This is a genomic window from Nostoc sp. CALU 1950 (assembly GCF_051172895.1).
In the GTDB taxonomy this organism is placed as follows: domain Bacteria; phylum Cyanobacteriota; class Cyanobacteriia; order Cyanobacteriales; family Nostocaceae; genus Nostoc; species Nostoc edaphicum_A.
Window position 1 is genome coordinate 1 of the sequence record NZ_JBDNJQ010000025.1, and the last position, 57671, is coordinate 57671.

At 41.4% G+C, this 57671-nt stretch carries 52 protein-coding genes and 2 pseudogenes; 27 read left to right on the forward strand and 27 right to left on the reverse strand.

Features of this window, described 5'->3' with window-relative positions; translation table 11 throughout:
- The 4 genes from ABF638_RS09700 to ABF638_RS09715 form a co-directional block, all read right to left on the reverse strand.
- Window positions 1-1143: HEAT repeat domain-containing protein (locus ABF638_RS09700; RefSeq protein WP_435022345.1), on the reverse strand; the 1143-nt coding region annotated here is incomplete at its 3' end.
- Window positions 1144-1224: 81 nt separating this feature from the next.
- A complete protein-coding gene (locus ABF638_RS09705; RefSeq protein WP_435022347.1) occupies window positions 1225-1503 on the reverse strand; it encodes a hypothetical protein in 279 nt (92 codons plus the stop codon).
- 178 nt (window positions 1504-1681) lie between these two features.
- Window positions 1682-2068: an endonuclease domain-containing protein gene (locus ABF638_RS09710; RefSeq protein ID WP_435022349.1), complete on the reverse strand. Its 387-nt coding sequence runs from the start codon at window positions 2066-2068 to the stop codon at window positions 1682-1684.
- 179 nt (window positions 2069-2247) lie between these two features.
- Window positions 2248-2724, reverse strand: a complete 477-nt coding sequence (locus ABF638_RS09715; protein ID WP_435022351.1) for a hypothetical protein — start codon at window positions 2722-2724, stop codon at window positions 2248-2250.
- A 366-nt stretch (window positions 2725-3090) separates the two neighbouring features.
- Between ABF638_RS09715 and chlP the strand changes: the two genes are divergently transcribed.
- Window positions 3091-4311, forward strand: a complete 1221-nt coding sequence (chlP, locus tag ABF638_RS09720) for a geranylgeranyl reductase (RefSeq protein ID WP_435022353.1) — start codon at window positions 3091-3093, stop codon at window positions 4309-4311.
- Window positions 4312-4570: 259 nt separating this feature from the next.
- Here chlP and ABF638_RS09725 read toward each other — a convergent pair whose 3' ends face one another.
- On the reverse strand, window positions 4571-4732 hold the full coding sequence (locus ABF638_RS09725) for a hypothetical protein (protein ID WP_435022355.1): 162 nt from the start codon (window positions 4730-4732) through the stop codon (window positions 4571-4573).
- 30 nt (window positions 4733-4762) lie between these two features.
- Here ABF638_RS09725 and ABF638_RS09730 point away from each other — a divergent pair, with 30 nt between their 5' ends.
- On the forward strand, window positions 4763-6106 hold the full coding sequence (locus ABF638_RS09730) for a pentapeptide repeat-containing protein (RefSeq protein WP_435022357.1): 1344 nt from the start codon (window positions 4763-4765) through the stop codon (window positions 6104-6106).
- Window positions 6107-6420: 314 nt separating this feature from the next.
- Here ABF638_RS09730 and ABF638_RS09735 read toward each other — a convergent pair whose 3' ends face one another.
- The 3 genes from ABF638_RS09735 to ABF638_RS09745 are packed head-to-tail and all read right to left on the reverse strand — an operon-like array spanning window position 6421 to window position 8908.
- Window positions 6421-7035, reverse strand: coding sequence for a Uma2 family endonuclease (locus ABF638_RS09735; RefSeq protein WP_435022359.1), 615 nt, complete (start codon window positions 7033-7035; stop codon window positions 6421-6423).
- Between the two features lie 56 nt (window positions 7036-7091).
- Window positions 7092-7892, reverse strand: coding sequence for a type I methionyl aminopeptidase (map, locus tag ABF638_RS09740; RefSeq protein ID WP_435022361.1), 801 nt, complete (start codon window positions 7890-7892; stop codon window positions 7092-7094).
- Entirely contained in the window at window positions 7892-8908 is a 1017-nt protein-coding gene (locus tag ABF638_RS09745; RefSeq protein WP_435022363.1) for a Gfo/Idh/MocA family protein, read from the reverse strand. The genes map and ABF638_RS09745 overlap by 1 nt, the downstream gene beginning before the upstream one ends.
- Before the next feature lie 710 nt (window positions 8909-9618).
- Between ABF638_RS09745 and ABF638_RS09750 the strand changes: the two genes are divergently transcribed.
- Entirely contained in the window at window positions 9619-9918 is a 300-nt protein-coding gene (locus tag ABF638_RS09750; RefSeq protein ID WP_069073385.1) for a ferredoxin, read from the forward strand.
- Window positions 9919-10302: 384 nt separating this feature from the next.
- On the opposite strand, the gene ABF638_RS09755 is transcribed toward ABF638_RS09750, so the two are convergent.
- Window positions 10303-12051, reverse strand: a complete 1749-nt coding sequence (locus ABF638_RS09755) for a SpoIID/LytB domain-containing protein (protein WP_435022366.1) — start codon at window positions 12049-12051, stop codon at window positions 10303-10305.
- Between the two features lie 115 nt (window positions 12052-12166).
- Between ABF638_RS09755 and ABF638_RS09760 the strand changes: the two genes are divergently transcribed.
- The 4 genes from ABF638_RS09760 (at window position 12167) to ABF638_RS09775 (ending at window position 14795) form a co-directional block, all read left to right on the forward strand.
- On the forward strand, window positions 12167-12430 hold the full coding sequence (locus tag ABF638_RS09760; RefSeq protein WP_012410090.1) for a ParB N-terminal domain-containing protein: 264 nt from the start codon (window positions 12167-12169) through the stop codon (window positions 12428-12430).
- 139 nt (window positions 12431-12569) lie between these two features.
- Window positions 12570-13061, forward strand: coding sequence for a Dps family protein (locus tag ABF638_RS09765; protein WP_435022369.1), 492 nt, complete (start codon window positions 12570-12572; stop codon window positions 13059-13061).
- Between the two features lie 74 nt (window positions 13062-13135).
- Window positions 13136-13831 (forward strand): nucleotide exchange factor GrpE, encoded by a 696-nt coding sequence (grpE, locus tag ABF638_RS09770; RefSeq protein WP_435022371.1) that lies wholly within the window; start codon window positions 13136-13138, stop codon window positions 13829-13831.
- 283 nt (window positions 13832-14114) lie between these two features.
- The gene (locus tag ABF638_RS09775; protein WP_435022373.1) at window positions 14115-14795 is read left to right on the forward strand and encodes a LuxR C-terminal-related transcriptional regulator; all 681 of its coding nucleotides are present in this window, start codon (window positions 14115-14117) and stop codon (window positions 14793-14795) included.
- Here the strand turns inward: ABF638_RS09775 and ABF638_RS09780 are convergent.
- Both ABF638_RS09780 and ABF638_RS09785 read right to left on the reverse strand, forming a co-directional pair.
- Window positions 14781-16796, reverse strand: coding sequence for a CHASE2 domain-containing protein (locus ABF638_RS09780; protein ID WP_435022375.1), 2016 nt, complete (start codon window positions 16794-16796; stop codon window positions 14781-14783). The genes ABF638_RS09775 and ABF638_RS09780 overlap by 15 nt on opposite strands.
- Entirely contained in the window at window positions 16796-17185 is a 390-nt protein-coding gene (locus ABF638_RS09785; RefSeq protein WP_435022377.1) for a hypothetical protein, read from the reverse strand. The genes ABF638_RS09780 and ABF638_RS09785 overlap by 1 nt, the downstream gene beginning before the upstream one ends.
- A 258-nt stretch (window positions 17186-17443) precedes the next feature.
- On the opposite strand from ABF638_RS09785, the gene ABF638_RS09790 reads away from it, so the two are divergent.
- From ABF638_RS09790 to ABF638_RS09805, 4 genes and pseudogenes are all read left to right on the forward strand, one after another.
- Complete coding sequence (locus ABF638_RS09790) at window positions 17444-18025, forward strand: DUF4360 domain-containing protein (protein WP_435022379.1); 582 nt, start codon at window positions 17444-17446, stop codon at window positions 18023-18025.
- A gap of 377 nt (window positions 18026-18402) precedes the next feature.
- Complete coding sequence (locus ABF638_RS09795; RefSeq protein WP_435022381.1) at window positions 18403-18927, forward strand: hypothetical protein; 525 nt, start codon at window positions 18403-18405, stop codon at window positions 18925-18927.
- Between the two features lie 436 nt (window positions 18928-19363).
- Window positions 19364-19525, forward strand: a pseudogene (locus ABF638_RS09800) (XRE family transcriptional regulator); the annotation flags it as partial.
- A gap of 976 nt (window positions 19526-20501) precedes the next feature.
- On the forward strand, window positions 20502-20828 hold the full coding sequence (locus tag ABF638_RS09805; protein ID WP_069073387.1) for an STAS domain-containing protein: 327 nt from the start codon (window positions 20502-20504) through the stop codon (window positions 20826-20828).
- Here ABF638_RS09805 and ABF638_RS09810 read toward each other — a convergent pair whose 3' ends face one another.
- The 12 genes from ABF638_RS09810 to ABF638_RS09865 all read right to left on the reverse strand — a co-directional run bounded on the left by ABF638_RS09810 (window position 20829) and on the right by ABF638_RS09865 (window position 32423).
- The gene (locus ABF638_RS09810; protein ID WP_069073388.1) at window positions 20829-21965 is read right to left on the reverse strand and encodes a PP2C family protein-serine/threonine phosphatase; all 1137 of its coding nucleotides are present in this window, start codon (window positions 21963-21965) and stop codon (window positions 20829-20831) included. It abuts the gene before it with no gap.
- A gap of 150 nt (window positions 21966-22115) precedes the next feature.
- Entirely contained in the window at window positions 22116-22883 is a 768-nt protein-coding gene (locus ABF638_RS09815; protein ID WP_435022384.1) for a DUF1350 family protein, read from the reverse strand.
- Window positions 22884-23244: 361 nt separating this feature from the next.
- Complete coding sequence (locus ABF638_RS09820) at window positions 23245-23964, reverse strand: hypothetical protein (RefSeq protein WP_435022386.1); 720 nt, start codon at window positions 23962-23964, stop codon at window positions 23245-23247.
- Window positions 23965-24271: 307 nt separating this feature from the next.
- On the reverse strand, window positions 24272-26203 hold the full coding sequence (locus ABF638_RS09825) for a M48 family metallopeptidase (protein WP_435022388.1): 1932 nt from the start codon (window positions 26201-26203) through the stop codon (window positions 24272-24274).
- A gap of 6 nt (window positions 26204-26209) precedes the next feature.
- Complete coding sequence (locus ABF638_RS09830) at window positions 26210-26797, reverse strand: LemA family protein (RefSeq protein WP_181927988.1); 588 nt, start codon at window positions 26795-26797, stop codon at window positions 26210-26212.
- 285 nt (window positions 26798-27082) lie between these two features.
- Complete coding sequence (locus ABF638_RS09835) at window positions 27083-27334, reverse strand: hypothetical protein (RefSeq protein WP_435022390.1); 252 nt, start codon at window positions 27332-27334, stop codon at window positions 27083-27085.
- 64 nt (window positions 27335-27398) lie between these two features.
- Window positions 27399-27659: a type II toxin-antitoxin system RelE family toxin gene (locus ABF638_RS09840; RefSeq protein ID WP_435022392.1), complete on the reverse strand. Its 261-nt coding sequence runs from the start codon at window positions 27657-27659 to the stop codon at window positions 27399-27401.
- Entirely contained in the window at window positions 27656-27874 is a 219-nt protein-coding gene (locus ABF638_RS09845; RefSeq protein ID WP_435022394.1) for a hypothetical protein, read from the reverse strand. Before ABF638_RS09845 ends, ABF638_RS09840 begins: the two co-directional genes overlap by 4 nt.
- Window positions 27875-28043: 169 nt before the next feature.
- Window positions 28044-28457: a type II toxin-antitoxin system VapC family toxin gene (locus ABF638_RS09850; protein WP_435022396.1), complete on the reverse strand. Its 414-nt coding sequence runs from the start codon at window positions 28455-28457 to the stop codon at window positions 28044-28046.
- Entirely contained in the window at window positions 28444-28704 is a 261-nt protein-coding gene (locus tag ABF638_RS09855; protein ID WP_069073395.1) for a DUF2281 domain-containing protein, read from the reverse strand. The genes ABF638_RS09850 and ABF638_RS09855 overlap by 14 nt, the downstream gene beginning before the upstream one ends.
- A gap of 140 nt (window positions 28705-28844) precedes the next feature.
- Window positions 28845-29735 (reverse strand): hypothetical protein, encoded by an 891-nt coding sequence (locus ABF638_RS09860; RefSeq protein ID WP_435022398.1) that lies wholly within the window; start codon window positions 29733-29735, stop codon window positions 28845-28847.
- Window positions 29736-30209: 474 nt separating this feature from the next.
- Complete coding sequence (locus tag ABF638_RS09865; RefSeq protein WP_435022400.1) at window positions 30210-32423, reverse strand: phosphoketolase; 2214 nt, start codon at window positions 32421-32423, stop codon at window positions 30210-30212.
- Between the two features lie 343 nt (window positions 32424-32766).
- On the opposite strand from ABF638_RS09865, the gene ABF638_RS09870 reads away from it, so the two are divergent.
- The 8 genes and pseudogenes from ABF638_RS09870 (at window position 32767) to ABF638_RS09905 (ending at window position 44108) form a co-directional block, all read left to right on the forward strand.
- Entirely contained in the window at window positions 32767-34149 is a 1383-nt protein-coding gene (locus tag ABF638_RS09870) for a cytochrome P450 (RefSeq protein WP_435022402.1), read from the forward strand.
- 489 nt (window positions 34150-34638) lie between these two features.
- On the forward strand, window positions 34639-36015 hold the full coding sequence (locus tag ABF638_RS09875; RefSeq protein ID WP_435022404.1) for a cytochrome P450: 1377 nt from the start codon (window positions 34639-34641) through the stop codon (window positions 36013-36015).
- Window positions 36016-36117: 102 nt separating this feature from the next.
- On the forward strand, window positions 36118-36876 hold the full coding sequence (locus ABF638_RS09880) for an LmeA family phospholipid-binding protein (protein ID WP_435022406.1): 759 nt from the start codon (window positions 36118-36120) through the stop codon (window positions 36874-36876).
- 86 nt (window positions 36877-36962) lie between these two features.
- Window positions 36963-38675 (forward strand): annotated as a pseudogene (gene crtO / locus ABF638_RS09885) (beta-carotene ketolase CrtO); the annotation flags it as partial.
- 689 nt (window positions 38676-39364) lie between these two features.
- Window positions 39365-40108, forward strand: a complete 744-nt coding sequence (locus tag ABF638_RS09890; protein WP_435022408.1) for a tetratricopeptide repeat protein — start codon at window positions 39365-39367, stop codon at window positions 40106-40108.
- 78 nt (window positions 40109-40186) lie between these two features.
- A complete protein-coding gene (locus ABF638_RS09895) occupies window positions 40187-41059 on the forward strand; it encodes an SDR family oxidoreductase (RefSeq protein ID WP_435022410.1) in 873 nt (290 codons plus the stop codon).
- Between the two features lie 681 nt (window positions 41060-41740).
- Window positions 41741-42292 carry a PEP-CTERM sorting domain-containing protein gene (locus ABF638_RS09900; protein ID WP_435022412.1) on the forward strand — a complete coding sequence of 184 codons (552 nt, stop codon included), beginning with the start codon at window positions 41741-41743 and terminating at the stop codon, window positions 42290-42292.
- Between the two features lie 226 nt (window positions 42293-42518).
- Window positions 42519-44108: an alkaline phosphatase D family protein gene (locus tag ABF638_RS09905; protein ID WP_435022414.1), complete on the forward strand. Its 1590-nt coding sequence runs from the start codon at window positions 42519-42521 to the stop codon at window positions 44106-44108.
- Window positions 44109-44267: 159 nt separating this feature from the next.
- On the opposite strand, the gene gcvP is transcribed toward ABF638_RS09905, so the two are convergent.
- From gcvP to gcvT, 3 genes are all read right to left on the reverse strand, one after another.
- Window positions 44268-47228 (reverse strand): aminomethyl-transferring glycine dehydrogenase, encoded by a 2961-nt coding sequence (gcvP, locus tag ABF638_RS09910; protein WP_435022416.1) that lies wholly within the window; start codon window positions 47226-47228, stop codon window positions 44268-44270.
- Window positions 47229-47400: 172 nt separating this feature from the next.
- Window positions 47401-47790 carry a glycine cleavage system protein GcvH gene (gene gcvH / locus ABF638_RS09915; protein ID WP_069072677.1) on the reverse strand — a complete coding sequence of 130 codons (390 nt, stop codon included), beginning with the start codon at window positions 47788-47790 and terminating at the stop codon, window positions 47401-47403.
- A 125-nt stretch (window positions 47791-47915) separates the two neighbouring features.
- A complete protein-coding gene (gene gcvT / locus ABF638_RS09920) occupies window positions 47916-49052 on the reverse strand; it encodes a glycine cleavage system aminomethyltransferase GcvT (RefSeq protein WP_435022437.1) in 1137 nt (378 codons plus the stop codon).
- Window positions 49053-49325: 273 nt separating this feature from the next.
- Between gcvT and ABF638_RS09925 the strand changes: the two genes are divergently transcribed.
- The 5 genes from ABF638_RS09925 (at window position 49326) to ABF638_RS09945 (ending at window position 54019) form a co-directional block, all read left to right on the forward strand.
- Complete coding sequence (locus ABF638_RS09925; RefSeq protein ID WP_435022418.1) at window positions 49326-49823, forward strand: pentapeptide repeat-containing protein; 498 nt, start codon at window positions 49326-49328, stop codon at window positions 49821-49823.
- A 599-nt stretch (window positions 49824-50422) separates the two neighbouring features.
- Window positions 50423-51424 (forward strand): choice-of-anchor A family protein, encoded by a 1002-nt coding sequence (locus tag ABF638_RS09930; protein WP_435022420.1) that lies wholly within the window; start codon window positions 50423-50425, stop codon window positions 51422-51424.
- Between the two features lie 135 nt (window positions 51425-51559).
- Complete coding sequence (locus ABF638_RS09935; RefSeq protein ID WP_435022422.1) at window positions 51560-52579, forward strand: ATP-binding cassette domain-containing protein; 1020 nt, start codon at window positions 51560-51562, stop codon at window positions 52577-52579.
- 117 nt (window positions 52580-52696) lie between these two features.
- Complete coding sequence (locus tag ABF638_RS09940; RefSeq protein WP_435022439.1) at window positions 52697-53584, forward strand: ABC transporter permease; 888 nt, start codon at window positions 52697-52699, stop codon at window positions 53582-53584.
- Window positions 53585-53620: 36 nt separating this feature from the next.
- Window positions 53621-54019: a hypothetical protein gene (locus ABF638_RS09945; protein ID WP_435022424.1), complete on the forward strand. Its 399-nt coding sequence runs from the start codon at window positions 53621-53623 to the stop codon at window positions 54017-54019.
- A gap of 192 nt (window positions 54020-54211) precedes the next feature.
- Here the strand turns inward: ABF638_RS09945 and ABF638_RS09950 are convergent, their stop codons facing one another.
- On the reverse strand, window positions 54212-54649 hold the full coding sequence (locus ABF638_RS09950; protein ID WP_069072671.1) for a peroxiredoxin: 438 nt from the start codon (window positions 54647-54649) through the stop codon (window positions 54212-54214).
- A gap of 192 nt (window positions 54650-54841) precedes the next feature.
- Between ABF638_RS09950 and ABF638_RS09955 the strand changes: the two genes are divergently transcribed.
- The 3 genes from ABF638_RS09955 (at window position 54842) to ABF638_RS09965 (ending at window position 57501) form a co-directional block, all read left to right on the forward strand.
- Window positions 54842-55246, forward strand: a complete 405-nt coding sequence (locus tag ABF638_RS09955) for an Npun_F0494 family protein (RefSeq protein ID WP_069072670.1) — start codon at window positions 54842-54844, stop codon at window positions 55244-55246.
- Window positions 55247-55657: 411 nt separating this feature from the next.
- The gene (gene cobQ, locus ABF638_RS09960; RefSeq protein WP_435022427.1) at window positions 55658-57142 is read left to right on the forward strand and encodes a cobyric acid synthase CobQ; all 1485 of its coding nucleotides are present in this window, start codon (window positions 55658-55660) and stop codon (window positions 57140-57142) included.
- Window positions 57143-57264: 122 nt separating this feature from the next.
- Complete coding sequence (locus ABF638_RS09965) at window positions 57265-57501, forward strand: 2Fe-2S iron-sulfur cluster-binding protein (RefSeq protein WP_435022429.1); 237 nt, start codon at window positions 57265-57267, stop codon at window positions 57499-57501.
- Window positions 57502-57671 lie beyond the last annotated feature (170 nt).

A 57671-nucleotide genomic window follows, 5' to 3' on the forward strand; every position in this document is an offset into this window, starting at 1 on the left:
GTCAACGGTTTTATCTTTGAGGATGTCAGCGATATCTTTGACGTAGGGTGTGGCAACCTTCCCCAGATTTCCCAATGCCTCTGCTGCACTAGAACGAATATAAAGGTAAACGGATTTATCTTTTAGGATGTCAGCGATGTCTTTGACGTAGGGTTTGGCAGCCTCCCCCAGATTTCCCAATGCCTCTGCTGCACCGGAACGAACAGGAGAATCAAGGGATTTATCTTTTAGGATGTCAGCGATGTCTTTGACGTAGGGTGTGGAAGCCTCCCCCAGATTTCCCAATGCCAGCGCTGCACTGTAACGAACATTTGAGTCAACGGTTTTATCCTTAAAGATATTGAGGATGTCTTTAACATAGGGTATGGCAGCCTCCCCTAAATTTCCCAATGCCCGTGCTGCACCAAAACGAACATTAAAATCAACGGATTTATCCTTGAGGATGTCAGCGATATCTTTGACGTAAGGTGTGGCAGCCTCCCCCATATTTCCCAATGCCTCTACTGCACTAGAACGAACATTTGAGTCAACGGTTTTATCGTTGAGGAAGTTGAGAATGTCTTTGACGTAGGGTGTGGCAGCCTCACCCAGATTTCCCAATGCCTCTGCTGCACCGTAACGAACAGTTGAGTCAATGGTTTCATCTTTGAGGAAGTCGAGGATATCTTTGACGTAGGGTGTGGCAGCCTCCCCCAGATTTCCCAATGCTTTTACTGCACCTGCACGAGCAGAGGAGTCAACGTTTTTATCGTTGAGGAAGTTGAGAATGTCTTTGACATAGGGTTTGGCTGCCTCTCCCAGATTTCCCAATGCTTCTGCTGCGCTGGAACGAACATCGGAGTCAACGGATTTATCCTTGAGAATTTTGACAGCTTTTTGGGCAATATCTTCTGGTTTCTTTACCAGGGATTTTAAATCTTTCAGATCATATTCAACTAATTGCTTGAGAGCATATTCCTTAACTTTGTCGTGTCCATCATCAAGGGCGGCTGATATACCGTTAATCTGCCAATCTTGGGGTTTGGGTTTGGGGGTTTCTTTAGCGTTTACCCAAGGTAGAGAGAGGAGGAGAGTTAAGAGTAGGGTAAAACAGAAAAGGAAAAAGATGGAGAGCTTGTTAGTGTGGCGGGGAGTTATGAGCATAAATCAGGGCAAGGCGGCAGATTACACGCGGCTATCGGTATAATACCAAGCTTGCAATTCCTAATTCCTGATTGAGAGCCTTTAATACTTGTGAGTGAGCATTAAAGACTCATTAACAAAGCTCTGAGGTTCATCGCTGATGCTCTGAGGTTCATTGGCGATGCTCTGAGGTTTATCGCCGATGCTTTGAGGTTCAATGATGATGCTTTGAGGTTTATCGACGATGCTTTGAGGTTCAATGATGATGCTCTGAGGTTTAACGATGATGCTTTGAGGTTCAGCGATGATGCTTTGAGGTTCATCGGCGATGCTTTGAGGTTCAATGATGATGCTTTGAGGTTCATTGACCAAAAGATACATCTCGTTTTGTAAATTAGGAGACTCTCAATATGATTCGGTTAAGGTGCATAGTCATTGAAGATCCCCCTAAATCCCCCTTAAGAAGGGGGACTTTAAGAAGTTTTAGTTTTCCCCGTTTTTTAAGATCCCCCTAAATACCCCTTAAGAAGGGAGACTTTAATTCCGGTTCCCCCCTTTTTTAAGGGGGGTTAGGGGGGATCATCTGCTGTATCTGCTCACACACACTATCAAAGTGATTTAAAACTTGACTATTTGTAAACCTAATAATCTTTAAACCATAGCCTTCCAAAATGTTTGTTCTCTCAAGATCGTAATCTTGACCTTCATTTGTAAAATGGCTATCCCCATCAACTTCAATCACTGTTTTTAAAGTAGGACAGTAGAAATCAACTATGAAATGATTAATCGGTCGTTGTCTGAAAACCCGATATTGAAAATTTCTCAAATATTCATCCCACAGCTTTTTTTCTGCTGGGGTCATATTTTTACGAAGTTCTTTTGCTCTTTCTACAAGCTTTGGATTGTAAGGTAGATAGAGATTGCTGCTATTGAGTTGGTTTGTCATATTTTCTAGTAGTTATGCCCCAATACTGCGTAGGTTTTGGTGCATAGTCATTGGAGATCCCCCCTAACCCCCCTTAAGAAAGGGGGGAACCGGAGTCGCAGTCAAAGTCCCCCTTTTTAAGGGGGATTTAGGGGGATCTCAAAGTATTGGCTACATCACTAAAAGCTTTTAAAAAGCCTTTAAGAATCGACAGCAGCTTTCGCGGGTTTACTTTTAATAGCTTTAAACCGTTCGCCTAATTGTTCAGCAATGGTTTTTAACCCTGGAGTTTTCTTCGCAGCTGTCTTGACGTAATCATAAACAGTCAAACTGCTACCCATTGCTTCGCTACCGACAGCCATTAGGGTATCATCTACCTGTTCTGTCAGTTGTCGCAGTCCAATCAAAACTTCGGTGAGGTTAGCGGCTAGTTGATAATCTCGCACAAATTCATCTAAATCAAAACTGGCTGGTAAAATATCTCGGTTAGATTGGGCAGCAATCAGGCTATTGTTGACAAAAGCTAGTCTTTTATCGCCCATCTTAAATAAGTTGCGTCGTTCTTCTGCACTCAAGGTAACGAGAAAGGGCATCTTTGCTTGGATAGTCGCAAAGGCTGCTTTAATTTCTTGGATATCTGCTGGGGAAAGGGAAGCGGTAATGTTTTGGTATGCCATTGGTTATTTACTGTGATAAATCTGTTTGTTATGATTCCCACTGATAAATGCGATCGCACAGTATTTAAAGAAGGGGAAGTAGGGAAATTAACCTCTCTGGTGTACACATAAGTCAGATCCAGTTTTAGAAAGCCCTCATGTAGAGACGCGATTTATCGCGTCTAAAAGACTGACACGTTAGAGAGACGCGATAAATCGCCGTCTCTACAAAGAATTTACTCATGCCATCCATCCGCCATCTCGTTTTTCGTATCGAAACATTAAGGAATATTGCATTTGTGCAGAAACCTGGGGGAAAAGCGCCAAATCACTAGAAAGACCGTGGTAGTATGCTCTCGGTAAATGTGAAGATTGGGAGAAAGACCTTTGACACTACGGGTTGCTGTTATTGGGTCAGGCCCTGCTGGTTCATCTGCCGCTGAAACACTGGCAGCCTCTGGGATTGAAACCTACCTGTTTGAGCGGAAGCTAGACAACGCAAAGCCTTGTGGGGGTGCAATTCCCCTGTGTATGGTGAGTGAATTTGACTTACCACCAGAGATTATTGATCGCCGAGTCCGGAAGATGAAAATGATTTCGCCTTCCAATCGCGAGGTTGATATTAATCTGATAAATGAAGATGAATATATAGGAATGTGCCGCCGGGAAGTCCTGGATGGCTTTTTGCGCGATCGCGCGGCAAAAGTAGGCGCAAATTTAATTAATGCCACTGTTCATAAACTTGATATACCAGGAAACAATACTGATCCCTATACCATCCATTACATTGACCATACAGACGGTATATCACAGGGGATTGCTAAAACCCTGAAGGTGGATCTAATTATTGGGGCCGATGGGGCTAATTCTCGCGTTGCCAAAGAAATGGACGCTGGGGATTACAATTATGCGATCGCTTTCCAAGAGCGAATTCGCTTACCCGAAGACAAAATGGCCTACTATAACGATCTAGCCGAAATGTATGTCGGTGATGACGTTTCGACCGATTTCTACGCTTGGGTTTTCCCCAAATATGACCACGTAGCTGTCGGTACTGGCACGATGCACATCAATAAAGCCAGCATCAAACAGTTACAAGCTGGTATCCGCACCCGTGCTTCCGAGAAGCTAGCAGGCGGTAAAATCATCAAAGTCGAAGCGCACCCCATTCCTGAACATCCCCGTCCCCGTCGTGTCGTTGGTCGCATCGCTTTGGTGGGAGATGCTGCTGGTTACGTTACCAAGTCCTCTGGTGAAGGTATTTATTTTGCCGCTAAATCTGGGCGGATGTGTGCCGAAACCATTGTCGAAACATCTAACAGTGGTAGCCGTATTCCTACAGAAGGCGACCTCAAGCTTTACCTGAAGCGTTGGGATAAAAGATACGGACTCACCTACAAGGTGTTGGACATTCTGCAAAGTGTGTTCTATCGTTCCGATGCTACCCGCGAAGCGTTTGTGGAAATGTGTGATGACCTCGATGTACAACGGCTAACATTCGATAGCTATCTGTATAAAACGGTTGTCCCTGCTAATCCCATCACCCAACTGAAAATTACTGCCAAAACCATTGGTAGCCTAATTCGGGGTAATGCCCTTGCACCTTAATTGAGGGCAAAGGACTGGGAATTCCAACAAATAAATTACTCAATTTTGTGGGGTGGATATCTTGCACGCTTAATTAATCAGGGCGAGCAAGATGCCCACCCCACAATATATATGTTTCCTCATAGCAGATTTAGCCAATCCCCCAGCCAATCATATTTATCAAGCGATTGGGTATTGCCCCATTTGTGATTGGCACGAATACTCATTCACCTCAAAGGAGTAAGCAGAATAAAGCGATCGCTCCAATTAAATTATCTTTCTATGGCAGAATATGCAAATTGCGATCGCTCCAGGCTGTTAAATTCAGGTGAGCAACTGGTCTAGCAATGACTGTTAGGGCAATAGTGGTAGTTTTCAGAAGGACAAGCAGGATAATCTTCGGCCTGTTTTTTAACAATTTACTGCGGTAGGAACGCTGCATAACCTGGATTGAGAGGGCAAAATAGAAAACATGACGATTGAATCCAATTCCTCTAATCTACCAACCCCAGAACCAGCCCCCGAAAACGATTTGCAGCCAGATGACTTTGACGGTGGTGCAACGGAGAAAAACCTAAACTCAGAAGCACTAGCGACGCAACAAGCATTAGCGGCGATCGCGTCTTTAAAATCTCCGCATTTACAACAACAAGCCCGTTCTGACTTCAAGCAACCCACTACCAAGCAATTTACAGTTAAGCCGAGGGCATTGCTGATTACTCTAATCGCGATCGCCATCACCTTTATTGGAATTATCCTCAATAACTGGATCATCGGCATTATTGGAACGCTGATAGCTTTGCTGTTATCCCTGGCAATATTATTGCCTTGGTTGCAAGAAGTTTTAAACGAATGGTTTTCACCCCAAGAACGCACGCTGTTTGTGGCCTTTTTGGGACTAATAGTAGCCATCATTGGCTTGATCAGATTCACAGGTGCAGGCGATCGCTTACTGCTTTTAGGACGCCACATTAACTGGGATATTGCTGGTAGCCTAGCAGAATGGTTTGGCGCTTTGGGGCAAATTCTTATCGCTATCATCGCCGTTTACGTAGCATGGCGACAATATGTCATTTCTAAAGACTTGACAATTCAGCAAAATATGCTTACGGTTCAGCAAAATATTATTACCCAGCAGCAGACAATTGATTCTTATTTCCAAGGTGTTTCCGACTTGGTATTAGATGAAGAAGGATTATTAGAAGATTGGCCCCAAGAAAGAGCGATCGCTGAAGGACGCACTGCGGCGATTTTAAGTAGTGTCGATGCTAGTGGTAAAGCGAAAATTCTGCGTTTTCTCTCACGTTCCAAGTTGCTCTCACCTTTAAAACGCGATGGCCGATTAGGTCGAGCCATTTTCAACGGAAGTGGCGGATATGCAGAAGACCGCCTAGAAGGTGTGCGCGTCATAGATTTAGGCGTAATGTTAGCCGCAGCAGACCTTTCTGGTACTGATTTGCGTTGGACTGATCTAAGCGAAGCTAATCTTGTCCGCGCTAATCTGATCGGTTGTGACTTAGTAAAAGCCAACCTTTCTCGCACAATTTTATATAGTGCTAATCTTAGCGATGCTGACCTGAACGGGATTCGCCTATTCTATGGTGTAGTGGATAAAGCATCACCCCGCAGTCGCACTGAACCACCAGATTATGAAACTGGGGAACAAACTGGCGCTGTGGTGGAAAATGCCGATTTCAGCAATGTGCAAAGGATGTCTGAGTCTACACGTCACTACTGTTGCACTTGGGGTGGCGAAAAAACCAGAGGTACTATTCCTGGTGGTTGTGAAGGTATTCCCAATAAGTTGGGAAGATAGTTACAAGAGAATTCAGAATTCAAAATTCAGAATTCAGGAGTAAAACACAGTTAAATATAGCCGTAGTCACACAGATTAGGACAGTCTTGATTGCTCAAAGTCTTGAAACAACTGGGTTTTTACTCAGCACTCAGCACTTAGCTATACTTCTCTCCAGAGAGTGCTACGTGTTCCCCAATCTCTAATACCAATTCTCCAAAATGAGGCAACAGATGTCAATCAGGAAAGTCTTGCTGCATCTAAGTTTCTTAATTGCGTTAGCGGAGCGGGGCGTTAGCAAGAGTGCGAATTGCGAATTGCGAATTGGTATAACTCTACCGACCCGCAATAAATATCTGTTCTGCGGTCAAATTCAGGTCTGGAAATGTTTGGGAGATGAGGCGTTCTGTTCCCCTAAACTGTTGTCCTTGATAAGTTCCATCGACTAACTGATAAATTGTGATTACAGGTTGCTTGGATAAGCCGATGTAGCGTTTGCCTCCTAGCCCTAGATAATCTGCGATCCAATACTCCCCAATACCTAAAGCTTCGTAGTCTTCCACTTTTCGGGCATAGTCATTCTGCCAATTGGTACTGACAACCTCCACGACCAATTTTACAGACTTGCCTAGTGTAATCACTGGCTCAGTTTTCCATAATGGCTCATTCGCCAAACCCGTCTGATCAAGAATCACAACATCGGGTCTAAAGGCTGAATTTTGACCTAATGGTTTAATCAGACATTTCATGGGAATAAACCAAGGCAAATTGAGCCGATCAATTGCTACGTTGAGCTTACGATTAATTAACCCAGCTACCTGTTCATGAAGTCCAGTGGGTTCCAAGTCGATTAGTTCTCCGTCGATTAACTCGTAGCGTATATCATCCAGATAGCCAGCAATGAATATCTCAGAGCTAAGAGTACCTGTATTAAGAGTGGCTGAAACCATCGAGAATTATCCTTCCAGGTTCAGAACTAGAGCAGGTATTGCTGCTCTTAATTATTCTAACTAGCTGTTTTATCTAGGTTCCAGTAATTCTCGCCTTCAGGTAAAGTGAGAATTTCAACGCCATCTTCAGTTACAGCTAAGGTATGCTCACATTGAGCAGAAAGCTTGCGATCGCGCGTTACCGCAGTCCACTTATCGCTGAGAACTTCGACTTCGTAAGTACCTTCGTTAATCATTGGCTCAATAGTAAAAACCATCCCTGGTCTGAGACGCTTGCCCTTACCGCGTGTCCCATAGTGGGGAACATCCGGCGCAGTATGGAAAATATTACTGATGCCATGTCCAACGAAATCTCGCACTACAGAAAAGCCTTCTGCTTCAGCATACTCTTGAATGGCTGCACCAATGTCGCCAATGCGTCCCCCAGGTTTAACTTCAGCAATACCCAAGCGGAGACATTGCTCTGTCACCTCTACCAGCTTTCTCGTTTTTGGGGAAGGAGTACCGACAAAGAAGGTCTTGGATGTATCGCCGTGATAACCCTCAACAATCGGCGTCACATCAATATTAATGATGTCACCTTCCTTAAGAATTTGCTTGGCATTGGGAATACCATGACAGATCACCTCATTTACACTGGTGCAAATCGATTTAGGATAGCCCTTATAACCAAGAGGTGCGCTTTTTGCTCCATGCGCTTGCGTCCAACGTTCGGCTTCATCATTTAGTTCAAGAGTGCTAACCCCTGGCTTCACAAACGGTTCAAGATGCTGGAGGAGTTTGGCTGCTAAACGCCCAGCTTGACGCATTTTATCTATTTCTCGCTGGGATAAAATAACAATTAGTTCGGTTTTCATTAACTTTTATCTAAAGTATCTTTCATAAACATAGTTAACCCTGTCTTTGCAGCTCTTTGTGCAGCATCAGCAACCTTTAGAGTATATAAGCTCTCCTCTGGGGTAACGTACAAAGGAGTGCCATTAAAAAGATGATCTAACACCATATTCGTGTCTTTAGCGAACAAACCCCGACGAGGACCAACTTCTATAGCTGTTGTTTCCCCTGGCTGGATGAAAATTCCAGTGTCACCATCAAAAATTAAACCACCTTTTTCACCGTGAACTTCAAACTTACGTTCTGATTGCCAAATACTTTCACCTTTGCCGTAGACTACTTGGGCTAAAAGTCCACTGTTAAACGATACTTCACTAGTACAGAAACAGGTTTGGTAATATTCCGGTTCTATTTCCCAATATCGCTGGTGACAGTTAACTGTAAATACTTTACCAAATAAATCCGTGAGACGATGTAGGCGAGACAACGCCCCCATTAAGGGAAAACCGAACATCTCGTGGTTATAAGTCCATTTGCGGGGTGCAGGATTCTGGGGATTGATGGTGCTGTAGCGAACATAAAACACCTCACCAATTTTGGCTAAGTTTTGCTTCAAGGCTTGATGCAAACCACCCAAAAGTTCTAGATGTTCAACGTGCAGGAGTTTTTGTTGTGCTTTGGCTAAGACAATCAGTTCCTCGGCTTCGATTACATCCAACGAAAGAGGATACTCTACAATCACATCTTTACCGTTGGTAAGTGCTGCACGAGCGATCGCACCATGATCTCGATTAATAGTGGAGATCGCTACTAGGTCTATATCTTCCCGCTCTACTAGCTCTTGCCAAGAACTCAACGCTTCAATTTGGTACTCTCTGGCAAAGGCTGCTGTTTTTTCTGGGATATGACCAACAACTGCGACTAAATGCGATCGCTCATCATTAAGCAACGCTTCAGCTCGAAACTTTGCCGCATAACCAGTACCTACCAAACCTACACGCACTATTGCTTTTTCCAAAGCTGCTCCTGAATTATACATGATCCTCACTAGTTCTGTTTTTGAGTCTCCCACGTTTATAGTGGTGAGATTCTCTCTTCATGGGGAATCCAATGATTTCACCAGTCTAGACTCTACAACATTCGTCATAACCTCTCAAGGTATTTGAAGCTAGTCAGAAATACGTATGCTAAAAAGAGAAAATTTGAAAAGAAAAGCCCCCTTTTTTATTTAGGGTAGGTTTATTGAAAATCATAAATTAAGTTCTTTGTCAAGATAATGAACAAAAATTTGAGAATAAGAAAAATCTAGAGTATTGCCGCCAAGAAGCGCTGCGATCGCTATGATAATTGTCTAATCAGATTTTTTAATGATTTTTTGCTCATAACGCTTGTAAATCAGCGCCTTTCAGGAAATGAAACAGCCCTGTTTTTTAAGGGAGTTGGAGGATCTCTTTTGCGTAAATCCTAAAAAACATAGGTAATATTAATCTTATTCATGTTTTATTCTCAACAACATAATTTTTACTAATCACAACCTCACTAGGGCATGAAATAATATAAATAAAACTTATCGGGATTAAGCAACTAAATTTCATTACTAATCGGGTTCAATTTCCAGTTACATCGTTTAATTTTTCTCGTAGTATCAGAATTGAAGCAAATTTGAACTAGCGGCTAATTCCACAGAACAGCCGTGACCTTTGCCTTAAAATAACTTATACTGCCGTTTGCAAAAGAGAGGATTACTCAATGCCAACTTATAAAGTGACACTAATCAACGAGGCCGAAGGACTAAATAAGACACTTGACGTTGATGACGATACCTATATTCTGGACGCTGCTGAAGAAGCTGGTCTTGACTTGCCTTACTCTTGCCGCGCTGGTGCTTGTTCGACCTGTGCAGGTAAAATCGTATCAGGTAGTGTCGATCAGGGCGACCAATCATTCTTAGATGATGAACAAATCGAAAAGGGATATGTACTGACTTGTGTCGCCTACCCAACCTCTGACGTAACAATCGAAACTCACAAAGAAGAAGATCTTTACTAAGAGTCAGCGACTCAACCATAAACCTCTTGCAAGAGTTACTAATGTTGAAAAAATAGAAGCAGGGCATCTAGGGTAAATACCCTCCCAGTGCCGTTTGTGCCTCTTGAAACGACTTTGACAAAAAGCCTAATTTTCATGTTGAGCAGGAACACAGTAAATGTTGTGTTCCTGCTTAATTTTTGACAGCAATTTTTAGGTATTTAGACCACGACTGAGACGGTCATTGGTCATTAGTCATTGGTGCATATCCTCTTTCTTGTGGACGGAAAAACTTTTTATGCATCTGACTGATTTAAACCACGTTAAATACTAGGTATTGGTATCTCTTGGACTAATGAATGACTTTCGCGTTGCGGTTTGATACTCCAAGTCAGTGTAGGTAGTTCACAGCTTAATCTCTTTAGTGAGAATTTGAATCTCAGTACCAGGATAGTAAAATTGGAGAATTTTTGGACTTGACCAACCTAGTTTCGCTAAATTTTGAGCGCCTGTTTGACTCAAGCCAACTCCATGTCCTAATCCACCACCAATAAAAGCGTATCCCCAGAGTTCTGGTTTGCCTTTGTTCAGGGGTTCTATGTAAAAAAGCGTACTTGTAGGAGCTGCGAAGGCGCTGCGAACTTCGTCTTTGTGCAGAATAAAGGTGCTGTGATCAGTTTTAACGGCAAGTTCAAGGATACGTCCACTCTGGCTTCGCTTCACTACTGCCATAGCTTGAATTGTCTTAAAGTTGGCATGGGGACTGTTTTTCACCTGCAAAAATTTCTGCAAGTCTTTGGTAATATCCTCTACACGGGTTTCCTTGCGCCAACGAAACACATTCCACTTGCTTTCATTAAATCCTTGTTGCGTATTAATAAATTTTTGGAAGTTCTTTTCATCGGCCAAACTCTGCTTAGACAAATCCCAAAAATTAGTTGCAGCATCCAGTACAGGGCGGAGATAGGGACGATCATCGCCATTCCAGACATCACTAAAGGAAGCAGTGACACCACCAGTGGTGGAAGAATACAGGGCGTCTACTAGTTCATTCTTATAGGTTAATACTTTACCCCTGGTTGAAGCGATCGCTTGGTCTGTTTTGCTAGCTGCTCCCTTCAGCCCATAATAAACTTGGCAGTGAGTATCAGCACATAACTGATAGTTGTCTGCGGCAAACCTGCGTAAATTTCTCAAGGCATAAGTCCGGGCGAGAATTGCCTGGGCTTCCAGCGCCGCTGTTGGTGCATCCGTGCCTATTTCGTAAGGCACAACCCCACGCAAATAAGTTTCTAAAGGTACTTGATTAACTAGAGTGTATGTGCCGTATGCATTTGGCTGCAAATTCAGTCGCCCGGCATAAAGACGAGCATTTTCTGGTTTTTCGCTTTTATTCACCCGAATCAAGTTTTTCTCAGTGCTAATTTCCAAATCATTCGGGCTATAGCGATTGCCATCCACCACCCAACTGACTCGCGGCACTTGTTTTAAAATTTTAGTATCAAGATATACTTTTTCTTTGGTAGAAGCTTGGATGTTTTGTAATAACAAGCGTCGCAGTAAAGGAGTGCTGTAAACATCTCGTTTTGCCCAAACTTGCCAGCGTTCTGGCTGGGCTATTTCCACTTCCATTCCTTGAGAACGCCATTTATTCGCACTGTCTTCTGCGGTTTCAAAAGTGCGGTATGTGCCCAAAATTACCACTTCTTCGACTGCTGGCTGGGGTAAAGCTTGCATGACTGTTTCCAGCTTTACAGGGTTCTTGGTAACTAGGGTTTGCTGCTTATTGCCCGCTTTAAATTTTAGCTTTAAGCGATCGCCTTTTATGGGTTCCAGTTGCAGTTTGGCTGTGGGTAGTGAGCCAAATCGCTGCACAATCCCAATTTTAAGTTCCATATCCGGGATGTTGCTCTCAGGCCCAGATGCAGCAGTCAGACCCAATAGACAAAATGTTGTCAGCACGGTGTGGGAAAAACGCCAAAACAAAAATTTCATGGCTACCTGATAGCGTACCCCTACGGGGAAGCGAGCTACGCGAAGCGTCTCCAAGAGTTGCGATAGCAAGTAATCTCTCTTAGAGAGCATCTTTTGCCCCTTAATGCTTCGTTGGAGCTGATTTTCCAATTGCTTTGTAGCGCGGTTTTTTTGTCGCATGAGTGCTCCAATGATACCATTACCAATTTTGCCCCAAATACTAGTTGCAAAACGAAGTCATAATGACTATGATTTATTTATAGGCAAAAAACAGAACTAGTTGGATAAACTTTTTATGGTTAGAGTCCAAGAAATTCCATTAAATCAGATAAAACGGCCATTGCCCCGTGCAAACGATCCAAATAAAGTGCAAGCCTTAATGGAATCGATTGCGGAGATTGGGCAGCAAGAACCTATTGATGTCCTAGAAGTAGATGGACAATATTATGGCTTTTCTGGTTGCCATCGGTATGAAGCTTGCCAGCGTTTAGGCAAAGAAACCGTTTTAGCCAGAGTCCGTAAAGCACCCCGCAGCGTTTTGAAGATGCACTTGGCATAGATAATGGGGATTGGGGACTAGGGATTGGGGACTGGGGACTGGGGACTAGGAATCAAGGGCTTAATTTTCTTGCCAATCCCCAATGCCCCATTCCCAATTTCCAATCCCCAATTACATATAACCTAATTAGGAGAAAATTATGTCATCGAAAGTAACAGTCAAAAATGTAAATATCGGCATTGACGAGGCGAGTAGGGCTAAAATTGCCGAGGGTTTATCCCGCCTGTTGGCTGATACTTATACACTGTATCTGAAAACTCATAACTTCCATTGGAATGTAACGGGGCCGATGTTTCAAACATTGCATTTGATGTTTGAAACCCAGTATACAGAATTAGCCTTAGCAGTTGATTTAATAGCCGAGAGAATTAGAGCGCTTGGCTATCCCGCACCAGGAACCTACAGCGAATATGCCAAACTAAGTTCGATTGCAGAAACCCCTGGAGTTCCTAAAGCTGTGGAGATGATTCGCTTACTAGTTGAAGGACAAGAAGCGGTAGTCAGAACTGCACGGTCTATTTTTCCTGTGATAGAGGAAGTTAACGACGAACCTACCGCCGATTTATTGACTCAGCGGATGCAAGTACATGAAAAGACAGCTTGGATGTTGAGAAGTTTACTGGAAGAATAGGAAGGGGGAATGGGGAATAGGGAATAGGGAATAGAGAAGAAACTTAATCACTAAATACCCATGCCCCATGCCCAATGCCCCATGCCCAATGCCCCATGCCCAATGCCCCATGCCCAATGCCCCATGCCCAAAAGTTGCAAGATTTAATGCAACAAGTGGGTATTTCTAGTTTTAAAGCGCTGAGTCGTGCTGCTGGTGTCTCAGAGCGTCAGATTTTGCGGTTACGCCAAGGAAAACTTGAGCAGATGCGGGTAGAAGTGCTGCTCAAGCTATCGTCAGTGCTACAGATGTCATTGAATGAATTAATCACAACTTTTTCAACCGTAGAGTTGTTGCAAGAGCAAAAAGTCTCTACTCAGGAATTGTTACAAGAGATTGCAGATTTAAGAAGAGAGTACGATCGCTCTCAACTTCAATTAGAACAGCAACGAGAGATATTACTACAAGAACTCCAGCAGTCGAGTTTGCAACTGCTGGAGTCTTTATTATTGCAATGGCCAACAGCAGCAAAGACAGCCCAGGAGAATCCCCAGCTAGCAGCAGTCAAAATAGTCCCGTTGGTGCAGAAACCCTTGGAAAAGCTTTTACAGGCGTGGGGAGTGGAAGCGATCGCACCCGTAGGAGCAGAATTACCTTATGATCCCCAACTGCACCAATTGATAAAGGGAACAGCACAACCTGGAGAAATAGTCAAGGTGCGCTACACTGGCTACCTTCAAGGTGAGAAGCTGCTTTATAGAGCCAAAGTGAGTCCTCTTAGAGAGAGTTAGGACGCAAATTTTCGCCTTCCTCTCAGCTATATCCCAGCGGTTATGGTTTCATCCTGGCTACCGCTGAGGATAGTTTTTCGTTATGCCTGAAGGCGATCGCTTCTTCAACCGTCATTTATCTAAGTAGCAATACTAGATTAACTACGATATTGTCAGTATAATCTTTAATTTTTGAGAAAATTTATGTAAATATACTAAGAAAATCTCGGTCTTTCCGGCCGCCAAGCTTAATACTGGGTAGTAAAGTACTTGGATGATCAGTTTTACAGCCGGAATCTACCCTATGATTAAACATAAAAATATAGACTGCAAGTTACCCCTTTTTCTTGTTATTGAAGACCATCCCGAAGTTGGTCAGAATAACTGTGAGTTTTTGCACATGATAGAAGCTCAGTGTTCTTGTATTCGCGTAGATACACCTGAGCAAGGAATTGAGCAGCTAGAGCTTGAGCTACCGAATTTGGTAGTAGTGGACTTGCAGTTTGGCACTGTCGGAGGTGAGCAGTCAGCAAAGCCAGGTTTAGCACTGTTAAGACAAATTTTTGAGCGTTACCCTACAGTAAATATCCTTGTTTATACCAGCGAACCTAATTTTTTAAGGCAACTAGCACCGCAGATTGGTAAACACCAAGGAGGTTTTGCAGTTGTGAACAAGATGGAAAGACGCAGCGCCTTCCTGGAGGGCGTTCGCAGCGCCTTAGATGGACAACTCAAAGTCCATCGGGAACTGATGAAAGAAATGCAATTGACTCAGCAGGATCTGGAAATTCTAGACTTGTTATGCAATCATGCGCTAACAGACCAAGCGATCGCCGAGCAGATGCATGTATCCCATAAAACGGCTCAGAACTATGTGCAGCGTCTCAAGGCAAAGCTGGATATCGAGCATCTTGATGGGCAGAATATAAACCCTCGCGTTGCTGTTTGCATGGCAGCTATTGGACGCAAGCTAATTGTTTGTTGAAAAAAAACTTGAGTTTTGGGTTTTGTCCTCAGTAGTAGTCTTTAAAGTCCAAGTGAGTGTTACCTGGATTCCGCCATCGGCTGAACGAACTCGCTCCCAATAACCGTCTGGTAGTTCCGCAGCAATAGTAGCCATCAATTTTGTGCCGTAACCACCACTGTGTGCTCTGATGCTGGTGCTTTTCAAAACAACAGGCTTAGGCTCGGTTAGATCATTTTTAATGATTAGTGTACATAAGGTTCCTTCCTGAAACAAACTAACTGTAACTTGGGTTGCAGTATCGTTTGGAGGTTGAGCATGACGAATGACGTTAGCGATCGCCTCTTTAAAAAAGCGAAAAATATCTTCACGGGCATCTATCCAGGTACTGTCTAATTCTGGCTCTAAAAGAGGTTGCAGGTGAGAATCAACTTTGAGTGTTAATTCTCCTGAATCTACAAGTTGTTGTAGCTGCTGTTGAATTCCTTTGTCTAAACCTGTTTGCAATTCTGGTGTAACCTCTAGTTTCTCCGCCATCGTGCGAGTATTGCGGAGTTGATCGCGAAGATTACGCCCAACTGCTTCTAGCCTATCTAATAAGGGGTTGGGATTTATCGCTGGATGTTTGATAGCTAGAAGTTCGACACCATCCATGACTAGTTTGAGTTCTTGTAGAGGACCATCATGAATGTCCGCTGCTACTCGATGGAGTAACTTTCGTGTCTGAGAGAGGACTGCCTGTCGCTCGGCTAGTTGTCGTTGCTGCTGGATCAGCTGCTGTTGTTTCTGCCAAAACAGCAAACAGATCGCTACAGATACACCCGTTCCTAGCCAGGTTAAGATTGGTATTGCTAAAGGTATAATCAGCCCTTGCCAAGAAGATAAGACACTGAAAATAACATAACCTCCAACAAACCCTAGAGAAAGCCAACTCTTCAAGCGGATAGTCGGTTGAGATCCGTTTTTGAATATCCCGGAAGTCAATATTAAACTAAAAAAGACTGCACCCAGGGTAGTGACGGTATAGTCAAACCATTCGGGAAAGTTTCTCAGAAATGAATCCGTCATCAAATTGCCGATCAAATTGGCTTGCACCTCTACAACTGACATGCGATCGCCAAAAGGAGAGGAAACCCCAAACGAGACTAAATCTTCTCTAGGCAAATCAATCAGTACCAGTTTGTTGCGAACCTTCTGAGTTTCTGGGGTGGTAGGAGCGCTACATTGAGTCAATTGTGCAAAAGTTGAATTACAAAAAGATGAAACATTGAGGCGAGGAAATGTTCCAGCAGGGCCATAGAAGTTTATCCCAACGGCAGTCTCAGTTAAAGATGTTTGCTCACTTTGGATAATCTCAGTGAGTGCTTTGTTACCTAGAGGGGAAGAAAATTTTTCTAAAGCCAGTATCGCAACTGATTTTAATTCTTGAGTTTCTTGAATGTTATCTACATAAACAAAGTATCCTGCCAAGTTTGCTTGACGAGATGGACTGGTTAAACTTTCAAGAGCAGTCTCGTACTCAAAAAATCCATGCACTTGCTCTGGAGAGATTAATGGTTTAATCCTCTTGTCGTCAAATGGTAACAGATGATAGTAGATAGATAATGCTGAAGGAATTGATTGAGAAAGTCTTTTAGTATAAGTAACTAATACGATTTGATTAGTGTATTGTTTTATCAGATCCTTGAAGGAATTTTCTAAACTGCTATCAAGAGGTCGCCTCAAGGAATTAGGTAGGTTCAAAACTACAACTTTAGCTCCTTCGTCCATGAGCCGCTTGACTAGATTGGCATAGAACTTGTGTTCAGGTTTATAGATTGGTCGATCAATTGTAACTAAGAGGATTTCGCTGGGCAAAGCGCTAGGTTTGTGGAGCCGTGTCAGACTATCTTGAATCCCAAGCTCTAGTTTTTCAACGATAGGTAGCTTGCTAAATACTGCATTGAAAAGGAAACTCCAGACAACACCCAAACCAATCCCTGTCATTTGCCAAGTGTTAATGGCTCTCAATCTTCTTTCCATTACTTCTTAGGCTGGAGGCGATAGAAGACTGTTTGTTTGGGATTGTACTGCTGCAAATTTACACATAGGTCTTCACCGCATCCCTCAATCTCCCAGGTGGCAGTCTTAGTTTTAATAACCCCATTCAAGCTAGGTTCTGTGTTTATTTTCCCATCCAATGGGGGGCCAGAAAGCGATTTAACAACCTCTCCATCAAATTCTAACTGTAGCTCAACTGAACCGCCCTCTCCAACTCCACTTATAATCCGTCCTGTCCCTTCCCAGATTTGACTCGCACTAGCTGGAAGTATCAGTATGCACAGCAATAGAATTGTTTGAGAAAGTACACAACTTCCGTAGTAAGAGATACTCGTTACTAGATTCCTTTTTAAATAATAAATTATGTACATATAGCACTCTGCTTGATAATGGCGAGCTTTTTTCACTATTATCTTCTATTCTGCTCAAATAGCTTGCGTAAACGCGCAACTTGATTTGCGCTAATTCCTCTATCTTAAGCAGTAAGAAAAAGCAAAAATACAACTATCACCGAACAGCGAATGAAACCGCCCAATAACCCGAACTCTTTAAGGAATCCCTGACTGGAGAGAGGGGAGGACGTGAATATATTTTCGTTTCTTTTATTCAAATACATTGGTACAATCTACATGAACTTTAAACAATTTGGTGTATTACTGTCTATATCTACAGTTCTTGGAACAAACCTGATTGCGACCAAGGTTTTGGCTCAAGATCCGCCTAGTATTCAATTTGGAAATGCAATCGGATCTGGTGGATGTATTGTTGAAGATCAGCTTGTTGGATCTGACGGTAGAACCTTATCGATCATCTTGGATAAAATGAGTGCAAGAAATGGTAAGCGTCAAAGGTGTATTTTACGTGTCGATACTGCTATACCAAGTGGTTTCCACGTCCAAGATGTACAGATACTGTACCAAGGAAGCACTGAAATTTCTCAAGGAAAGACAAGCTTAAGCAGAAGCTATATCTTTACTGGTGGTGCTCTTGGTGTAGCTAAGGCTACCCCTACAACTACCCAGTTTACATCTAGCAATCCTCTTTTTCAGGCACAAGATAATCTTACTGTTGCATCTGCTTCATGTGGTGGACAAGGACAATTAGGTATTAATATGATTGCACAATCCTCACAAGGAAGTTTTATTGTTGTTGATACAGCCGATCTCAATGCTGGGGATGTGAAACTTCATATCCAGCTAGCTCCTTGCTAATTTGCTTATTTTTGTGGGATTGAAGATGATATTAGTAGAAACCTTTGCTGTTTGACTAATCTTTAATCCCACACACCGCAGATTAAGAAATAAGGTAATATAGGACTCATATTTGATTTCTGAAAAAACTCAGTACAACTAAGAAGCCTTCTTGACTGTTGCCTATTGCCTATTGCCTATTCCCTGCCCACGCAAATCAGTTCAGAAATCAAAGCGGATTCCTATAGTAGTTTTGAGAAAACCCTATTGCACAAAAAATAATAAGCACTGCTGATTCTTCAGTTTATCGAATCAGCTTGTTCCAGATATTGTTTAACAACCTGCGGTATTTTCTAAATCTTTTACTATTCCAAATCACTGTTGATGGAGAGTATATTATGTTGAGATTAAGTTATGTACGTAATTTTTTCATATTAATATGTTTGTTTTCTTTAGGTTGTTATGATGCCAATTCATCTACCGTTAGTACTTCAATAGAAAACCAGCCACAATTTTCTGTTAATGATGGATGTAATATAAATTTCGATCCGAAAACAAGTGAGTTTAAACTTGTATCTAAGATAACTGCAAGAGCACAATCGCCGAGGGCTAGATGTATCATTAGAATCAATACCTCTAATACTCAAAAGCAATTTAGGCTCGTGCCTTTAGCTTTAAAAGGTGAAGTAAAGAAAGCACCAGCAACAGTGGCTATCTCATCAATTTTAATTGGCGAACAACAGCAACCAACTAGTTTGTCTAAAAAATATACAAGTTCTACTAAGTTTGATTTGACCAATCAAATCCCTAAAACTAACTATACAACTAAAGAAAAAAGTGTTTTAGGAATTAATATAGTATTAATGACGACCGAAGGAGAATTAGAGTTGACAGAGATGAAGTTTGCACTTCAGCAAAAATAAAATGTGGTTCTGTCGCTCCTTTTATCAAAATACGAAATCTAAATAGTAAATTACGTAGATCCAGTACTCTAGTTGCTAATAATAATCATTTTTCATTATTATCTTTTATTCTGTTCAAATAGCTTGTGTAAACGCGCAATTTTATTTACGCCATTTCCTCTATCTTAAACTTATATTCCTTTTTAAGAGTTAGCTCCAATCAATCAGAACACCGACACTTCTTGAAGAAGTTGGGGTTCTAGTCTAGGCTGTTGACTCTATACCTTTTAGCCCACAAGACTTCATGCAGAAATTGTGTTTTTTATTTTGGCGTAAAGATGGCTGTTGCGGGCGCTTTCACACAAGCAAAAACCAGCACAAATAATTTTTCGGTAATTCCCCAAAAAATAGCCAAAATCAACAGCCTAGGCTTCACCTGATTTTTTTGTGCTAAAAGGTCTTAGCGATCGCACCCGTAGGAGCAGAATTATCTTATGACCCCCAACTGCACCAATTGATGGAGAGCACAGCACAACCTGGAGAAAAAGTCAAAGTACGCTACACTGGCTACCTTCAAGGTGAGAAGTTGCTTTACAGAGCCAAAGTGAGTCCAGTTTGAGGGATGTTAGGAGTTAAAAATTCATAACTCTTTACTTTTTGTGTTGTCTGTTGAGAAATGACAGATATTGGGAATACTAAAATAGCAGAGGCGATCGCCTCAGAGAACTTCTTTTAGGGCATTGGTGTAGCTTCGAGCTTGCTTGGCGCTGTTGAAACCGAAACTTTTGGCTCTAGAGCAGCAGTTTAGAGGTAAATTATTTCAATTATGTAAGTAATTGGACATAAATAAACGTAGATGCTAGTTACTATCATAAGTATTCAGTATTCAACAAAGGATTATATCCACTAATGATTCTGATATGAAACCCCGATAGTTGAGTAATTTTCATAGTATTTTTGCTTGTAGTACTGAATTGGGGGCTAGAGCAGGGGAAAATTTCGTGTGTCATGCAGACCCGTCGCTAAATTGGAGAATAATCGATACCTACCACCCAGGCAATGCGATCGCTGCAACCCATTGAATTTTGAATTGTTTAATCACGACTATCATTATGAGGTTTATTGGAGAACCTCAGTTTTGCAAAAATATTTGGCAAATAATCTGAAAAGCAGTAACTTCAGCTTGTAGCTCAGTATATACCTATGTCAATGAGATGCAAGCAAGTGGGCATTAAAAAATCAACCTATATGAAGAAACATCAAATCAGTAAACAACTTAAAAATCGGTCATTCCATCTTTTTTACAAAAATCAACATACATGAGTTTTACTATACCGACTTACTTACCTTGTTTATTTATAATTGGTCTGTTCCTAATAGAAAAACTATACTTCTATTGAGCTAATGATTTTTTTGTGATTACAAAAAATCAGATAAAAATGTTTATAATTAATCTTTATACATCCTAAGTAATTATCAATGATTACTCAAGACGTAATCTTAGATTTTATTTTGCAGGCATTTTTAAATGTTCTATGATGGGTATATAATAGCGACATCAGAGCATCATTTACACAAATCAACGTGACATAATCATGAGAGAACAAGTAAAAGTTATTAAGCTCAGTGGTAATTTAAACGCCACAACTTCACAAGAATTTCGACAAAATATCACTGATGTTATAGAAAATGGCGCGAAAATTGTGTTAGTTGATTTTAAAGATGTAACGTTTATGGATAGTTCAGGTTTGGGAGCTTTAGTCTTAGCTTTCAAAACCTTGCGAGCAGCGGATACAAAGCTTGTTCTATGCTCAATTAATGAGCAGGTCAGAATACTATTTGAACTGACTAACATGGATAAAGTATTTGAAATATTTCCCAGTCAAGATGCATTTAATCAGGTTTTACTTTCCAAGACATAACTAATCAAACTTCATTTGTAAAATCGATAAATCATCATCAAAAGCATCTTTGGAGTTCAGGGCAATTAAATAACTCAGTACGTGATCAAGTTGGCTATCAACAGGGTTTTGTAAGCTAACTAGTAGCTGAATAAAAGCATCTAAACTCCAAAGTGTACCATCTGATTTAGTGATTTCATAAGCGCCGTCACTAAAAATGTAAAGGGTACTGAATTTTTCAATATTGCAAAAACCATCAACATATTTTGCCTCTGGAAACATGCCGACTGGCATACCGGGGGTTTTTAAGAGTTTAACTTCAGACTTCCTTGGAGATGTGCCGGTTACTAAAACTGCTGGTGGATGACCTGCACTAGCATAAATTAACTGGCGATTGATTCGATTGTAAACTCCGTACCAAATAGTAAAATATTTGTCATTTTGATAATTCATCTGGAAGGTATCATTCAAAGCCTTCAATACATCACTAGGTTGATAGTAATTCAGACCTTTGAGCGCACGGGAACGCAACAGATTCAGCACTGAAACAGAGGGAAGAGTCGCTTTGAGTCCATGTCCGGCAGTATCGAGTAAGTAAATTGCCAGATAATCATCATCAAGCCAATAGTAATCGAAACAGTCACCGCCGAGTTGTCGCGAGGGAATAAATCGGAAATTTATATTGAATGGTTCAGTCATAGAAAAAGGCAGCAGCGATCGCACATATTCTGCTGCTTCTGACATTTCGGATTCTAAAAGCAACTTTTGAGCCTGTAAATCTCTACTTAACTGATGCAGGCGTAATCCTGCTCTTACCCGTGCTTGTAATTCATTATGCTCAATAGGTTTGGAGATAAAATCATCGGCACCAGCATCTAAACCTTTGACACAATCAGCAACGGAATCTAAGGATGTTAATAAAATAAAGAATGTGGTAAAAAATTTGGGGTCTGTCTTAATGCGGTGGCAAACTTCCAGTCCAGTCAAACCCGGCATGATCCAATCACAAATAATTAGTGCAGGACGGTAAGCCAGTGCCTTTTCTATTCCTTCCTCGCCGCTACTGGCTGTAACTACCTCATAACCCTGTTTTTCCAACATCCTTTTCAGGAGTATTTTTATTGAATAATCGTCATCAATTATTAGTATTTGAAACATAGAAAGTTGTAAGAAACACTCATTAATAATTTGCTGTAAAAATAGAAAATAAAAATATGATATGGGCTAGTTAGTAGTACATCTGGATTATACTACTAACTATTTTTTCTTTTTGCGTCGAATTAATGACTGTTTAACAGTCATAAAAAACTATGGCGCTGCCAGAGGATTTAACCACAAGAGGATGGTGGTTTTTAGCTGGTTTAAGTCACGGTATGCTTCTTGCTTAAACCATTGACCTAATGCATCAAAGGGGGTGAAAGATGTTCCAGTTTGCCATTTAATGTCTTGACCTAGAGGTGTTGTATGAGTTCCTGGTAACGTTTGTGCTGTCACCATATCATCAAAACGTTCTTGTAAGATTTTGGTTAAAGCTGCCGATTGATCAATGGTGTCATTACTAAATTTTATTAATAAATTGCGCCGGATATTGTAACGAGATTGGACAAGCTTGTTAGTTTCCAAGGGTGAGGGGGTAAACTCGATTTTCAAAGTAGAATTGAACTGTTCTACTAAGGGGATAGCTTCTTTCGCGGCGTAGTTGTTGAAGGATATTAAAATATTGCCTGCGCGTTCTACTTTAAAGAGGCTACCAATCAGCAAGTGAAGTTTACAGCCCATACTATGTCCAATGCCGTAGATGGGAAAGTAAAGCTTGCGTAATGCCCCAGAGTCTTGTAAACGTTCGAGAGTGCGGTCAAAATTGAGCAGCACGGATTTTGCGATCGCAGTATGATCCAATGTATTGACGAAAGGCGTAGCAATTACAACATAACCTTTACTTGCCAGTTGTTCGAGTAACCAGCGATAAGTGATGTGCGGTGCAGTGGCGACAAATGCACCTCCCAAAAAATGAACGATACCTATGGGATTTCGGGGAATGATTACCCAGTTGCCTCTGACTTCTTTCCAGTCCATGCTAATGAGCGATCGCTTTAGGAATATTCTTTATGTTAGACCGGGGATCGCAACCGTGGGAAGGATTATGGAAAAAGCTATTGAGGATGTCTCTATCCAACAGCGTCTATGGACTTATCTAGAGCATCTATACTTTTGCCAACTCTTTCTAAATCCCCATTACAAAACTTAATTACGTTAGCATAACAGTAGTGACCCTGCGGGCGTCACTACGAATTACGAATTACGTTAGCGCAGCGGTAGCGAGTCCGCGTACTCTTACTCTTAAGCAAGCTACGCTTTTAGCGTCTGTCTTTGCTACGCAACGCTACCGCGAACGACACGCTGTTCGCGTTCGTAGAGAGCGTTATTACGAATTATCTTAACGCTGAGTTTGTAATCTTTTCATTTCGTGTTGTACATCTAATGCAATCTGTAATGCTTCGTTGAGTAACCTTCCATGCTCAGTAGCCTGTTCCGTTACTTGCATGGCTGTTAAAGTTGCTAAATTGTTGACGAATAGTTCTGTATTACTAAGAATAAAGCTTTTATTTTCCCTCAAAATTCTTTCTGTTTTCAAAGCGCGAACTAAATCACTTTTGGTGAGTTTAAGTGCTTCGATAACACCCTCTCTTTCTTTTATAAGAACTTCCGGATTACCAGCTTCTTCTATTTGATCGTTGATATCTATTACTCTAATCACAGTATTATATCTATTAACCTCATTTAACAGGATTTGTAGAGATTTTGTCATATTATTTTTGACAATTTTATTTCTAGTTTTCCATATTAAATACAAGATAGTTTGTGTAAGACCACCAACCCAAAAACTTAAGATAATTAACAATATCCAAGATGGGATTGTTACCCATTTTACAAAAAGTTTAATGATTATATCAAATAAAATATACACGAAAACAAATGTAGAAAAACCAATAAAAACAACAGTTGCTCCTTCAGAACTTTTGATTTTTTCTATATATATCTTTGTTAATATCTTCAGAGGATTTGTAATGATTAAAAGATCCTCATTAACAGGTAAATTAGTCAGCTTTTGCAGCTCATCCTGACTAATTTCCAAGCCCTGTAAATCATCCCGCACAGCTTTTTAACCCTTGCCAGAATAGTTATTTAATCTAATATAGCAATCAATTTTCTGGAATGCTGGCATTTTGTCCAAACTTTATCAGGCAAGTTAATACTTCTAGTCAATGTAATTTTTTTTGTACAATATTATACTCTTTTGCCCAGATGACTATTTATACTATAAGAGTAACTAGAACGAAAATAAATCAATTGCCTTTGTCCTAGTAAACAAACATTTACAACTATAAGAAAAATTAATGCAAAATTCCGCAAAAACGGACTTTATTTGTTGAGTTATAAATAATCGTGTCTCACTAATTACATTAAGTTCGTTTTGGAGAAGATTGTTTCTGTTTTGAAATGCCACGCTGAGGGTTTAAAAATGGTGGGATGGGACAGTCTAGCGTCATAGCGATCGCTCTGAGTAAATCTGCTTCTGATGAAGTAACTTTGTTATCTAATAATACTGTGTGAGCACAGGCATCAACAATAGCCTGTTTGAGTTTGGGACTCGCAAGGCGGAGGCGCTCAATACTTTTCTTGAGTTCAGTGAAATTGCAGGTTAGTGGTATTTCTGGTTTTTCTTGTTCTCCGGCTTTGGGAAGTCGAAAAACTCCAGAACGAAAAGCATAGGTGATGTCTTCGGTGTGGGCATCGGGTTGGGAATGTCCAACGCGGGCAATTACGGACAGTACTAATAGACTATCTGGCCAAATCTGTTCGATGGCGGTGAATTCTACCGTTGTAGGCGAAGTGGGATTTATACTAGGTTGAAGCCGATGCCACAGTATTAACTGCAACACAAAATGCCATAGTGATAAACTTCCGGTGGCTACAGCTAAACCGTGAACGCATTTGCAAAGCCTTTGGCATTCTTTGGCAGAATTTTGGCGTAATACGGGTACTGCCAAATCCACAAGTGGTAAGCGAATGCTGGGATCTAACTGGCTAATTTCGCTACTAAATTCCAGGGTTTTTTCTACCAACTCAGTAGGCTGCACCTCGCGTAACCAAGCAATTTGACGTTCTTTGATCTCGATATTTTCTGTATCTAACGCTAGCGCAAAAGCGATCGCCATTGCACTTTCCTGCTCCCGCACGCCCAAGCGCAGGGATTCCGGTAACTGCGATAACAGCGCTTGAGCATGGGCAAAATGCTCTGGTGTAACGCTTCCAACTTGGTTTACAACCTTTGCTGGCGTGGCGCTGGAACCACCAGCAAAGCCCATTGTTAAGGATTCTTGGGAAGGGGAACGCATCTGATTGCGAGATGGCATTGCTGGCAAATTGCTGACGTTCAAACCCCCAACGCGACGAATACGTTCTGCTAAAGGTGGGTGGGTAGAAAACATATCTTCCCAGAAAGAGGGGTTGAGAGCATTGCCAAAAAACATGTGGCTAGCGGCTTCTGCACCCGGCGCAATCAAGCGTGAATCCATCTGTTGGAGTTTTTGGAAGACTCCGGTAAGTCCATTGGGGTTGCGAGTGAATTGTACTGCTGATGCATCGGCGAGAAATTCGCGTTGGCGAGAGACGGCGGCTTTAATTAAGCGTCCGCAGAGTAAGCCGATACCGCCAATTGCCATCAGTGCCAAGCCAAAAGCCCAGATAGGTAAACCCTTGCCTTCCTTGTCTGAACGGAAAGTATCACGAATTCGCCACAGAAATTCCCCGGTTATGTAAATGAACAAAATCCCGTGGAGTAGTCCCACTAAACGCAAATTTAGCCGCATATCTCCATTGAGAATATGACTAAATTCGTGGCCGATGACTCCTTGTAGTTCATCCCGGCTCAGGTGTTCCAAAGTTCCACGGGTAACTCCAATTACAGCATCATTGGGCGTAAATCCAGCAGCAAAGGCATTAATCCCGGTTTCTCTTTCCAGGAGATAAACTTGTGGGACGGAAATACCAGAAGCGATCGCCATTTCCTCGACTATATTTAATAGTTGTCGCCCTTGTTCATCGGCTGTTTCTGGTAGCAGGAGTCTTCCCCCCAATTCATGAGCGATTACGCTTCCTCCTTGACGGAGACAGGCGATTTTATAGAGACTTCCTACTGCGATCGCAACTATTGTAATCCCAGCCACGTAGAGAAATATCCCTGGATGCCACCAAACACGGGGAGCCATGCCGAACATAAATAAAGTGGCAATATAAATCGCCATAATCATGACTGCGATCGACAGGGAAAATAACCCGATTAATTGTTGCGTATTTTGGCGTGCCCGATCCTGATGTTCAAAGAAATTCATAGACACCTAAAAAGACACGCGTGGAGCATTTCTTATTTCTGGAGTAGCTTCGGCGAGCAATTCTGCAACAGTAAAGTTAAAAGTATTTGCCACAAGGTTGCTGGGGAAAGATTCGCTCTTGGTGTTGTAAAGTGTCACGGCATCATTAAAAGCCTGACGTGCAAAAGCAATCCGGTTTTCAGTGGAAGATAATTCTTCCATTACCTGAGTCATGGCGCGATCGGCTTTCAATTCTGGATAAGATTCTGAAAGTACCATCAACCGACTTAAAGCACCCGTCAGCGCTCCTTCAGCATTGCCCAATTGTTGCATCGCTTGCGGATCGCCGGGATTCTGCACAGCACGACTACTAGCATTAATTGCAGAATTCCGAGCCGCAATAACTGCTTCTAAGGTTTCTCGCTCATGTTTCATGTACCCTTTGGCAGTTTCCACTAAGTTGGGAATTAAGTCATAGCGACGTTGTAATTGAACATCGATTTGAGAGTAAGCATTTTTGTAACGGTTGCGATACTTGACTAAATCGTTGTAGGAATTAATGATAATTACAGCAACAATGGCAACTAAAGCAACAGAAAATATTAAAAGCCCCATATTTTTAGATTATTTCCATTAGCTACTTACTTTATATCCAGCAAAATTTGTGTGGATATAAAGATGAGTCTACTTGTAGCAAGTTGGCTTCGTCGTCTGTAAAATTAGTTACGCAATTGCACTGAGCTATATAGGTTATAAGATTTTTTAAATAACCACAGAAAGAAACACAAAAACAAGATAAATAATTTCTAACAATTCCAAACTTTTGTGAACTCTATCATCTCGCTTTTCTCTGTGTACTCTGCGTCTCTGTGGTTGATTAAAAATTGTAGTCAGAGTAAGTTACCCATGAATATGGATAAATAGGGAATAACCACTGGCAGCAAAAATAAAAAGGATAGCGGCAGGAAAAATTATTACATCCCTAACAATAAATAAAATCCAATCTTTTCTTAGTTCTTGTTTAAACTTAAGTTCTCTCAGCTTTCGCTCAAGTTCTACGTCTTCTTGCGACTGCAAATTTTCCTCTAATAAAACTAGCGCATTATCGTCTTTGCTGGCAACTATTTGGGATAAATCTGTTATGTCTGTCATGCTATTTAGATACCAAGAATTTCAGGGTCTAATTATCAGCTAAATTACTGCCGAATTCCTCAATTCAGTTGTAAATTTCTCTTCTATGTCCAACTCGATCAATAAAAATAGTTTTTTTCTCAAGGTCAAACTCGTAAATAACTCGATAATCTCCAACTCTCAGTTTAAAAAAACCTGATAAGTCAGCCGTGAGGGGTTGCGGTGTAATCTCGTCAAAATTATCAGCCAGCCAATTAATCTTGTTAACAATTCTTCCACAGACAGCTTTTGACAACTTTTCTAGGTCAGCTAGGGCTTCTGGTTCATACTCAACTAAGTAATTCATCCGTTCCCTAAATCCAGTCTTTGCATAACTTCTGCTGCGGGAATACCTTTAAAACCTGCCTCTCTACGCTTCTTAATTGCTAACAGTTCTTGTTTAAAATTATCCTTGATTGTTTGATTCGCATCTGGGTCTGCTAGAAATTCTTCTATTGTCTCTCTAACAGTTTCTCGAATCAGGGCTTTAAGTTCATCAATGGTAAGATTATTGACTTGCATAGTTGTAATTTCATAAAAGGCGTATTTACCAATTTTAGCCTATCGGTAATCATGAATTTGTCACATTAGATGGAGAAACTGTGGCAATTGTCTCACTCTACAGCATACAAGTACGTCCAGTCGGTAGAAGAGAAATTGCGCGATCGCGGCTGATAAATTTATAATTACTTCAAAATAGGAGATTTTCAAAAGGATAACTTTGCTTCCAACGATAGGTATTAAAGTCACGTTGATCTACTGAAAAAATGCGTTCATGCCCTAAATGTTCTGCTAAAATTACTAGGGAAGCATCAGCCAAATCCATTGGAAGATCAGCATATTTTTTCATTAATTCAATAATTCGAGGGGTATGATGAGGTTCTAAATTAAAAATCGTAAACAATTCTTGTTGTAGACTCTTTAGAAAAATAATTTCAGCGTCAACTCCCTTGCGAGTTAGCAAAAGATAACAAGTTTCTGTGACAACAGACCATGTTGTAATTAAAGGTTCGTTATATTGTTTTAAAGCTTGTTTTGCTCTTTCGTGGTGAATGTCTTTTTTATCAATAAGAGCTAACCAAAATCCTGTATCAACGATGATCATATTTATTATCTAATGTATTAGATAAAACTTCTTTATATGTAGTTGATAAATTTTCTTCCACAGAACAACAACCAATTAATCCAATTTCATCAAACTTATCATAGAGACTTTTTTCTTGACTATGATTTTCTGATTCTGATTGAGGATACCGCTTTTTGAGTAACTGAATAAAATCAAGTAGTAATATTTGAGCTTCTTCTGGTAAAGTATCAATATCTCTATATATTTCTTCAAATTTTATAAGCATAATTAACTTCTAAGATTGAGGAAAATTTTTGGTATGACCTTATTATAGATTACTTGTAAACCGATCGCGGCTGATAAATTATAAATTTATCAAGGCATATAGCTAAATCAAGTTTTAAATTTTAAAATATATGCAAATATTTATACAAAAAGTTTTAGTGGATGATTCATCTGTGTTATTTGATCTGGTAAATGTTCATGTTTTAACTTCTGCATCTCTTCTTTAAAAGTTTTCTGAACGATTTTGACGATTAAAACTTCCAAATCTGCGACTGTCAAACCACTTAGAAGCTGATCTGATGAAGCTTGGAAATTTTGCATAGAAAATATTTCTGCATCTTGCTGTATTAGTGTGACTGATGGTTTCTTCTCTAGCTCAGAGTAATTTAATGATTCACTTTTAATCATATCTTCAGTTATTCTAGGATTTTTTTGATTCCAATTTGAAACAATTTCAAAATAACCCGCGGCATCTTCTAAACAATACTCAAACATATTTAATAATATATCTATCCAACCGCTTTTTCGTAAAAATACTTTTCTGGGATTCTTACGAAAATAACTACCGCCAATCTTTTTATTTACTTTAATTTCAAGGTGTTCAAACAAACCATTTAAACCTTTATAGCCATATAATTGTGAATAATCTCTAAAATCAAATAACTTTATTTCATTAACGTTTGAATGTATGGCTAGAGCTTTTGATCTATTTCTCAACGTTATCAGATCACTATCTTTTATATTGAAGCCAATAAATATTTTATTTTTAAATCTTTCAATATCTTTTATGATTTCCTCAACAAGTTGATTTTCCTCAGATTCAAATTCTAAAAACTTAATTTTTATATATTGTTGCTTACTTGTTTTGAGAAGTAGAGTAATGGTGTATCCATATATTTTTTGTACTGCTTTTCCCTGTACCTGTAAATAATCCGGCCAAAATTCTAAGTCAAGAAAAACCAAATCATAGATAGAACCATTAGAAAAGTTATTGATAAATTGCCCATCAATCTTGACCTCTATCTTATACATAAAATACTTTGGGGATTATTTACATATTAAAAATATACAAAAAAATAATTACAATCAAAACAGGATATACACGTATTGAACCGCTAATCTATTTGCGTTTACCTGCGTGCATATGCTGTTAGAAATTCAGACTTTTCTAGTTACACAACCTTACTGAATGCACTAATACGATCGCACCTTTCCTCAACCCTCTACAGTCAATCCATTAAACGCTATCTTTTCCATAAAATGTATCGCGCTTTGTTCTGGCTTGTAAATAAATCAAGTTTTGAACTCGTAAACTAACTTTTGTGACTTGTAAAGCAGCTTTTGTGACTCGTAAACCAGCTTTTGTCAACGGATTTCAGCAAATTTACCCCCATTTTTCCGTCTGCTAAGTTCTCTTCAATAAAAAAACGCAAATATACGCATTTAAACGCCATTTTCAGCGTTTATATACGTATAAATGCGATAAAAGTGGAAACTATTCCAGATTTAATGCACTAACGCGATCGCACGTTTCGTCAACGCTTCAGCAGTCAATCCATTAAACGCCATCAACTCTCCAGCACTGGCTGTAGTTTCCCCACGCTTCCACGCAAAGGTGTCGCGCTTGGCTGTACTCCGTAACAAAATTGGTTCTAGTATCCCCGCAGCACCACCAGTCACCGCAATTAACGCATCACCATCAAATAATTCTGCAAATGCTGTATCATCCAAGAAACCGCCTTCGGGTTCAGAACAAGTATCCCATGCGGTATCATGGCTACGGTACAATTGCCGAGGATTAATAACAGAAACTATCTTCACGCCAATACCTTCAGTTTCCAAGAAAGTAGCAGCTTCAAATACTGGTATTAATGTTAAGTCGCCAATTACAGCAAACACAACTTGTTTATCACCAGCAATTTCATGTAATAGCACTGCACCATCACGCAACCCTTGACGAGTTTGTTCTAAAGTTGTGCGAATTGGTAACGGCGATTTACTAGCTGTAATCACAACTCCCTTATTCTTAGTTTTCAACGCCCAGTCATAACAAGCTTGAATACTATTAGCATCAGGTGGAAATAATGGGAAAACATTTCCATTTCGCATCAACGAAGCAAAGTAAGCTTCAATTTCGGGACGTTGGTGAGTCCAACCGTTGCGCCCTTGCTCTAATGCGCCTGCTGTGAATAAAGTAATAGTTGAGGGAGTTGGACGGCGCAATTCTGCCATTGCTTGGGTTACAGTTTGCCAAATTGGTAATCCGTTGATGGCAAAAGATTCGTAAGAACACCACAATGTTCTCGCACCCATTAACGCTAAACCGGCAGCTAAACCGGCACAAGCATCTTCACTCAATGGTTCATAAACTTGTCCATTTGGTGCTTGGTTATATAAATCGTCGGTTGTGGGGTGGATAATCTTTAATGCTTGGTTGATATTGGCAATTCCAGATGCTTCATTACCGTCGGCGTTGGTGACAAGGAAATTCTGATCTTTCTTTCCAACTATTCCTACCAATCGTCCCATTGCGGTTGTGGAAACTTTGGGTTCGCCACCGACTGCATATTCTTCTAAAGGCAATTCGCCTAATTCTGGTAATGGGAATTCAAATTCTGTCACCACAGTTTTTGCGGCTGGGCCACCACCGGCGCGTTCTGCATTTGTTCTGACTAATTGCCAAGCTTCCGCAGACAAAGCACGGGTTTGCAATGCACTAACAATATGCGGCGCATCCAGCGTATCTTTAGGATACAAGTTGTGAGATTTTGCACCCCGCGCATGGACTCCTGCGCCTTTGAGTTGTTTAATAATGAAGACGGTAAGTTTACCACCCAGTGCAAAACGCGCTGCTTTATCTACACCCGAAAGTACTGCTTGAGTAAATTCTAGGCGTTTCTCAAAAGAAAAGGCGGTGCTATCAACGTAATCTCCCGACTGGTTTTGATCGTCGAAATCTTTGGCATCCACTAACACCACTTCATCAAAACCGTTACCTTGCCAATATGCTTGCATCTGTTCATTAGTTTTCAGGGAAACCATGCTGTGATGTTCTTGGCTGTAACCGTTCCACACCAGCACTGGCAAGAAGTTGGTGACAGCAGGATAAGCAGTATGGAAATGCGCGATCGCACTTACAATATAAGGCTCACCCAATCCACCATCCCCAACTGTAAAAGGGAACAACTTATCTTTGTGTAACAGTGCAGCCGCCATTGCAAAGTGTTGTCCTTGTCCTAAAGGCCCAGCAGGTGCGAGAATACCGGGAATGTAACCGGAAAGGTGTCCTAAAAGTCCGTGCTTTTCTCGAAAGCGATCGCGCAATTGTTGAACTGTAAAAATTCCCATGTCCTCTAACGAACGATCCAAGAACATGGCACTATAAAATCCAGGGGCGTGGTGTCCGACTTCAGTAATAATGTTCTTGTATCCCAGCATGACAAGAGATGCGTAAGCTTCTGCTTGGCTGGCGAATCCGCCGGGATGCCCAGAGGCTTTACTACCAGTAACTTGTAAAGTCAGGTAGCGTAAGGCATCGGCAGCTAATAAAGTTTGATATACAGCTGTTTTGTCTGTGGGAGATGCGATCGCTATTTTTCCCGACTCAATAGCAGGTTTTGCACCATGAGTTTCAAAATCTGGTAACGCTTCACCAAAATATTGAATCCCTTCAGAAAAATTAGGAAGCGCTGAAGATGCCTTTGCGGAGATTGCAGTCATGCTGAGTACCTTGTGACGATTAGGTGAAACTGTCTGACTTTTCACGGTATCTGGGGAACCTCTCTCTAAATCTCTCTGCTAAAAGGAGAGAGATTTTGAACTTTCCCCCTTCCCGCGTCGGGAAGGGGGTTAGGGGGTTAGGTTTTTCGTAGGCTTTTCCAGATGACATGAAAATTCAGATGAAACTGTAGATGCTCGTTGAATTTAACAAAAATTTTACATCTTCGAGGTTGTAACAGTTTATTGCTTTTTTGCAACGTTAGAATAAGTACTTTAAATGGTTACGCAATCGAAATTTCAGTTCGTTTAAGTAGCAAAAAAATATTAAGTAGCAAAAAAAATTATGAAATTACCAAATGGGCCACAAATCCCAGCTTTTTTACAGATGGCGCGCTGGATTGTTAATCCGATGTCATTTATGGAGGATTGTGCCAAAAGCTATGGCGAGATTTTTACTCTCAGATTAGATAAAAATCTTCCTCCTATGGTGATTGTCAGCAACCCCCAAGCGCAACAGCAGATTTTGACAACTGATACCAAGGAATTAGAAGCCCCTGGCGATCTGAATAAGGTGTTTGAACCTTTGCTGGGCAAGCGTTCTGTGATTAGCATTAGCGGCGCAGAACACCAGCGTCAACGCCAGTTGTTAATGCCTCCCTTTCACGGCGAAAGAATGCGGAATTATAGCGAAGTGATTACCGATGTCACCAAGCAAGTCATTAGCCAATACCAGATAGGTAAACCCTTTAATATTCGGTCTGCAACCCAAGCCATTACCTTGCGGGTGATTATGCAAGCTGTATTTGGGCTATATGAAGGGCCTCGCGCCGAAAAACTACAGAACTTTTTGGGCGATCTTTTAGAAAAAGCTAGTTCCCGGTTAAGTGTGGCTTTGCTTTATTTTCCAGCTTTGCAAAGGGATTTTGGCCCGATTAACTTCTGGGGAAAACAGATACGCCTTCAGCAAGAAGCTGACGAACTCATCTACGAGGAAATTCGGGAACGTCGAGAACAACCAGATTCATCACGCACAGATATTCTTAGCTTACTCATGGCTGCTAGAGATGAAGCAGGTCAACCCATGACTGATGAAGAGTTGCGCGATGAATTGATGACTCTGTTAGTCGCCGGTCACGAAACCACAGCGACAGCCTTAGCATGGGCATTCTACTGGATTCACAAAGTACCATCAGTGCGCCAAAAGCTACTGCAAGAATTAGATAGCTTGGGCGATAACCCAGACCCCAGCACCGTTTTCAAATTACCCTATCTCAACGCTGTTTGTTCCGAGACATTGCGGATTTACCCAGTAGGTATAGTAACTTTTCCCAGAAAAGTAAGAACACCAATATCGCTAGGCGGCTACGAACTAGAACCGGGTACAGTCCTACTTGGTTCTATTTATTTGACCCACCAACGGGAAGATATTTATCCAGAACCTAAGCAGTTTAAGCCAGAACGTTTTTTAGAACGGCAATTTTCTGCCTATGAATATTTGCCATTTGGGGGTGGTGCAAGACGTTGTATTGGTCTAGCATTTGCCCAGTTGGAAATGAAGCTAGCACTTGCTCAAATCCTTTCTAGTCTAGAATTAGAGCTAATTGATAATGGTGAAGTGCGACCTAAACGCCGTGGTTTGGTGACAGGGCCAGATCGTCCTATTGAGATGGTTGTCACGAGTCAACGTCAGGTGAAGTCTCCCATTTTACAGACAACCACTGCTTGATGCTGGAGGGTTTAATGGTTGCGTTCAGCAAATTTTAAACTTCCATCTATACATTTAGATAGATTTTAAATGTTTTTACATAATCCCCTATAGTCCTCTTTTAATCAGGACTATAGGGGATTTTAATATATTGCAACTGTAAAAAGAATGGCTTTTAAGACTGAATGTATATACCAATATAGGGCATTTTTACATCACCAAAAGACATAATTTAAGTGGGTATACACCTAAAAAAATTTTAGGTAATTTTTCCATAAATGCGTCCAAATATTCAGCAAAAATATTATTATTATCATTGCAAAAGCTAATGGTGTTTATTTATTAAGACGATTTAACTAGTGGTATTCTACTCTAGAAAATTACCATAAACACTTTTTCAAGCTTGCTCTAATTCCCAACTTTTTAAGGAAGGCTAGGGATGATTAATTCTTATACCAAGCAGATTGGATTAATCGCAGCTTAGGAAATTATAAAAGTATCGAAGAAACAATGAAAGTACTTGATAATATCAACACACTAGAATTGCTACAAACTCTGCAATTAATTGCTCAACCCACAAAAACTCTAGAAAAGTATTCTGCCAAGTACGGTGACATTTTCACAATGCGGGTAATGGGTTTAAAGTCACCACCAATAGTATTTATGAGCCATCCCCAAGCAATTAGTGATTGTTTTGCTATACCTGCACAAAAGTTAGATTTTAAGAAAGCAACCCATGTATTTAAGCCTTTGTTTGGAGAAAATTCTATTGTATTTCAAGAAGCGCGATCGCACCAACAACAGAGACAGTTATTACTACCAGCCTTTCATGGCGATAATTTAAAATCTTATGGACAAGCAATTTGCCAAATTACTGAAGAAGTTACACAACATTGGACATCAGGTACAGATATTGGTATACACAACTTAATGTCAAATATCACTTTAGAAATTATTCTAAAGGTAGTATTTGGTATTACTCATGGTGTGCGTTACCAAGAATTAAAAGAAAAATTGAGTTCTTTGTTAGAAGACGTAACTAAACCTTGGTATTCTAGCCTGTTTTTCTTTCCTTTGCTGCAACGAGATTTAGGTGCATGGAGTCCTTGGGGAATTTTCTTAAAAAGACGAGAGGAAATTGACAAACTCATCTATGCAGAAATTTCTGAAAGACGTTTGCAAAATACTGCTATGCGTACAGATATTCTCAGTATGCTAATGTCAGCGCGTGACATAAATGGACAACAAATGACAGATGAGGAATTACGCGATCAGCTAGTTTCATTATTGCTGTTGGGTTATGAAACTACATCTGGCGTATTAGCCTGGATATTTTATCTAATTCACTCTCACCCAGAGGTGAAACATCGGCTAATGCAAGAACTAAACACTTTAAATGGTCTCACAAGTCCTGAAGCAATTATACAATTACCTTATCTCACCGCCGTCTGTCAAGAAACGCTGCGAATTCATCCTATTGCTTTAATTTGCACACCGCGAATGGTAAAAGACAGAGTGGAAATTATGGGGCATAAATTTACATCAGAAACAGTTTTAGTTCCCTGTATTTATTTAGCACATCGCCGAGCCGAGACTTACCCAGAACCAGAACAGTTTCGTCCAGAAAGATTCCTCAACCAAAAATTTTCACCTTACGAATATTTACCCTTTGGTGGAGGTTATCGCGGTTGCATTGGTGCAGCCTTTTCCATGTATGAACTAAAATTAGTAACAGCCATAATATTATCGAATTTTCAACTAACCCTTACTGATAAACGTCCAGTGTATCCAGTCCGTCGTGGTATTACCATTGTCCCTAGCGGCGGTGTAAAAATGGTTGTTACCAAAAAGGCAAAACTTAAAAGACAAACAATACTTTCTACTTAATTACTCAATCCTCCAATTTGTATATACCGCAATGTAGATCCGCTACTTAGCATCCAGCCTTTACAGTAAATAGTAAGAGGACATTTAGGAGCTTATTAATTCATGCCTGATGAGCATCGGTTGGAGGAAAAATTTTTATCGCAGGAAGCTGAAAGAAGAGTATCTGAAAAGCTAGATGAAGCAGAAAAAATAGAAATAGATGTACAAACCGATCTGTTAAAAATAGTTCAGGGACAAGCGGATGGAGTTTCGGTTGCAGGAAAAGGATTAGTAATCCAAGAAAACATCCGCGTACAAGAAATAAAACTACAAACAGATAGTATTGCTATCAATCCCTTTAGCGCTATTTTTGGTCAAATAGAACTTAATGAGCCAGTAAATGCCATAGCTCGCATTATAGTTACAGAAGTAGATATTAACCGCGCTTTGGCATCAGACTTTGCTCGTAGCTGGATGCAAAATTTTGAGTTGAATGTAGATGGTGAAATTGTGAGTTTTGAGCCGGAAGAAATTCATGTATTTTTACCTGGCGATGGCAAAATAGAATGTAAAGGAAAAGTGTTATTAAAGGAAATGGGAAAAACTCGCCCTTTAGCTTACACTGCGATCGCTCGTCCACGGACTCATTCCCAACCCGCTATGCTGGAAAGTTTTAACTGCACTGAGGGAGATGGTGTTTCAATAGAATTAATTACAGCATTCATCCATAAAGTTAAAGAACTGATGAACATACCATCTTTTAAATGGGAGGATATAGCGTTTTCTATTAAAGATATAGAAGTAGAAATCGGTAGTTTAATACTTATGATAGAAACTCAAGTGCGACAAATACCATCATCGTCAAGTTTCCTATCTCCTTAGTAGTATTTTAACTGGTTAAAGATAATTTTTGTAACTAGGGAGTGATGTAAATTTATTAAAAGTTTTATAAGCTTTTAAAGGCTACTTATTTTGAAATAACAACTATGCAAGAGTATGATGTTGTGCTTATTGGTGCTGGACACAATGGACTAGTTTGTGCAGCTTATTTGCTAAAAGCTGGTTATAGCGTTCTGTTACTAGAAAAGCGTTCTGTACCAGGTGGTGCAGCAACAACTGAAGAGTGTTTACCCCAAGAAGCACCTGGATTTAAATTCAATTTGTGTGCTATTGACCATGAATTTATTCACTTAGGGCCAGTTGTTGAAGAATTAGAACTAGAAAAATACGGCTTGCATTATTTGGAGTGTGATCCAGTTGTTTTCTGTCCTCATCCTGATGGCAAGTATTTCTTAGGACATAAGTCAGTGGAAAAGACTTGTGCAGAAATTGCTCGTTACAATGAACGTGATGCCAAAAAATACGCAGAATTTGTAGACTTTTGGCAGCGATCGCTAGGTGCAATGATTCCCATGTTTAATGCACCGCCAAAGTCAATTATAGACATCCTTGGTAACTACGACATCACAAAACTGAAAGATTTATTTTCGGTTATTGGTTCGCCAAACAAAACGCTGGACTTTATTCGCACCATGTTAAACAGTGCGGAGGATTTACTTAACGAGTGGTTTGATGAGGAATTTCTGAAAGCGCCATTAGCCAGACTAGCATCAGAACTTGGTGCGCCGCCATCACAAAAAACCCTTGCTATTGGTGCAATCATGATGGCAATGCGTCATAATCCGGGGATGGCCAGACCTCGCGGCGGAACTGGCGCACTTGTGCAAGCTTTGGTGAATTTAGTCACAAGTAAAGGTGGCGTTATTCTCACAGATCAACACGTGGAAAAAGTTTTAATTGATGATGGGAAAGCTGTTGGTGTGCGAGTAGCTGGTGGTAAAGAATATCGCGCTAAATACGGGGTTATTTCTAATATTGATGCCAAGCGGTTGTTCTTACAAATGACAGATAAAAGTGATGTTAATGCAGCCGATCCAGATTTGTGGGAAAGATTAGAACGCCGCATCGTTAACAACAACGAAACTATCCTCAAAATAGATTTGGCTTTAGATGAACCACTGCGCTTTCCATATCACGCTCACAAAGACGAATATCTCGTTGGTTCTATCTTGATTGCCGATTCCATAGCTCATGTAGAACAAGCTCATAGTAAATGTACCTTGGGAGAGATTCCTGATGCTGACCCATCAATGTATGTGGTGATGCCTAGTTATTTAGACCCCACATTAGCACCACCTGGCAAGCATACTGTATGGATTGAGTATTTCGCCCCTTATCAAATTGCCGGTGCAGAAGGTACTGGTTTAAAAGGTACTGGTTGGACAGATGAATTGAAAAACAAAGTTGCAGATAGAGTGATTGATAAGTTGGCAGACTATGCACCGAATGTCAAGAATGCAACTATCGCCCGTCGTGTAGAAAGTCCAGCAGAACTAGGAGAAAGATTAGGTGCGTACAAAGGGAATTATTACCATGTTGACATGACTTTAGATCAGATGATATTTTTCCGTCCCTTACCAGAAATAGCTAACTACAAAACGCCAATTGAAAACTTATTTTTGACTGGTGCAGGGACTCATCCAGGTGGTTCAATTTCGGGAATGCCGGGACGCAATTGTGCACGTGTATTTTTGCAGGCGAAACATCCTATTAGCCAAACTTTAAAGGATGCTCGTGATTCGATTAAGTCAACTGTCGAGTCAGTATTTGGTATCATTTAAAATTTGCAAAATAGAGCCTATCATAATCTATTTGGTGCCTTTGTGTCTTGATACTGAAAATATGATTTCGGTATCACAAAGACATGAAGGCCTGCTGTCACGCCTAAAAGTTGCACTTTCAGGAATTCTCTCATCTGCTGTAGTCGATAATTTTTTGGAAAATATTACTCAACTTTAACGTTTATAAATGTAACGCTGATATCCATCATTATTAATCAACAGTTGGCATCTTCCCACCAACAAATGATAAGTTGATGCGCTTTAAAGTCGCATAGTTTCAATCACAATAAAGATGCAAAGACGCAATTTGAATGATGATTAGTTTAGATAATTGCTTGACATGATGAAGCAATTAACATCATTGTTTAGTAAAAAGCTAGTACGATCGCACCCTTGTTCATCAAATGAGAAATTTACCAGATGAGTGCGATGCCTACGACGGGCGTAGCTGCGGCAACTTAAAGCAACACAAATTATAGTTTTTGAGTGAAATAGGTTCTAAGGAATTGCTTTAAGTGTATTTAATATGATAATGTAATGTACGCTTGATTTTCATAAGCTTATATGCATCGTAAACCAAGTTATTTCTCAAAAAATAAGGAAATTAATGGGTAAAAAGTAGTGTATTTTGATAATGATCAAAAAATAAACAACTTTTAACATCATCTTATAAATTTTGTAGGTACAGCATGGTTTTTCGGCGCTACTTAGTTGCATCTAACTTAATAGTTTTCTTAGCATTTGGCTGTAGTGGTGGGGCAAACTCATCTACACAAAATACAAAACAAGTTGTGCAAGAAAGTAATGTAACTCAACTTTTCATAGAAGCAAAGGTTACGCAAAAAGCAGAAGATTTCTTTCATCAAGGTAATAATTTATTAGATGGACAGCGTTACGAAGATGCAATAAAAGCTTATGATAAAGCGATCGCTATCAAAGCTGAGAGTCCCGAAGCTTGGATTAACCGTGGCATTGGCTTAACATCGTTGCAACGCTACAAAGACGCTCTCGCATCCTACGATACTGCGATCGCTATCAAACCCGACAAATATGAAGCCTGGTACAATCGTGGTATAGCTTTGACATCGTTGCAACGCTACAAAGATGCGATCGCATCTTATGACAAAGCGATCGCCATCCAACCCGACAAATATGAAGCCTTAATTAACCGAGGCATAGCTCTGACAAAGCTGCACCGCTACAAAGATGCTATTGCATCTTATGATAGAGCGATCGCTATCAAGCAAGACTTGCACCAAGCATATTACAACAAAGCTTGCTCTTACGCTTTACAAAGCAACCTGGAATTAGCAATTAAGAACCTAGACAAAGCAATCCAGCTTGTTCCTGAGAAATATAAGAAATTAGCAAAAACTGACCCAGACTTTAACAAAGTGCGTAGTAAAAAGCAGTTTCAGGAATTACTGCAATAGTATTTTGTCACCACCGCTCAGTGTAGAATATAAGCGTGCTACAGCAAAGATTTTTTCTTGAGCGGTTTACGATTAGACATGAAAAAATTGTTAATCACTGGAGCAAGTGGTTTCTTAGGATGGCATCTTTGCCAGCTTGCAAAACAAGAATGGGAGATTTATGGCACGTATTTATCCCATCCTTTAGAGATTCCTGGCATGAAAATGTTAAAAGCGAATTTAACAAACTTTCAGGAATTGAAACGTATCTTTAATGATGTCAAACCAGAAGCAGTTATTCATGCTGCTGCACATTCGCAACCAAATTTTTGTCAAACTAACCCTAAAGAATCACACGCAATTAATGTTATCGCATCCTGCAATATTGCCGGACTCTGCGCGGATAATTCTATTCCTTGTGCTTTTACCTCAACCGACTTAGTTTTTGATGGCTTAAATGCCCCTTATGGAGAAACAGATGCCGTGTGTCCTGTCAATCTTTACGGTGAGCAAAAAGCGATCGCAGAAGCAGATATGCTAGAAAGGTATCCCATGACCGCAGTGTGCCGAATGCCATTGATGTTTGGTGCAGCAACCCCCACAGCGAAAAGTTTTATTCAGCCATTTATTCAAACTTTAAAAGCCGAAGAAGAACTAAGTTTATTTATAGATGAATTTCGCACACCAGTAAGTGGAACAACTGCCGCTAAAGGACTTTTATTAGCATTAGAAAAAGTTAACGGCATCATTCACTTAGGTGGTAAAGAAAGGATTTCACGTTATGATTTTGGACAGATATTAGTGGAAGTATTTCAACTTTCTGCCACCAAGCTCAAATCTTGCCGACAACAAGATGTGAAAATGGCAGCACCTAGACCAGCAGATGTTTCTTTGGATAGTTCCAAAGCTTTTGCATTGGGGTATCAACCTTTATCTATAAGGGAAGAATTAGAGGCAATACAATTCAGTTAAGGCTAAGTGTTAAAACTAAAAATGTAAATAGGCTATTTTGGGATGCGATTATCTCCGGCACGCTACATGAACGCAACGTAAAACCTGGCTTTATTGATAATTTAACCCTTCATAATACCAATTTTGTATGAAGCTGCATAGAATTAGATCCCCCCTAGCCCCCCTTAAAAAGGGGGGAACTGGAAAAATAAGTAATCGCACAGAATTATTTACACATAAGTTTCCAGTCTGGATAAGGGTTTCATGCCTTAATTTTGTGAATTAATTTTGTTTAACTACTTATCTATCAAAGTCCCCCTTTTTAAGGGGGATTTAGGGGGATCGAGATATGTGCAACTTCACATTAAATTGGTATAAGCTCCTTACTGAAGGTATATGCGGCAGACTACTGTTTGCGTAAGTCCTGATTTAGATGCGTTTCCCTGTGCTTATCGGCAAACTTAAATTAAATTTTATTTTTACCTTTGATTAAAGTCTGCTTAAACTCATAATCCTAAAATGGGGTGTCTCTAAACAATTGGAGACTTGTTTCTTTTTGTTGAAAAATAGAAAAACATTGATTTCATAACTGTTCTAAATAGTTATGAATATCTGTTTGGAAAATAAGCAATTTAGAAACAAGCTATTTTTATGACTTGTAGTTGCAATTGCTTAGAGAAGTTTATGGTGAGGAAAACTGAGATGAAATTGGTTTCAAAATTATTGGTTGCGGCTACTACTCTTACTTTAGGTTTTGCTACCGTAGATGCAAAATCTGCATCTGCTGCGATTCTTAATTATGCTTTCACAGTTGATAGTCCAGTAACTAAGGGAAGTGGCTTTTTTAGCTTTGATGACTCAACCTTCAGCAATGACTATAATCCTGAAGCTAGCATTCAGTCACTCTCTTTCAAATTTGATGGCGACTCTACCGTTTACACTGAACAAGATGATGCCAACTACCCAGATTTTCCTCTTGTCTTTCCAAGCATATCCTTAACAGGACAAACATATTTTGCATTAGATTATCAGTTCGATGATAAAGCTAATCCCTCCAGTTCTATCAGTTATGAAATTATTGGTGAGGATTTTACAATTTTCTCTAAAACTTCTCCAGACGCTGAATTGATATCAGGTACAGTTTCTTATAGACAAGTACCTGAACCTACACCTTTAGTTGGAACTCTCTTTGTTTGTAGCCTTGGCTGGATGATGAAGAAAAAAGTAGCATCAATGAAAAAGGTGAAAATCTAACCTTGTTAAGTTGATATTAACAATTTCTTTGCCAAGGATTAATCTCTTGTTAGTAGGCTTTTATGTGGGAAAACAACATCTAACACATTGAGAACAGAAGAAAAAATTGGGAATTAAAATCTCATTTTGGTCAGGGAATTAGTGACGAAGTTTTCCTCCGATTACCCTGCCTTCTTTGTGTTAGCTGTTGCTGTACTTTAACTTACCTGTTAGTCAGGAGTAGAGAATGGTAGATTACCGGAATTTTGAGCATTTCCTGCACAGTCGAATCAAACGACGCAACTTAATTATCGGAGCAGGAGCATTATCTGGTTTAGCGATCGCAAATCAATTTCCTCTGCAAAGAGCGATCGCAAGAAGCAGATTTTCCAATTATCCTTTCACTTTGGGTGTAGCTTCGGGTGAACCCTATCCTACCAGCGTAGTGATCTGGACTCGTCTTGCTCCTGAACCCCTTAACGGAGGTGGAATGCCACCTCTGAATGTGCCAATTCGCTGGGAAGTTGCAACTGATTCTAATATGAGGCGGATTGTCTCTAGAGGTACGGTACTGGCAACTCCAGAACTAGCTCATTCAGTTCGAGTTGTGGTAGAAGGACTGCAATCTGATACTTGGTACTGGTATCGGTTTCTTGTCGGTCAAGACGCTAGCCCCATTGGTCGCACTCGTACAGCGCCTTTAGCAAATAGCTATTTGAATAAATTTAACTTTGGCCTTGTCTCTTGCCAAAACTATCAGCAGGGATTCTATACCGCCTACAAATATCTAGCACAGGAAGACCTAGATTTAGTAGTCCATGTTGGCGATTACATCTATGAAGGGGGAATCTCAAATAATGGCCCCAGACAGCACAACAGTGCAGAAATTGTGACTTTGGAAGATTACCGCAACCGTCACGCCCTCTATAAAACCGATACCAATCTGCAAGCAGCTCATGCAGCGTTTCCGTGGATTGTCACCTGGGATGACCATGAAGTAGAAAACAATTACGCCAACGATATTTCAGAAATTGATACTGAACCAGATCAGGATCGGGCAATTTTCCTCCAACGGCGAGCTATTGCTTATCAGGCTTACTACGAACACATGCCACTACGCCCCTTCTCGCGTCCCGTTGGCCCCGATATGCAACTTTACCGTCGGCTCTCCTTTGGTAACTTAGCCACCTTCCATGTTTTAGATACCCGCCAATATCGCACCGATCAGCCCTGTGGTGATGGTACTAAAGAACGTTGCCCAGAAAATTTAGATCCGAATGCAACGATTACCGGCAAGGCACAGGAGGATTGGTTATTCGATGGTCTAAACAACTCAAAAGCGAAGTGGAATGTTTTGGCGCAGCAAGTACCAATTGCTCAAAGAGACACAACACCAGGGGAAGGCGGCACTTACAGCATGGATAAATGGGATGGTTATGTGGCTTCGCGCGATCGCCTCATGGCTTTCCTCGGACAGCGCCAGCCCTCTAATCCAGTATCCTTAGCAGGCGATGTGCATTCTAACTGGGCAATGAATCTGAAGGCTAACTTTGATAACCCAGAATCCCCCACACTTGGGAGTGAATTCGTCGCTACCTCAATTAGCTCCGGTGGCGATGGGGCAGACAGCAACCCCAACGTTCAAGCTTACTTACCCGATAATCCACACATTAAGTTCTACAATAATCAACGGGGGTATGTTCGCTGTGCCCTGACTCCCACAACCTGGAAGACAGACTATTTAGTTATGTCAAACGTCACAACCCCATTTGGCACGATTAGTAAGCGGGCTTCATTTGTGGTTGAAGATGGTCGTCCAGAAATACAACAAGCCTAATCGTCTAATTCCCAGGTATTAGAACCAAACAAAAACAGATAGAAACAGGTAAATCATCAGTGTTTATCTGTTTCTATCTGTGTTTTCATTTTCATAAAGAGGAGTTAGGAATTAAAACTCTTAACTCCTAACTGCTAACTCCTAACTCCTAACTCTTCACTAATAAGCATCCATTGGCAGACAAGAACAAACAAAATTTCTGTCGCCAAAGGCTGCATCAATGCGACCGACAGCAGGCCAGAATTTATATTCACGAGTCCAAGGCGCAGGATAGGCAGCTTGTTCGCGAGAATAGGGATGATTCCATTCTCCAGTAATCAGACTTTCGGCAGTGTGGGGCGCGTTCTTCAAAACATTATCTTGGATATCCACCTTGCCAACTTCTATTTCGGCAATTTCTTGGCGAATAGAAATCAACGCATCACAGAAACGATCCAACTCTTGCTTAGATTCACTTTCTGTAGGTTCCACCATGATTGTACCCCCTACAGGCCAGGAGACAGTCGGCGCATGGAAACCATAATCCATGAGACGCTTGGCGACATCATCAATTTCGATCGCAGCTGATTTTTTGAGCGATCGCAAATCTAAAATACACTCATGGGCAACTAGACCATTTTTCCCCTGATACAAAACCGGATAGTACGATTCCAGTTTTTTAGCCATGTAGTTAGCGTTGAGAATTGCCACCTTAGTTGCATGGGTTAAACCATCTGCACCCATCATTGCAATGTACATCCAAGAAATCACCAGGATACTCGCACTACCCCAAGGCGCAGCCGCAACAGCACCAATATGCTGGGTACTGGGGATTGGGTATTGGGTATTGGGTATTTCCTCTTTCCTAGTCCCCAGTCCCCAGTCCCCAATCCCTACCACAGGATGTCCTGGGAGAAAAGGTACTAAATGAGATGCAACACCAATGGGCCCCATACCAGGGCCACCGCCACCATGAGGAATACAGAAGGTTTTGTGCAAATTTAAATGGCAGACATCCGCGCCAATATCTCCAGGACGGCAAATTCCCACTTGGGCGTTCATATTTGCACCATCCATGTAAACTTGTCCACCGTGACTGTGGACAACAGCGCAGATTTCCTGAATTGGCTCCTCAAAAACACCGTGAGTTGATGGATATGTCACCATTAAGGCGGCTAATTCATTGCTGTGTTTTTCTGCCTTAGCCTTCAGATCAGCAACATCAATATTACCTTGTGAGTCACAGGCGACAGCCACCACTTTCATCCCGCACATCACCGCACTCGCTGGGTTTGTCCCATGTGCAGAAGTGGGAATCAAACAAACATTGCGGTGTGCTTCACCCCGATTTTCGTGATATTGACGAATTACTAAAAGTCCTGCGTATTCGCCCTGAGAACCAGCATTTGGTTGTAGAGAAATTCCTGCAAAACCAGTAATTTCAGCCAACCATGTCTCAAGCTGCTGGAATAGGATTTGATAACCTTGCGTTTGCGACGCCGGGGCAAATGGATGAATCTTGCCAAATTCCTCCCAACTTACCGGAATCATCTCAGCAGTTGCATTCAACTTCATTGTGCAAGAACCCAAGGGAATCATCGATGTCGTTAGCGACAAGTCCTTGCTTTCCAGCTTGTGCAGATAGCGCAATAACTCAGTTTCTGAGTGATAGCGGTTAAATACAGGATGGGTGAGATATGTACTTGTACGGGAGAGAGGGAGATGTGAGGATGAGGAAGAAGTTAATTCTTCTAAAGTGAAAGGTAAATCATCTGTACCAGCGAAAATCTTCCAGAGGTCGATTAAGTCTTCTGGTGTAGTTGTTTCATCCAGCGAAATACCAACAGTAGTTGCATCAAAAACCCGCAGGTTAATTTGAAGCTGTTCGCTAGCTGTCAAAATATCTTTTAAATTGTGTCTTCCCAGTTCGACTCGCAGCGTATCAAAGAAATCTTTGGAAGCGATGCTGTAACCCAAACGCTTCAGACCTTCTGCCAGCAACACTGTCAAAGAATGGATATTTTCGGCAATTTGCTTCAGTCCAGTAGGGCCATGATAGACCGCGTACATACTTGCCATCACCGCCAGTAGCACTTGTGCAGTACAAATATTACTAGTTGCTTTTTCGCGGCGGATGTGCTGTTCGCGGGTTTGCAAGGCTAGACGTAATGCAGGCTTACCTTGGGCATCTTTTGATACACCTACAATTCGCCCTGGAACCAGCCGTTTATACTCTTCCTTCGTAGCAAAGTATGCCGCATGAGGCCCCCCAAACCCCAAAGGAATACCGAACCGCTGAGTGCTTCCGACAGCAATATCAGCGCCAAATTCTCCAGGAGGGGTCAGTAAAGTTAAACTTAGAGGATCTGCTGCTACCGTCACCAATGCACCCTTAGCATGGGCTTTTTCTATAAAAGCGCGGTAGTCGTAAATGGTGCCATCACTAGCAGGGTATTGCAGAACAGCTCCAAAAATTGGTTGATCAAAATCAAATGTTTGATGATCGCCAACAATAATCTTAATCCCCAATGGTTTAGCACGTGTTTGCAACACATCAATGGTTTGGGGATGGCAATCACCAGAGACAAAATAGGAATTTGCCTGATTTTTGGAGACACCATAGCTTAGGCTCATCGCTTCAGCGGCGGCTGTGGCTTCATCCAGTAATGAAGCATTGGCAATTTCCAAACCTGTTAAATCAATAATCAGGGTTTGAAAATTCAGCAGCGCTTCTAGTCGCCCTTGGGCAATTTCGGGTTGATAAGGAGTGTAGGCAGTATACCAACCGGGGTTTTCTAAGATATTACGCCCAATCACAGGTGGGGTAATACTGTCGTAATAGCCCATACCAATGTATGAACGGAAAACCTGATTTTTGGCAGCAACTTTTTTTAACGATGCCAGTGCTGCATACTCACTTTCTGCTTCTGGTAACTTTAGCGGTTGCTTCAGCCGAATTGCCTGTGGAACTGTTTGGTCGATTAGAGCATCCAGGCTGGGAAACCCCAAAACCTTAAGCATAAGCTGGATGTCGTCGGAGTTAGGGCCAATGTGTCTTGGCACAAAACTACTTAACTTTTGACTTTTTTCGTCCAGCACTTGCTGCTCATTAGACTTGAGAATAGGGGCGTTCAATACCACAAATTACTCTCCAGATGGTACTATTTCATATTTTGCAATAAATACTCTTAAACTGGGGGCTGAAGACTGACGATTCGGAAGATATTGGATAGGTGAATAAGAGTAATTGTTAATTACCTCCTCCACTCACCTACTCTTCCACTCAGCACTCAGCACTCAGCACTCAGCACTCCTACTCGCCTTCTACTTGGGCGCGATACTCATCTGCTGTCAACGCATCCTCAACTTCACCAGGGTCATTGACACGCACTTTCAAAAACCATCCTTCTCCGTAGGGGTCTTCTGATACTTCTTCGGGAGAATTAATTAAGGCTTCATTGCGTTCTATAACTGTGCCTGTTACTGGTGAATTCAGTTCTTCAACAGCTTTTACTGATTCAATTGTGCCAAAGTTTTCTCCTCTGGTAAGAGCATCGCCAATTTCTGGCAGTTCCAAAAAGACGATATCACCCAACTCATGTACGGCAAACTCAGTAATGCCTATAGTGGCAATTTCACCATCTATTCGCACGTATTCATGAGAATCCAGGTATCTGAAATCTTGAGGATATTCAAAAGACATATCACTTCCTCTCCCTTATCAAAAAAATTATTGCCCTAACAGTCATCCAAGCCATGTCTGGTAATGAACCTTACTGTAGATTGAGTAACTCACAACACATTATTCCTCAAAAACCCTGGCGCTTGTTAGTTGGTGACACGATTTTTTGACCGATAAAAAGGACGTTTAACCACAACTGCTGGATAAGCTTTGCCACGAATTTCAACTTCTAGCTGCTGACCAACAGTTGCTAACTGGGTGGGAACGTAGGCTAAGGCAATGGGATAACCAAGTGTGGGCGACAGAGTTCCACTGGTAACTTCTCCCACGATTTTACCTGCGGATAACACTTGATAGCCGTGACGAGCAATGTTGCGTCCTTGGGTTTGCAAACCTACCAATCGGCGCTGCACTCCACTGGCTTTTTGCTGTGCTAAAACTTCCCGACCAATAAAATCGCCTTTGGTATCTAAGTGAATTAGCCAGCCCAAACCTGCTTCTAAGGGTGTGGTGATGTCATCGATATCTTGTCCGTAAAGTGCCATCGCCGCTTCTAGGCGTAGAGTGTCTCTCGCACCGAGTCCACAGGGAATAACACCAGCTTTATTGAGGGTTTGCCACAATTCTACTCCTACATCCGGGTCTACCATTACCTCAAAGCCATCTTCTCCGGTGTAACCTGTGCGGGCCAGGAAGGCAGGTTTCCCTAGTAGGGTTGCTTCTAGATGTCCGAAGGCTTTGATTGGTTGTAGGTCTTCTTGCACTAAGGGCTGGAGATATTTAATCGCTTTTGGCCCTTGTACGGCAATTAAGACTTTATCTGGTGAAAGGTCTTGGAATTGCACCTTATCCAGGTCAAGGTGTTGCAATAGCCATGCTTTATCTTTATTGGAGGTTGCCGCATTGACTATGATGAATGCTCTCTGTATACCAGCAGCGTCTTCACCTTGATAATAAACAATGATGTCGTCAATAATTCCGGCTTGGGGATTTAACAATACGGTGTATTGTGCTTGACCGGGTTGCAAACGACTCAAGTCGGAAGGCACTAATGGTTGGAGTTGGGAAATCAGGTTTTTACCTTGGAGGGTAAATTTGCCCATGTGGGAAATATCGAACATTCCGGCTGTATTTCTTACAGCCTCATGTTCGCGGCTAATGCCACTAAATTGCACAGGCATTTCCCAGCCCCCAAAGCTAGTAAATCGTGCTTTGAGTTCTACACCCACTTGATATAAAGGGGTTCGCGCCAGAGATTGGGCGTTGTCTTCTTGATTAGCCACAGGTAATTTTGCGTAGATGCGGAGCAACTTGCCGTTAGGCATCGCACCTCAACATCTATCATCCTACGAGATGCTTTCTGGTTTTACAGTCTTATGTATCAAATTAGGGCATGGGGAAGAGGCAGAGGGGCAGGGAGCAGAGGAGAAAGAGGTAATTTTTTATTCTCCCCCTTGCCCCCTGCTCCTCATTCCCCACTCCCTCATCCCCTTTGTCGCCTTCTGTGAGGTTTAATAGTTAATGGTGCAAGTGTTGAGATTTATTAAGAAGACATTATGAAATATTGGCGACTGTTAGCGAGCTTTGTCTTAGCTATGGTTCTTTTTTGCTTTCCCCTATCGGCGCAAGCTGCAAGTTCTTCCAGTATTACCCGTTCTGTGGGTAATGATGAACTTAAGGGCAAAGATTACTCTGGTCAAAGTTTAATTGGCACTGAGTTTACTAATCTCAAATTAGAGAATGCTAATTTTAGCAATGCTGACTTACGTGGCGGTGTGTTTAACGGTAGCGTATTGGAGGGAGTAAATCTGCATGGTGTTGATTTTAGTGAAGGCATAGCCTATCTAACAAGGTTTAAGAATGCTGATTTAAGTGATGCTGTGTTGACTGATGCAATGATGCTGCGTTCCACTTTTGATGATGTGAATGTCACGGGTGCTGATTTTACGAATGCAATTTTAGATGGGATACAAGTGAAAAAACTTTGTGTTAAGGCAAGTGGTGTGAATTCTAAAACTGGTGTCGATACTCGCAACTCTTTAGGATGTAAGTAGACTGTCAACGAATTTTAGATTTTAAATTTTGGATTTGGGATTGAAGATTCAAAATCCAAAATTTAAAAAATAACTTGCCAGCAAATGTGAAACTGTCTGAGTAACTGTCTCGCCAATTTTAGTAATACCATTAGTAGGCAATAGGCAAGAAAGCTTTCTGATCTGTACGGTGTTTTTTCAAAAATCAAAAATGAGTCCTATCGCATTAAGTAAGTGGGAATAAACTAAACTACTTTACTAAAAGTAAACACTCCTAAAACCCTTACTAATGACGAATGACAAAGGACAAATGACGACCCTTACCAGTTAACTTTATTTACGCCCATCTACTTACTGACATCAAATAAAGTGTCGATTAACATAGGGATTGTGCCGAAATTAGCTCACTACTGGCAGTAGCAACCACCTCAAATGCGATCGCCATTGCTAATAGTTTTTTAGGCGTTTTAGTCAACAGTAAATCTGCGGTTGAATGGATATTTTAGGTAAAACTATACAGTATTCTCCCAGGTATGAAACTTCAATAAAAAGAGCTAGCAGACTAATGCCATCTTTGATTTATACCCATAGGATCATGTTGATGATTCCTAAAACAAAAGATGACATCCAAAACCAATTATGTTTGGGGACTAGTAGCCGCTCCAATTGTAGTTACTCTGGCGCTGGGTTTCTCGGCAAGAGCGAATGCAGTTGAGTTAGGCGCTGCCTCTGATTACAATGTATTTGTTTTGGGAGATATCTCTCAACAATATACAGATATTGAAGGAAAACTTGCTGCTGGCGGTAACGTGAATTTCGTTGGCGGACTAGGAAGCAGACTTTCTGGCAATAGCGGTAACGTCGTAGTAGCTGGGCAAAACTTATCTTTAAGCAACGGTCAAGTCTACCACGGTAATGCTGTCTACGGAGGTAGCGCTAATGTTTCCGGCAATGTGGGATTTCCACAGGGAACCCTCAGCCAGGGTAATCCTATCGACTTTGATGCAGCAGGGAAAGAATTGCGATCGCTATCTGAATATTTAGCAACCTTGACTCCTACTGGTAACACAACAGTTCAACCTTGGGGTGCTATTAACCTGAGTGGTAGTGGTACTGCTTTCAATGTTTTTAATCTTGCTGGCTCATCTGTCTCCAAGACAAACTATTTTGAAATTAAGGGGGATGCCAATTCGACTATCGTTGTCAATATCAGCGGTAAGGATGTGTCCTTGCAAAACTTTGGTTTCAATATCATTGGCACAAATAAACAAAAGGTGATCTACAACTTCTATGAAGCAACAAACCTAACTGCTAGTGGGATTGGCATCGAAGGTAGTATTCTTGCTCCTTTGGCTAATTTCAATTTCAATAACGGTCAAGTTAACGGCAATGTGGTAGTAGCTTCCTTGACAGGAAATGGTGAGTCTCACAACTATCTGTTTAATGGTGATTTGCCAGATGTCCCAACTAAGTACTACACTCAGCCTCCGACTCCGGCTCCGATTCCGACTGTTACTCCGACTCCGGTTCCAGAACCAGCAAATCTTCCAGGATTAGGATTAATTGCTGTAGCATTTGGTTTATTTCGCTACAAACGTAATCAAACAACTTGCCTAAAATAATTAAAAATTTTTGGCAGCATAGCGCATGACGCGAACTTATTTACAGATTTTCGCTCATGCGCTATTTCCTTGCTCCCTACCTTCTACAATAAGGATAGACTTTATTGAGATTTGTATAGTTGGGGATAGGCTGTCATGGCTCCCGCCGTTTTAATTCAAAATCTGCAAAAACGCTACGGTACAGTGGTTGCCGTCCAGGATGTTTCCTTTCAGGTAGAACCAGGAGAAATTTTTGGTTTACTTGGCCCCAACGGTGCTGGGAAAACTACTACCTTGCGTGCCTTGTGTACACTCACCACACCGGATGCTGGCAAAATCGAAGTATCTGGCATCTCTGTGTTAGATAATCCCAGAGTCGCAAGACAACGATTAGGCTATGTAGCTCAGGAAGTCGCCATAGATAAAGTGTTGACTGGAAAAGAACTGCTGCAATTGCAAGCGGCACTTTATCACCTCCCAGGCGCAATAGCCAAACAGCGCATTGAGACAGTCTTAGATTTACTCGGTTTGCAAGAATACGCCAATAAAAAGACAGGAACCTACTCTGGCGGTTTACGCAAGCGCCTAGACTTGGCTGCTGGGTTGCTCCATGCACCGGATGTTTTGGTGTTGGATGAGCCAACTGTGGGGCTTGACATAGAAACCCGTTTTGTGGTATGGGATTTCCTGAGAAAATTACGTGCCTCTGGGACGACGGTAGTAATTACCAGCCATTACTTAGAAGAAATTGACGCCCTAGCCGATCGCGTGGCAATTATAGATCGCGGCGTTGTGATTGCCAGTGGGACACCTTCACAATTGAAAGATCAAGTAGGTGGCGATCGCATCACCTTACGAATCCGCGAGTTTTCTCCCATTGAGGAAGCAGAAAAAGCCAAAAATCTCTTGCAACCTTTGCCCTTTGTCCAAGAAGTAATCATCAACAGCGCTCAAGGGAATTCCCTTAACTTGGTGGTGACACCTCAAAACGATGTTCTGATTAACATACAGCAAGCGCTGAATACTGCTGGCTTGCCCATCTTTGGCATCGCCCAATCTCGCCCCAGCCTCGATGACGTTTACCTCGCCGCCACAGGACGCACCCTCATGGATGCAGAACTCGCAGCCGTTGCCACTCGCGATCCCAAGGCTGAGAAGAAGCAGAATATGAGATAGGGAATGGGGAATGGGGAATGGGGAATGGGGGAGAAATAACCAATGCCCAATGCCCAATGCCCAATTCCCAATGCCCTATCTAAATTCAAAATTCAAAATCCAAAATCTAAAATTGCTATGAGTGTTACTCCTAAATCTGATATCAATTGGCAGCCGCTAGCATCGCCGCTAGCAGATGTTAATGCTGAACCTAACTTTTTCGGTGAATTGGTGCAAGAAACGCTGGCTTTAACTCGTCGCTTGTTTATTCAGTTGCAACGCCGTCCCTCATCTTTGGTTGCTGGAATTATTCAGCCAGTAATGTGGTTGATACTGTTTGGGGCTTTGTTTCAAAATGCTCCCAAGGGTATATTTGGCAATACAACAAATTATGGTCAATTTTTAGCCGCTGGCATAATTGTGTTTACAGCCTTTGCTGGGGCGCTAAATGCTGGTTTGCCGGTAATGTTTGACCGCGAGTTTGGCTTTTTGAATCGTTTACTGGTGGCACCCTTAGCATCGCGCTTTTCTATTGTCTTTGCTTCAGCCATCTTCATCATCAGCCAAAGTTTGCTGCAAGCAGCGGTGATTGTAGCGGCAGCGGCATTCTTGGGGGCTGGACTACCAGATGCAGTAGGTTTAAGTGCGATCGCTCTAATTGTCTTACTCTTAGCTTTGGGTGTTACAGCTATCTCCCTCGGTTTAGCTTTCGCTCTACCCGGACACATTGAATTGATTGCAGTGATTTTTGTCACTAATCTACCATTATTGTTTGCTAGTACTGCTTTAGCTCCTCTATCCTTCATGCCTCAGTGGTTGCAGGTTATCGCTACCTTGAATCCTCTCAGCTATGCGATCGAACCAATTCGCTATCTCTATCTCCACAGTCATTGGGGACTAGGTAGTGTAGTAATGCAAGCTCCTTGGGGTGATGTTACCTTTGGGGGAGCGTTGCTGGTGTTGTTTGGCTTTGCCCTTGTCGCCTTGTTGAGTATTCAACCCCAACTGCGGCGGACTCTTGCTTAAAGAGATAAAATAGAGCAATTTTAGCGTCAAAATCCCATGAAAAAACCATTTTTACAAATTACTAGACTCCTTGTGGCCACCGTGGCAGGAATCAGCTTTACTTCCTTGCTTATGGTTCAACCCAGTTCGGCTCAAATCAGCAGCCCAGCCGATGCTTTTCCCAGTAATAGTACAACAGACCAAAATACCGACCCTTTCTCCCGCACGAACTCAGATAATTTCAATATGTTTGATCTGATTCATCGGGCGAATTTCGGTACTCTCAACTGGAATTCTGACCAGCAGAACGAAAAATTAGACTCAGCAGCAGCAGCATTTAAAGCAAGGCAACAAAAACTAATTCAAGGTCAACAACAGCAAGCAACCCCCAGTTTGCCAACGGTTACACTACCATCAGTTACGCCACCACCGGCTACAGCACCATCAGGTAACTAAAATCAAACAAATAACCCCAAACCTTTAGTACAAAGCCTAAGCTAGTTTTGAGGGTTTGTAGTAAGCACTTCAGTGCTTAGAAAATAAGGACTAAAGTCCTTACTACAAACTTGTTTCTCAATTTAAACTTGACACACTACTAAGGCTTGGGGTTAAGACTAGTTAAAAAATCCTTAGTTATCAGGTAAAAAACTACAACCCTAGTACAGCTAAAACATCGCTAGCATGGGTGGTGGTATTTACACTGGTGTCAACATGGGTAATTTTACCGCTAGGGTCAATTACGTAAGTAACGCGCTTGGCATAACCGCCGCCATCCACATCGAAAGCTTTGATGAGGGATTTGTCGCTATCAGCCAGTAGGGGAAAATTCAAATTATATTTTTGGGTAAATGCCTGATGGGAGACTTCATCATCTGCACTGACTCCCAAGATTACAATATCTTTTCCTTGATATTGAGACTGGGCATCCCGAAAACTACAGGCTTGTTTGGTGCAGCCTGGCGTGTCATCCTTGGGGTAAAAATACAAAACGACTGTCTTTCCGGCAAAATCAGATAAAGAGACTGTGTTGCCGTTTGTATCTTTGGTGGTAAATGCAGGTGCATCCGTACCAACTGCTAGAGGCATAATTAACCTTTCCTGTTTCAGATTGTTGATGCACTTGAAATTTTACATTAATTTATAATGATTAAATATAATTATCAAAAAATAGCAGAACTATACTTTAGGTAACTAATTTTGGTTAAATAAAATATCTGCTACAAAAAAATCAATTCTAAAATTAATCTTTTTGAGAAGAAAAATTTCTACCCATACACAATGCCTGCTGTTGATTCCCAAAACCCAAATATTTTTGTCTATCCTCAGAGCACAGTAGAAAGAGCCGAGCGATCGCTAGTGTGTTCACCCTTTAACGTATCTTTATTTGAAGTCATGGGACACCAGAGTGTGTCATTAGCTGCGATCGCCCTAGAAAATGGACTCAAGCAGGGCTATACTAAGCGCCCTTTATCAGAATTAGCGTGTGATAACGCCTTGGGCTGGCTGATTCAAGTGGGTGTATTGCGTCGAGAAGTCGATGGTCAGGGGATTACAGATAGTTTTCGCCTCACTCCCTTGGGACGCCAGTTGGTGGAACAGTACCAGGGAAAAAATTGGCGGACTGCTTCATGGCGCGATCGTTTATCCGATATTGTGATTCGTTGGTTACGGATACCTTTTTAGAATTAGGACTTACGCAAAACTATACGCTGTAGGGGCAATTCATGAATTGCCCCTACATGAAAATCAGTGTTTAGGCTATTGTTTGCGTAAGTCCTGAGAATAAAAAACCAAAGAGTTAGGATTAGGGAATCAAAGGGAACAATATATACGGAAACATCACATCTATTCATGAAGTCTTTACCATAATCATTTGACTTAAATTTGTGCATGGGGCATTGGGAATTGGGCATGGGGCATTGGGCATGGAAAAGAGGCAGAGAGGCAGGGTGAAGGGTATAGAGGAGAGGAATTTTCCCTTTGCTCCATTCTCCCTGCTCCCTGCTCCTGCTTTTTAAATGATGGATGGATTGTCTGGTGACTATTCACTCCTAAAATTCACCCTTATCTAGAAAAACTAACTAAATAGCAACTATGAAATCAATTATGGTAGTGGGGACAACATCCCATGCAGGGAAATCACTTTTAACCACAGCTATTTGTCGTATTCTGTCGCGGCGTGGTTGGCGAGTGGCTCCTTTTAAAGGTCAAAATATGGCTTTAAATGCTTATGTCACTGCCAGTGGTGGAGAAATTGGCTATGCCCAAGCAGTACAAGCTTGGGCGGCGGGAGTAGTGCCTTGGGTAGAAATGAACCCAATTTTACTCAAACCCCAAGGAGATATGACCTCCCAAGTAATTATTAAAGGTAGGTCTGTAGGTAAAGTGAGTGCCTCGGATTACTACGAGCAATATTTTGAAATGGGGTGGCGGACAATTGAAGAATCACTACAGCATTTAGGAACAGAATTTGATTTGCTGGTTTGTGAAGGTGCTGGTAGTCCAGCAGAGATTAACCTCAAGCACCGCGACTTAACTAATATGCGGGTGGCGAAATATTTGAATGCGCCAACAATGTTAGTAGTTGATATTGATCGGGGTGGTGCTTTTGCCCACGTAGTAGGCACTCTAGAGTTATTGGAACCGGATGAACGCGCTCTAATTAAGGGTGTAGTAATTAACAAGTTTCGAGGACAGCGATCGCTCCTAGATTCGGGGATAAAATGGTTAGAAGAACGGACAGGTATCCCCGTGATCGGTGTTATACCCTACTTGCAAGAAATGTTTCCAGCAGAAGACTCCCTTGATCTGCTAGAACGTCAATCGTCGTCGAATAAAGCCCAAACGGATCTCAACATTGCCGTTATCCGCTTACCAAGAATTGCCAACTTCACCGACTTTGACCCACTGGAATCAGAAAGTACAGTTTCAGTAAAATACTTAAGTCCTAAGCAAGATTTAGGACATCCTGATGCCGTAATTATTCCAGGTACAAAGACCACCATTGCTGATTTGCTACTGCTGCAAAAAAGTGGTATGGCAGAAGCCATCCAAAACTATGCTGCTTCTGGTGGGACGGTTTTAGGTATCTGCGGTGGTTATCAAATGCTTGGTCAAATCATCGCTGATCCAGAAGGGATAGAAGGACAAGCTGGCAGATTTCAAGGGTTAAATCTTTTACCAATTAGAACTGTAATTACAGGACAAAAAATCGCCCGCCAGCGCCAAGTTAGCTCAAATTATCCGCAACAGGGCTTGCCAGTCAATGGCTTTGAAATCCACCAAGGGCGATCGCGCATCGAACAACAAGGCATCGACCCCCAATCCTACCATGCCCTATTTGACGATATTAATTTAGGATTAGTGGATAGTTGTCAATCGGTGTGGGGAAGTTATCTTCACGGGTTGTTTGATAACGGCCCTTGGCGACGGGCTTGGTTAAATCGCCTCCGTCAACAGCGCGGTTTAAAATCTTTGCCCACAGGTGTTGCTAACTATCGAGAACAGCGAGAGCAGATTTTGGACTCCCTAGCCACTGAAGTTGAAAGCCATTTAGATTTAAGTCTGTTTTTGTCTTAAGCTAAAATACGTTGAAATGCAAATTTTTCGTTAAGACCGTCATTTGTCATTTGTCATTGGTCATTTGCAAAGGACGACTGACAAAGGACGAATGACAAGACTACATTAAATGCGTAACACTGATGATTGTTTGTGTCCGCTTTTTACCAGATGATGTCACAGTAGATGCCGAGGTGGGAGAAGCCCTCTTAGATGTAGCAGAGAGGGCTGGGGTATTTATTCCCACCGGTTGTCTTATGGGGTCTTGTCACGCTTGCACTGTGGAGTTAGAGGATGGAGAAATCATCCGCGCTTGTATCACCGCAGTACCACCACGCGAGGAATTAACAATTAATTTGTTTAGCGATCCAACTTGGTAAGGGACTTCCAACAAATACAGTAGGAGGAAGAAGGCAGGAGGCAGAAGGCAGAAGTTCTTTAATTTTGAATTTTTTAGCGCAGTGTTAGCGAGTCCGCGTACTCTTACAGAGAAGCAAGCTACGCGCAGCGTCTCGTAGAGAGCGTCATTTTGAATTGATATCTTCCTCAT

What these genes read in the sequence shown, in the direction of transcription:
- ABF638_RS09790 (WP_435022379.1), top strand. Translation starts at nt 17,444, where the DNA reads ATGAACTTTAAACAATTTGGTGTATTACTGTCTATATCTACAGTTCTT.
- ABF638_RS09955 (WP_069072670.1), top strand. Translation starts at nt 54,842, where the DNA reads ATGCCTGCTGTTGATTCCCAAAACCCAAATATTTTTGTCTATCCTCAG.
- ABF638_RS09810 (WP_069073388.1), bottom strand. Translation starts at nt 21,965, where the DNA reads ATGTTTCAAATACTAATAATTGATGACGATTATTCAATAAAAATACTC.
- ABF638_RS09895 (WP_435022410.1), top strand. Translation starts at nt 40,187, where the DNA reads ATGAAAAAATTGTTAATCACTGGAGCAAGTGGTTTCTTAGGATGGCAT.
- ABF638_RS09825 (WP_435022388.1), bottom strand. Translation starts at nt 26,203, where the DNA reads ATGAATTTCTTTGAACATCAGGATCGGGCACGCCAAAATACGCAACAA.
- ABF638_RS09965 (WP_435022429.1), top strand. Translation starts at nt 57,265, where the DNA reads ATGATTGTTTGTGTCCGCTTTTTACCAGATGATGTCACAGTAGATGCC.
- ABF638_RS09905 (WP_435022414.1), top strand. Translation starts at nt 42,519, where the DNA reads ATGGTAGATTACCGGAATTTTGAGCATTTCCTGCACAGTCGAATCAAA.
- ABF638_RS09835 (WP_435022390.1), bottom strand. Translation starts at nt 27,334, where the DNA reads ATGACAGACATAACAGATTTATCCCAAATAGTTGCCAGCAAAGACGAT.
- cobQ (WP_435022427.1), top strand. Translation starts at nt 55,658, where the DNA reads ATGAAATCAATTATGGTAGTGGGGACAACATCCCATGCAGGGAAATCA.
- ABF638_RS09870 (WP_435022402.1), top strand. Translation starts at nt 32,767, where the DNA reads ATGAAATTACCAAATGGGCCACAAATCCCAGCTTTTTTACAGATGGCG.
- ABF638_RS09845 (WP_435022394.1), bottom strand. Translation starts at nt 27,874, where the DNA reads ATGCAAGTCAATAATCTTACCATTGATGAACTTAAAGCCCTGATTCGA.
- ABF638_RS09840 (WP_435022392.1), bottom strand. Translation starts at nt 27,659, where the DNA reads ATGAATTACTTAGTTGAGTATGAACCAGAAGCCCTAGCTGACCTAGAA.
- grpE (WP_435022371.1), top strand. Translation starts at nt 13,136, where the DNA reads ATGCCCCATGCCCAATGCCCCATGCCCAATGCCCCATGCCCAATGCCC.
- ABF638_RS09725 (WP_435022355.1), bottom strand. Translation starts at nt 4,732, where the DNA reads ATGCAGCGTTCCTACCGCAGTAAATTGTTAAAAAACAGGCCGAAGATT.
- ABF638_RS09815 (WP_435022384.1), bottom strand. Translation starts at nt 22,883, where the DNA reads ATGGACTGGAAAGAAGTCAGAGGCAACTGGGTAATCATTCCCCGAAAT.
- ABF638_RS09890 (WP_435022408.1), top strand. Translation starts at nt 39,365, where the DNA reads ATGGTTTTTCGGCGCTACTTAGTTGCATCTAACTTAATAGTTTTCTTA.
- ABF638_RS09850 (WP_435022396.1), bottom strand. Translation starts at nt 28,457, where the DNA reads ATGATCATCGTTGATACAGGATTTTGGTTAGCTCTTATTGATAAAAAA.
- ABF638_RS09950 (WP_069072671.1), bottom strand. Translation starts at nt 54,649, where the DNA reads ATGCCTCTAGCAGTTGGTACGGATGCACCTGCATTTACCACCAAAGAT.
- ABF638_RS09765 (WP_435022369.1), top strand. Translation starts at nt 12,570, where the DNA reads ATGTCATCGAAAGTAACAGTCAAAAATGTAAATATCGGCATTGACGAG.
- ABF638_RS09805 (WP_069073387.1), top strand. Translation starts at nt 20,502, where the DNA reads ATGAGAGAACAAGTAAAAGTTATTAAGCTCAGTGGTAATTTAAACGCC.
- gcvH (WP_069072677.1), bottom strand. Translation starts at nt 47,790, where the DNA reads ATGTCTTTTGAATATCCTCAAGATTTCAGATACCTGGATTCTCATGAA.
- ABF638_RS09705 (WP_435022347.1), bottom strand. Translation starts at nt 1,503, where the DNA reads ATGTATCTTTTGGTCAATGAACCTCAAAGCATCATCATTGAACCTCAA.
- ABF638_RS09710 (WP_435022349.1), bottom strand. Translation starts at nt 2,068, where the DNA reads ATGACAAACCAACTCAATAGCAGCAATCTCTATCTACCTTACAATCCA.
- ABF638_RS09755 (WP_435022366.1), bottom strand. Translation starts at nt 12,051, where the DNA reads ATGCGACAAAAAAACCGCGCTACAAAGCAATTGGAAAATCAGCTCCAA.
- ABF638_RS09795 (WP_435022381.1), top strand. Translation starts at nt 18,403, where the DNA reads ATGTTGAGATTAAGTTATGTACGTAATTTTTTCATATTAATATGTTTG.
- ABF638_RS09935 (WP_435022422.1), top strand. Translation starts at nt 51,560, where the DNA reads ATGGCTCCCGCCGTTTTAATTCAAAATCTGCAAAAACGCTACGGTACA.
- ABF638_RS09785 (WP_435022377.1), bottom strand. Translation starts at nt 17,185, where the DNA reads ATGTACATAATTTATTATTTAAAAAGGAATCTAGTAACGAGTATCTCT.
- ABF638_RS09750 (WP_069073385.1), top strand. Translation starts at nt 9,619, where the DNA reads ATGCCAACTTATAAAGTGACACTAATCAACGAGGCCGAAGGACTAAAT.
- ABF638_RS09760 (WP_012410090.1), top strand. Translation starts at nt 12,167, where the DNA reads ATGGTTAGAGTCCAAGAAATTCCATTAAATCAGATAAAACGGCCATTG.
- ABF638_RS09775 (WP_435022373.1), top strand. Translation starts at nt 14,115, where the DNA reads ATGATTAAACATAAAAATATAGACTGCAAGTTACCCCTTTTTCTTGTT.
- ABF638_RS09735 (WP_435022359.1), bottom strand. Translation starts at nt 7,035, where the DNA reads ATGGTTTCAGCCACTCTTAATACAGGTACTCTTAGCTCTGAGATATTC.
- ABF638_RS09780 (WP_435022375.1), bottom strand. Translation starts at nt 16,796, where the DNA reads ATGGAAAGAAGATTGAGAGCCATTAACACTTGGCAAATGACAGGGATT.
- ABF638_RS09875 (WP_435022404.1), top strand. Translation starts at nt 34,639, where the DNA reads ATGAAAGTACTTGATAATATCAACACACTAGAATTGCTACAAACTCTG.
- ABF638_RS09880 (WP_435022406.1), top strand. Translation starts at nt 36,118, where the DNA reads ATGCCTGATGAGCATCGGTTGGAGGAAAAATTTTTATCGCAGGAAGCT.
- ABF638_RS09745 (WP_435022363.1), bottom strand. Translation starts at nt 8,908, where the DNA reads ATGTATAATTCAGGAGCAGCTTTGGAAAAAGCAATAGTGCGTGTAGGT.
- ABF638_RS09925 (WP_435022418.1), top strand. Translation starts at nt 49,326, where the DNA reads ATGAAATATTGGCGACTGTTAGCGAGCTTTGTCTTAGCTATGGTTCTT.
- ABF638_RS09865 (WP_435022400.1), bottom strand. Translation starts at nt 32,423, where the DNA reads ATGACTGCAATCTCCGCAAAGGCATCTTCAGCGCTTCCTAATTTTTCT.
- map (WP_435022361.1), bottom strand. Translation starts at nt 7,892, where the DNA reads ATGAAAACCGAACTAATTGTTATTTTATCCCAGCGAGAAATAGATAAA.
- ABF638_RS09945 (WP_435022424.1), top strand. Translation starts at nt 53,621, where the DNA reads ATGAAAAAACCATTTTTACAAATTACTAGACTCCTTGTGGCCACCGTG.
- ABF638_RS09940 (WP_435022439.1), top strand. Translation starts at nt 52,697, where the DNA reads ATGAGTGTTACTCCTAAATCTGATATCAATTGGCAGCCGCTAGCATCG.
- ABF638_RS09730 (WP_435022357.1), top strand. Translation starts at nt 4,763, where the DNA reads ATGACGATTGAATCCAATTCCTCTAATCTACCAACCCCAGAACCAGCC.
- ABF638_RS09900 (WP_435022412.1), top strand. Translation starts at nt 41,741, where the DNA reads ATGAAATTGGTTTCAAAATTATTGGTTGCGGCTACTACTCTTACTTTA.
- ABF638_RS09860 (WP_435022398.1), bottom strand. Translation starts at nt 29,735, where the DNA reads ATGTATAAGATAGAGGTCAAGATTGATGGGCAATTTATCAATAACTTT.
- ABF638_RS09830 (WP_181927988.1), bottom strand. Translation starts at nt 26,797, where the DNA reads ATGGGGCTTTTAATATTTTCTGTTGCTTTAGTTGCCATTGTTGCTGTA.
- ABF638_RS09930 (WP_435022420.1), top strand. Translation starts at nt 50,423, where the DNA reads ATGACATCCAAAACCAATTATGTTTGGGGACTAGTAGCCGCTCCAATT.
- ABF638_RS09715 (WP_435022351.1), bottom strand. Translation starts at nt 2,724, where the DNA reads ATGGCATACCAAAACATTACCGCTTCCCTTTCCCCAGCAGATATCCAA.
- ABF638_RS09855 (WP_069073395.1), bottom strand. Translation starts at nt 28,704, where the DNA reads ATGCTTATAAAATTTGAAGAAATATATAGAGATATTGATACTTTACCA.